Annotated in this window: 48 protein-coding genes and 2 riboswitches (2 of these 50 cut by a window edge); of the genes, 5 read left to right on the top strand and 43 right to left on the bottom strand. The window is 47.0% G+C overall.

The window, feature by feature from the left end; genetic code table 11:
- The 5 genes from AR442_RS18845 to AR442_RS18865 all read right to left on the bottom strand — a co-directional run.
- Positions 1 to 1,128, bottom strand: partial view of an FtsX-like permease family protein gene (locus AR442_RS18845; RefSeq protein ID WP_014417125.1) — the start only. The gene continues 1,368 nt to the left of window position 1, outside the view; the window shows 1,128 of its 2,496 coding nt (coding positions 1-1,128); the start codon lies at positions 1,126 to 1,128; the stop codon falls past the left edge of the window.
- Positions 1,125 to 1,880 carry an ABC transporter ATP-binding protein gene (locus AR442_RS18850; RefSeq protein WP_014417124.1) on the bottom strand — a complete coding sequence of 252 codons (756 nt, stop codon included), beginning with the start codon at positions 1,878 to 1,880 and terminating at the stop codon, positions 1,125 to 1,127. The genes AR442_RS18845 and AR442_RS18850 overlap by 4 nt, the downstream gene beginning before the upstream one ends.
- A gap of 387 nt (positions 1,881 to 2,267) precedes the next feature.
- Entirely contained in the window at positions 2,268 to 3,647 is a 1,380-nt protein-coding gene (gene rlmD / locus AR442_RS18855) for a 23S rRNA (uracil(1939)-C(5))-methyltransferase RlmD (RefSeq protein WP_053285245.1), read from the bottom strand.
- A 147-nt stretch (positions 3,648 to 3,794) separates the two neighbouring features.
- Positions 3,795 to 4,706, bottom strand: a complete 912-nt coding sequence (locus AR442_RS18860; RefSeq protein WP_014417122.1) for a diacylglycerol kinase — start codon at positions 4,704 to 4,706, stop codon at positions 3,795 to 3,797.
- A gap of 152 nt (positions 4,707 to 4,858) precedes the next feature.
- The gene (locus tag AR442_RS18865; protein ID WP_029973738.1) at positions 4,859 to 8,002 is read right to left on the bottom strand and encodes an efflux RND transporter permease subunit; all 3,144 of its coding nucleotides are present in this window, start codon (positions 8,000 to 8,002) and stop codon (positions 4,859 to 4,861) included.
- A 128-nt stretch (positions 8,003 to 8,130) separates the two neighbouring features.
- Here AR442_RS18865 and AR442_RS18870 point away from each other — a divergent pair, with 128 nt between their 5' ends.
- Positions 8,131 to 8,979, top strand: a complete 849-nt coding sequence (locus AR442_RS18870; protein ID WP_021495171.1) for a TetR/AcrR family transcriptional regulator — start codon at positions 8,131 to 8,133, stop codon at positions 8,977 to 8,979.
- 63 nt (positions 8,980 to 9,042) lie between these two features.
- Here AR442_RS18870 and gatB read toward each other — a convergent pair whose 3' ends face one another.
- Genes gatB through gatC form a run of 3 tightly spaced genes read right to left on the bottom strand, consistent with a single transcriptional unit; the run spans position 9,043 to position 12,249 of the window.
- Positions 9,043 to 10,473, bottom strand: coding sequence for an Asp-tRNA(Asn)/Glu-tRNA(Gln) amidotransferase subunit GatB (gene gatB / locus AR442_RS18875; protein WP_003155730.1), 1,431 nt, complete (start codon positions 10,471 to 10,473; stop codon positions 9,043 to 9,045).
- A 13-nt stretch (positions 10,474 to 10,486) separates the two neighbouring features.
- Positions 10,487 to 11,944 carry an Asp-tRNA(Asn)/Glu-tRNA(Gln) amidotransferase subunit GatA gene (gene gatA, locus AR442_RS18880; RefSeq protein ID WP_007408915.1) on the bottom strand — a complete coding sequence of 486 codons (1,458 nt, stop codon included), beginning with the start codon at positions 11,942 to 11,944 and terminating at the stop codon, positions 10,487 to 10,489.
- Positions 11,945 to 11,958: 14 nt separating this feature from the next.
- On the bottom strand, positions 11,959 to 12,249 hold the full coding sequence (gatC, locus tag AR442_RS18885) for an Asp-tRNA(Asn)/Glu-tRNA(Gln) amidotransferase subunit GatC (protein ID WP_003155732.1): 291 nt from the start codon (positions 12,247 to 12,249) through the stop codon (positions 11,959 to 11,961).
- Positions 12,250 to 12,670: 421 nt separating this feature from the next.
- Here gatC and putP point away from each other — a divergent pair, with 421 nt between their 5' ends.
- Together putP and AR442_RS18895 are read left to right on the top strand one after the other, a co-directional pair.
- Positions 12,671 to 14,149 (top strand): sodium/proline symporter PutP, encoded by a 1,479-nt coding sequence (putP, locus tag AR442_RS18890; protein WP_007408914.1) that lies wholly within the window; start codon positions 12,671 to 12,673, stop codon positions 14,147 to 14,149.
- A 120-nt stretch (positions 14,150 to 14,269) separates the two neighbouring features.
- Positions 14,270 to 14,962 (top strand): MgtC/SapB family protein, encoded by a 693-nt coding sequence (locus AR442_RS18895; RefSeq protein WP_003155735.1) that lies wholly within the window; start codon positions 14,270 to 14,272, stop codon positions 14,960 to 14,962.
- Positions 14,963 to 14,999: 37 nt separating this feature from the next.
- Here AR442_RS18895 and AR442_RS18900 read toward each other — a convergent pair whose 3' ends face one another.
- The 5 genes from AR442_RS18900 to pcrB form a co-directional block, all read right to left on the bottom strand.
- On the bottom strand, positions 15,000 to 15,995 hold the full coding sequence (locus AR442_RS18900) for a phosphotransferase enzyme family protein (protein WP_053285246.1): 996 nt from the start codon (positions 15,993 to 15,995) through the stop codon (positions 15,000 to 15,002).
- Between the two features lie 237 nt (positions 15,996 to 16,232).
- The gene (locus AR442_RS18905) at positions 16,233 to 17,429 is read right to left on the bottom strand and encodes a CamS family sex pheromone protein (protein WP_014417115.1); all 1,197 of its coding nucleotides are present in this window, start codon (positions 17,427 to 17,429) and stop codon (positions 16,233 to 16,235) included.
- Positions 17,430 to 17,444: 15 nt separating this feature from the next.
- A complete protein-coding gene (gene ligA / locus AR442_RS18910; RefSeq protein WP_021495174.1) occupies positions 17,445 to 19,451 on the bottom strand; it encodes an NAD-dependent DNA ligase LigA in 2,007 nt (668 codons plus the stop codon).
- Positions 19,452 to 19,475: 24 nt separating this feature from the next.
- Positions 19,476 to 21,695, bottom strand: a complete 2,220-nt coding sequence (pcrA, locus tag AR442_RS18915; protein ID WP_022552708.1) for a DNA helicase PcrA — start codon at positions 21,693 to 21,695, stop codon at positions 19,476 to 19,478.
- A gap of 57 nt (positions 21,696 to 21,752) precedes the next feature.
- Positions 21,753 to 22,442 carry a heptaprenylglyceryl phosphate synthase gene (gene pcrB, locus AR442_RS18920; protein ID WP_003155740.1) on the bottom strand — a complete coding sequence of 230 codons (690 nt, stop codon included), beginning with the start codon at positions 22,440 to 22,442 and terminating at the stop codon, positions 21,753 to 21,755.
- 194 nt (positions 22,443 to 22,636) lie between these two features.
- Between pcrB and AR442_RS18925 the strand changes: the two genes are divergently transcribed.
- Positions 22,637 to 24,211 carry an FMN-binding glutamate synthase family protein gene (locus AR442_RS18925; protein WP_032863935.1) on the top strand — a complete coding sequence of 525 codons (1,575 nt, stop codon included), beginning with the start codon at positions 22,637 to 22,639 and terminating at the stop codon, positions 24,209 to 24,211.
- A gap of 34 nt (positions 24,212 to 24,245) precedes the next feature.
- Here AR442_RS18925 and AR442_RS18930 read toward each other — a convergent pair whose 3' ends face one another.
- From AR442_RS18930 to AR442_RS18940, 3 genes are read right to left on the bottom strand one after another with little or no spacing between them, the layout of a single operon-like run.
- A complete protein-coding gene (locus AR442_RS18930; RefSeq protein WP_003155745.1) occupies positions 24,246 to 24,557 on the bottom strand; it encodes a YerC/YecD family TrpR-related protein in 312 nt (103 codons plus the stop codon).
- A gap of 2 nt (positions 24,558 to 24,559) precedes the next feature.
- Positions 24,560 to 25,555, bottom strand: coding sequence for a DUF3048 domain-containing protein (locus AR442_RS18935; RefSeq protein ID WP_014417110.1), 996 nt, complete (start codon positions 25,553 to 25,555; stop codon positions 24,560 to 24,562).
- Between the two features lie 24 nt (positions 25,556 to 25,579).
- Positions 25,580 to 27,322: an adenine deaminase gene (locus tag AR442_RS18940; RefSeq protein WP_053285247.1), complete on the bottom strand. Its 1,743-nt coding sequence runs from the start codon at positions 27,320 to 27,322 to the stop codon at positions 25,580 to 25,582.
- Between the two features lie 121 nt (positions 27,323 to 27,443).
- Between AR442_RS18940 and AR442_RS18945 the strand changes: the two genes are divergently transcribed.
- Positions 27,444 to 27,674, top strand: a complete 231-nt coding sequence (locus tag AR442_RS18945; RefSeq protein ID WP_003155749.1) for a YgaP family membrane protein — start codon at positions 27,444 to 27,446, stop codon at positions 27,672 to 27,674.
- Positions 27,675 to 27,830: 156 nt separating this feature from the next.
- Here AR442_RS18945 and purD read toward each other — a convergent pair whose 3' ends face one another.
- From purD to AR442_RS19080, 27 genes are all read right to left on the bottom strand, one after another.
- Positions 27,831 to 29,099: a phosphoribosylamine--glycine ligase gene (gene purD, locus AR442_RS18950; RefSeq protein WP_017419029.1), complete on the bottom strand. Its 1,269-nt coding sequence runs from the start codon at positions 29,097 to 29,099 to the stop codon at positions 27,831 to 27,833.
- A 15-nt stretch (positions 29,100 to 29,114) separates the two neighbouring features.
- Entirely contained in the window at positions 29,115 to 30,653 is a 1,539-nt protein-coding gene (gene purH, locus AR442_RS18955; RefSeq protein ID WP_014417107.1) for a bifunctional phosphoribosylaminoimidazolecarboxamide formyltransferase/IMP cyclohydrolase, read from the bottom strand.
- On the bottom strand, positions 30,650 to 31,237 hold the full coding sequence (gene purN / locus AR442_RS18960; RefSeq protein WP_007408902.1) for a phosphoribosylglycinamide formyltransferase: 588 nt from the start codon (positions 31,235 to 31,237) through the stop codon (positions 30,650 to 30,652). Before purN ends, purH begins: the two co-directional genes overlap by 4 nt.
- A complete protein-coding gene (gene purM, locus AR442_RS18965) occupies positions 31,234 to 32,274 on the bottom strand; it encodes a phosphoribosylformylglycinamidine cyclo-ligase (RefSeq protein WP_029973746.1) in 1,041 nt (346 codons plus the stop codon). Before purM ends, purN begins: the two co-directional genes overlap by 4 nt.
- A gap of 91 nt (positions 32,275 to 32,365) precedes the next feature.
- Positions 32,366 to 33,796 carry an amidophosphoribosyltransferase gene (gene purF / locus AR442_RS18970; protein ID WP_014417105.1) on the bottom strand — a complete coding sequence of 477 codons (1,431 nt, stop codon included), beginning with the start codon at positions 33,794 to 33,796 and terminating at the stop codon, positions 32,366 to 32,368.
- Positions 33,772 to 36,000: a phosphoribosylformylglycinamidine synthase subunit PurL gene (purL, locus tag AR442_RS18975; RefSeq protein ID WP_029973747.1), complete on the bottom strand. Its 2,229-nt coding sequence runs from the start codon at positions 35,998 to 36,000 to the stop codon at positions 33,772 to 33,774. Before purL ends, purF begins: the two co-directional genes overlap by 25 nt.
- Complete coding sequence (gene purQ, locus AR442_RS18980) at positions 35,984 to 36,667, bottom strand: phosphoribosylformylglycinamidine synthase subunit PurQ (RefSeq protein WP_021495182.1); 684 nt, start codon at positions 36,665 to 36,667, stop codon at positions 35,984 to 35,986. Before purQ ends, purL begins: the two co-directional genes overlap by 17 nt.
- Positions 36,664 to 36,918, bottom strand: a complete 255-nt coding sequence (gene purS, locus AR442_RS18985) for a phosphoribosylformylglycinamidine synthase subunit PurS (RefSeq protein ID WP_017419024.1) — start codon at positions 36,916 to 36,918, stop codon at positions 36,664 to 36,666. The genes purQ and purS overlap by 4 nt, the downstream gene beginning before the upstream one ends.
- Positions 36,918 to 37,637 (bottom strand): phosphoribosylaminoimidazolesuccinocarboxamide synthase, encoded by a 720-nt coding sequence (gene purC, locus AR442_RS18990; protein WP_007609852.1) that lies wholly within the window; start codon positions 37,635 to 37,637, stop codon positions 36,918 to 36,920. The genes purS and purC overlap by 1 nt, the downstream gene beginning before the upstream one ends.
- Before the next feature lie 75 nt (positions 37,638 to 37,712).
- A complete protein-coding gene (purB, locus tag AR442_RS18995) occupies positions 37,713 to 39,005 on the bottom strand; it encodes an adenylosuccinate lyase (RefSeq protein ID WP_014417100.1) in 1,293 nt (430 codons plus the stop codon).
- Positions 39,005 to 40,186, bottom strand: coding sequence for a 5-(carboxyamino)imidazole ribonucleotide synthase (gene purK / locus AR442_RS19000; RefSeq protein WP_053285248.1), 1,182 nt, complete (start codon positions 40,184 to 40,186; stop codon positions 39,005 to 39,007). Before purK ends, purB begins: the two co-directional genes overlap by 1 nt.
- Positions 40,140 to 40,628: a 5-(carboxyamino)imidazole ribonucleotide mutase gene (gene purE / locus AR442_RS19005; protein ID WP_007609846.1), complete on the bottom strand. Its 489-nt coding sequence runs from the start codon at positions 40,626 to 40,628 to the stop codon at positions 40,140 to 40,142. The genes purK and purE overlap by 47 nt, the downstream gene beginning before the upstream one ends.
- 132 nt (positions 40,629 to 40,760) lie before the next feature.
- A riboswitch (purine riboswitch) is annotated at positions 40,761 to 40,862 on the bottom strand.
- A 78-nt stretch (positions 40,863 to 40,940) separates the two neighbouring features.
- Positions 40,941 to 41,138 (bottom strand): NETI motif-containing protein, encoded by a 198-nt coding sequence (locus tag AR442_RS19010; RefSeq protein WP_007609843.1) that lies wholly within the window; start codon positions 41,136 to 41,138, stop codon positions 40,941 to 40,943.
- Positions 41,135 to 41,689 carry a DUF2179 domain-containing protein gene (locus AR442_RS19015; protein ID WP_014469850.1) on the bottom strand — a complete coding sequence of 185 codons (555 nt, stop codon included), beginning with the start codon at positions 41,687 to 41,689 and terminating at the stop codon, positions 41,135 to 41,137. The genes AR442_RS19010 and AR442_RS19015 overlap by 4 nt, the downstream gene beginning before the upstream one ends.
- 122 nt (positions 41,690 to 41,811) lie before the next feature.
- The gene (locus tag AR442_RS19020; protein WP_003155777.1) at positions 41,812 to 41,985 is read right to left on the bottom strand and encodes a Fur-regulated basic protein FbpA; all 174 of its coding nucleotides are present in this window, start codon (positions 41,983 to 41,985) and stop codon (positions 41,812 to 41,814) included.
- Positions 41,986 to 42,123: 138 nt separating this feature from the next.
- The gene (locus tag AR442_RS19025) at positions 42,124 to 42,906 is read right to left on the bottom strand and encodes a hypothetical protein (RefSeq protein WP_053285249.1); all 783 of its coding nucleotides are present in this window, start codon (positions 42,904 to 42,906) and stop codon (positions 42,124 to 42,126) included.
- A gap of 197 nt (positions 42,907 to 43,103) precedes the next feature.
- Positions 43,104 to 44,426, bottom strand: a complete 1,323-nt coding sequence (locus AR442_RS19030; RefSeq protein ID WP_007408891.1) for an NCS2 family permease — start codon at positions 44,424 to 44,426, stop codon at positions 43,104 to 43,106.
- Positions 44,427 to 44,557: 131 nt separating this feature from the next.
- Positions 44,558 to 44,659: riboswitch (purine riboswitch) on the bottom strand.
- Between the two features lie 123 nt (positions 44,660 to 44,782).
- Positions 44,783 to 46,225 carry a DUF4179 domain-containing protein gene (locus tag AR442_RS19035; protein ID WP_053285250.1) on the bottom strand — a complete coding sequence of 481 codons (1,443 nt, stop codon included), beginning with the start codon at positions 46,223 to 46,225 and terminating at the stop codon, positions 44,783 to 44,785.
- Positions 46,207 to 46,740, bottom strand: a complete 534-nt coding sequence (locus tag AR442_RS19040) for a sigma-70 family RNA polymerase sigma factor (RefSeq protein WP_014417094.1) — start codon at positions 46,738 to 46,740, stop codon at positions 46,207 to 46,209. Before AR442_RS19040 ends, AR442_RS19035 begins: the two co-directional genes overlap by 19 nt.
- A 317-nt stretch (positions 46,741 to 47,057) precedes the next feature.
- Positions 47,058 to 48,290, bottom strand: a complete 1,233-nt coding sequence (locus tag AR442_RS19045) for an MDR family MFS transporter (RefSeq protein WP_053285251.1) — start codon at positions 48,288 to 48,290, stop codon at positions 47,058 to 47,060.
- Between the two features lie 64 nt (positions 48,291 to 48,354).
- Positions 48,355 to 49,554 (bottom strand): pyridoxal phosphate-dependent aminotransferase, encoded by a 1,200-nt coding sequence (locus tag AR442_RS19050; RefSeq protein WP_053285252.1) that lies wholly within the window; start codon positions 49,552 to 49,554, stop codon positions 48,355 to 48,357.
- A gap of 57 nt (positions 49,555 to 49,611) precedes the next feature.
- Entirely contained in the window at positions 49,612 to 50,499 is an 888-nt protein-coding gene (locus AR442_RS19055; RefSeq protein WP_239689795.1) for an isocitrate lyase/phosphoenolpyruvate mutase family protein, read from the bottom strand.
- 11 nt (positions 50,500 to 50,510) lie between these two features.
- Positions 50,511 to 51,722, bottom strand: a complete 1,212-nt coding sequence (locus tag AR442_RS19060; protein WP_053285254.1) for an ATP-grasp domain-containing protein — start codon at positions 51,720 to 51,722, stop codon at positions 50,511 to 50,513.
- Complete coding sequence (locus AR442_RS19065; RefSeq protein ID WP_053285255.1) at positions 51,685 to 52,947, bottom strand: ATP-grasp domain-containing protein; 1,263 nt, start codon at positions 52,945 to 52,947, stop codon at positions 51,685 to 51,687. The genes AR442_RS19060 and AR442_RS19065 overlap by 38 nt, the downstream gene beginning before the upstream one ends.
- 362 nt (positions 52,948 to 53,309) lie before the next feature.
- Positions 53,310 to 54,851, bottom strand: a complete 1,542-nt coding sequence (gene guaA / locus AR442_RS19070) for a glutamine-hydrolyzing GMP synthase (protein ID WP_014417088.1) — start codon at positions 54,849 to 54,851, stop codon at positions 53,310 to 53,312.
- Positions 54,852 to 55,013: 162 nt separating this feature from the next.
- Positions 55,014 to 57,221: a DUF4129 domain-containing transglutaminase family protein gene (locus tag AR442_RS19075; protein ID WP_053285256.1), complete on the bottom strand. Its 2,208-nt coding sequence runs from the start codon at positions 57,219 to 57,221 to the stop codon at positions 55,014 to 55,016.
- An 18-nt stretch (positions 57,222 to 57,239) separates the two neighbouring features.
- Positions 57,240 to 57,671, bottom strand: the end of a protein-coding gene (locus AR442_RS19080; protein WP_053285257.1) for a DUF58 domain-containing protein. 753 nt of this gene lie beyond the right edge of the window; the window shows 432 of its 1,185 coding nt (coding positions 754-1,185); the start codon falls outside the window, past its right edge; it ends in the stop codon at positions 57,240 to 57,242.

A 57,671-nucleotide genomic window follows, 5' to 3' on the forward strand; every position in this document is an offset into this window, starting at 1 on the left:
TATTACTTTGAGCGGAAGTATTTTTGTTATTTTCATTGTCGGCGATAGTAAAAACAGTTGAATAATTGTCATACAAATCAACATTATTAAAACCGCTAATTTAAAATTAAACGTAACACCAGAAGAAACATTAAATGAAAATATTTTTTCAAGCCAACCCCAGAGATACTGATTGCTAAACATGGCAAATCCAAGTCCCAGAATAGAACCGATCGAAGTTATGAAAAAGCTCTGCAGCAGAACAATTGAAAACAGTTGTCTTCCCGTAGCACCTATAGATCGCATAATCGCAAACTGATTTTTATATTTGTAGAGAAACATTTCAAAATTAGAAACAATGAGTAAAGATGTCACAATCATAGTTAAAAAAGAGAGGACTACGATAAAGATACTTAATGATTCTATATTGCTTCTCAGGAAAGGATCTTCTTCTGCAATATCTATCCTTAAGTCTTTTTCCTTCTTCTTAATCTCATTTGCTAATGACAATTTGTCTGTTCCGTTTTTTGCTTTAATCAATATGTAAGTAGCTTCAATGTTTTTTCCGAATTTTTTTGCAATAATGTTTTGCAAAGTATCGTGAGAAATCAGGAGGATATTGGGAGCAATGCCTGTAGAGTTCAGATCTTCAATTGTTTCCACAAGTTTGAAGTCTTTCCCTTCTGATTGTAAGTGATCCCCGACCTTAACCCCTAGTGATTCAGCTAACCCCTTGTTTACAATAAGTTCATTTTTCTTTATATTTCTCGTGAAATGGTACCTGCTTTTTGATAAATTGTCATTATTGACTCCAACTGTGTAAAAACTAGCCTTTGAATCAGATGTTCCTAGCTTTATCTGTGATACTAAAACACTGGATATTTGCTCTATGTTTTTATTTCGATGCAGATTTTCAACAAAATGTTTATCAATGATCTTTTGACTTCCGTTCTCATAACCAACAGATAAATCCATTTCTCCGTACATCTTGGAAACTTCATCTTTTAATGTCTGTTTTGCATTAAATGCAAATAAGGTCATAGAAATGATTAAAGAAACAGATAAAATTACACCGATAATGGATGTCAGTGTAATAAATTTATTGGTGCTGAAAAACCGCAGGGACAGACCAACTATATTCTTTTTCATTGGTCTCTCTCCATTATTTTTTGAAATTTATTAAGGATACTCGACAGATCTCCTTGTCCAAGACTTTTATATTCATCAACTATATTTCCATCATGAAAAAATAAAACTCTGTCAGAATATAACGCGACATTCGGATCATGAGTAACTATGATCATACTCTTATTAAGACGTTTCTTCATATCTACAAGCACATTTAATATATCCTGTGTTGTATTAAAATCCAAATTTCCTGTAAGCTCATCTGCTAATACAATAGGAGGCGAAGTAATCAGTGCTCTGGCAATCGCAACTCTTTGCTGCTGACCTCCTGAAAGTTGAATAGGCCGATGTCTTTTCCATTTTGTAAGGCTTACAAGCTGTAGCATTTCCTTTACTTTTTTATCTGCATCCTTCTTATTTATTCCCTTTAATACAAGTGGTAAAGCTATATTCTCCTCAACTGTAAGATCCTTCAATAGATTAAAAGATTGAAAGATAAAACCAATGTTATCCCTTCTATAGATCGTAGCTTTAGGTTCTTTAAAAAAGTCATTTGTTTCTTTACCATCAAGAATAACTTTACCGCTTGAGGGTTCATCAAGAGCACCGAGTATATTTAAAAGAGTGCTTTTACCTGAACCGCTTGTCCCCATAATTGCAAGCAGTTCACCATTCTTCAATTCAAAAGAAACTTTGTCTAATGCAGTTACTTCATAACCACTCCCTTTGTAGACCTTGGATAAGTTTTTAACTTCCAATACTTTATTAGCCATTTCACACCTCAATTAATCCAATTTCTTCATTATACCAGTTGGATTGGGATTGATACATCCGATAATAGAGTCCCTTTTGCTCCATCAAAGAATGAAAAGGTCACTATCTTTTTGATAGTCTCATTCGATCGCTATTCTACTCCGGATAACCCTCTGCAATATTTTTAAGTTTCCACTAATCCCCTTGCAACAAGTTATATTATACCAAAAATACAAATATATTTAAATTTTCCTATAAAATTTTCCGAATTTAAAATACATTGTTGTTACTAAGCTTTATCATCTGCATTAGGATTGTACAAAAAAAGATTGCAGAAGTTACTCTATGAGTAACACCACTGCAATCCGAAAAAAGTTTTAAAGAACGTATAAGAAGTTTAATTATTTTTATTTTCTTAGTATTAATTGCGCCACACACTCCACATGATTCGTATGCGGGAACATATCCACTGGCTGCACTTCTCGCGTCTGATACCCGCCATCCTCAAGCACCCGCAGGTCTCTTGCAAGCGTTCCTGGATTGCAGGATACGTACACCACCCGCTTCGGTTTCATGTCGATGATTGTCCGCAGGAGGGCTTCGTCACAGCCTTTTCTTGGCGGGTCGACGACGAGGGTGTCGGCCGTGATGCCTTCTTCATACCATTTTGGAATGACTGTTTCCGCTTCTCCGACTGCGAATTCCGCGTTTGTGATGCCGTTCAGCTCAGCGTTGCGTTTTGCATCCTCGATGGCTTCCGGCACGATTTCGACGCCGTATACTTTCTTCGCCTGCTTCGCTAAGAAGAGAGAAATGGTTCCGATGCCGCAGTAGGCGTCGATGACGGTTTCTTCCCCTTGCAGCTCCGCGTACTCAAGCGCTTTGTCGTAGAGCACTTTTGTCTGTTCCGGGTTGACCTGATAGAACGATCTGGCGGAGATGGCGAATTTGACGTCTCCGATGAGGTCGTAGATGTATTCTTCGCCCCAGATGACGTTTGTTTCGTTCCCAAAGATGACGTTTGTTTTGTTTGGATTGATGTTTTGCACGATGGATTTGACGTGCGGGAATTGCGCTGTGATGTCTTCGATGATTTTCGCTTTGTGCGGAAAATCGCTTGTTCTTGTGATGAAGACGATCATCATTTCGCCCGTGACGACGCCGTATCTGACCATAATGTGGCGGAGCCAGCCTTTGTGGCGTTCTTCGTTATAGGCTTTGACACCGTATGCTGCGCAGATGTCTTTGACGGCTTGGACGGCTTCGTCATTTTTGGATTGCTGGATCAGGCAGGCGCTCATGTCGATGATGTCATGGCTTCTTTGCTGATAAAATCCGGCGACGAGTCCGCCTTCTCTTTCTCCTACCGGCACCTGCGCTTTGTTTCTGTAGTTCCACGGGTCTTCCATGCCGAGCGTCGGGTGCACGGTGACTTTTGAGAGGTCCAGCTTGCCGATCCGTTCTAAGACGTCTTTGACTTGTTTCTGTTTAAACAAAAGCTGGCCTTCATAGGTCATGTGCTGAAGCTGGCAGCCGCCGCATTGTTTGTAGATTGGGCACGGGGCATCCGTTCTGTGCGGGCTTTCTTCCTTCAGCTCGATCAAACGGCCGAAAGCGAAGCCTTTTTTGACGCGTGTCACTTTGATTTGCGCTTTTTCCTCAGGCAGGGCGTTCGGCACGAAGATCGGAAAGCCCTGAACCTTTGCGACGCCCGCTCCTTCGTGCGTCAAATCCTCAAATGTCACATCATAGTATTCATTTTTTTCTATCGGGGGTTTCATTTTCATCTATAATCACCTCTAGTTTTACCAATAGCCTTGTTTCAGCGTGCTGGCAAACCTTCAAATTCAATGTCAGCCTTCAAAGGTTTCCGATCACGCTGAAAAGATGACAAAATCCTAAAACGAATACTGTTTTAGGATTTTGTCCGCGTATTAATCATCCAGCTGTTCCGCTTTCTCCTTCGGCATGATGACGTGAATATGCCGGTACAGGTTCACGAATTCGCCCGGCAGCATGCCGCCGTACTCGCCGTCCAGGTTCAGCTGCATCTTTTCTGATACATTGACTTTCACACGGTTCGCTTTTGTGTAAATAATGTGCTGATCGTTAATATGATCGCCTCTGAGCGCCATGCTCGCGACTCTGATAAACTCCGCGAGATTGGCTTTTTTCAAAATAATCAAATCAAACATGCCGTCATTCAGGCTGGAATCAGGGGCCAGTTTCTCGAATCCGCCGACCGAGTTGGTCAGCGTCACTAAAAACAGCATAATTTCGCCTTGAAACAGCTTGCCGTCATATTCAATCTCGACTTCTGTCGGTCGAAGTGAAGGCAGCATTTCCATTCCCTTTAAATAATAAGCAAGCTGGCCGAGCATCGTTTTCAGTTTGCTTGGCACATCATACGTCAGCTCCGTCAGACGGCCTCCGCCGGCGATGTTGATAAAATACTGACCGTTCACCTGTCCGATGTCGATCGGGCGGGCCACGCCGTTAATGACGGTATCAGCGGCATTCAGTATATTCTCTCTCGGAATGCCCAGCGCTCTGGCGAAGTCATTTGTCGTGCCGACCGGAATGATGCCGAGTGTCGGTCGTGTGTCTAACGGCGCGAGGCCGTTGACGACTTCATTAATCGTTCCGTCTCCGCCGGCAGCGATAATCAGGTCAAACTCCCGCAAAGCGGCTTCTTTTGCGGCGTGGGTGGCATCCCCCGCGCATGTGGTGGCATGGGTGGAGGTTTCATAACCGGCTTGTTCAAATTTTTGCAGGACCTGGGCAAGATTTTTCTTAAAAAGCTCCCGTCCTGAAGTCGGATTGTATATTATGCGTGCACGTTTCATTATCTCATCATCCTACTTAAGAGTATCCGATCCATTATTAACACTAACAACCTTTAATTATACTATGACTTGAGAAAATCGCAACAATATGTACAGGAATTCCCAGAAGAAAAAAGGCCCCGGCTCCGTTTAAGGAGCCAAGGCCCGCTGTCTTACTCTTCTTCCGTTCCAGGTTTTTTCTTACGGAATTTCGCCAATACTTCATATACGATCGGCACAATCAGAAGGGTAAGCAGAGTCGAACTGATTAAACCGCCGATAACGGTGACACCGAGTCCTTTAGAAATGACCTGGCTTCCGCCTTCGAAGCCCAGTGCCAATGGAAGCAGGGCGCCGATTGTCGCGATCGCCGTCATCAGAATCGGACGTAATCTCGTAGAGCCGGCTTCCAGGAGCGCTTCTCTCGTCGATAAGCCTTCCGCTTCTTTATGGATGACGCGGTCAATTAAGACAATCGCGTTTGTGACGACGATTCCGATCAGCATCAGCATACCGATCATGGCATTCAGACTGATCGTCTCTCCGGATACATACAGGCCGGCTAATGCGCCGATGACTGTAAACGGAAGCGAGAACAGAATCGCAAACGGCGCTAATGCTCCGCCGAACGTGATCACAAGAACGAGGTATACGATGGCGATTGCGGCAAGCATCGCTAAGCCGAGTTTCGTAAAGGAATCAGCAATATCCGCTGATACACCGCCGGTATCAATCGATACATTGTCCGGCTTATCCAGTTTGTCAACTTTCTTTTGAACGGCTGATGACACCTTCGTGACGTTGTCAGAAGTGACGGTTGCCGTTACGTCAGCGTACACTTTGCCGTCGCGTTTGGAAATGGTATCGGATGTCGTGCCATTTTTCACTTTCGCCACATCGCCGATTTTTACTTCTTGGCCTGCAGGCGATGTGATGGTTTTATCCTCTAATTCTTTTACACTCTTATACTGGTCTTTTTCTGTTTTGATGTTGACGTCAAGCTCTTTGCCGTCCTTTTTCACCGTTGTCAAAGGAGACTGTGACGTTTGGGACATCAGGGCTTGGGAGATTTGCGAAGCCGTCAGGCCCTGCTTGCTGAGTTTCTCCTGGTCAGCGGTGAACGTGTACTCATCATATGTGCTGGAAAGGCCTGAGTTGACGTCTTTCAGATCTTTCTGCTTTTTCATGATGCTTTCGATGTCTTTGACCGTGCCTTTAATATCAGACTCTGAATCTCCGTACACATAGTACGTTAATTCGTTGTTGTTGCCTGACGAACTGAAATTTTGTGATTTCCATTCGCCGCGGCTGGATGTTTTTTTGATTTCTTTTAAGACATTGTCTTTTTCTTTGTCAAAATCAGGCGTGTCATCCTCGTATTTCACGTAGAACAATGCGCCGTTTGAGCTTCCGCCGAGCGGACTTTGCGAGCCTAATGAATACTGAACGGTATCGACATGTTTGCGTTTAAGCAGCATGTCTTCCGCTTTTTGCGCAGCTTTTTCAGCTTCGCTTTTCGTTTCGCCCGGTTCAGGCGTGTATGTGAGCTGCATCGTTTTGTCCGCTTGCGCAGGCAGGTAGCTCGCGCCGATCAGAGGTACGAGGAACAAACTGCCGACAAGCATCAGAACCGCGATGATAGATGTAATCCATTTATGTCTTAATGACCAATTCAGCACTTTTTTATAGAAATTGGCCAATCTGCCCGGCTTATGCTCTTTCGCTTTAACAGGCGCGCCTGTGAGCGATTTTTTGAATAAGCTGTGCGCAAGCATCGGCACCAGTGTGATCGAAATCAACAGTGATGCGGCAAGCGCGAAGACGATTGTTAATGCAAACGGCATAAACAGTTCGCCGATCTGTCCGCCGACCATGGCAAGCGGCAGGAATACGGCAATGGTTACGATCGTTGATGACATGATCGGTTTAAACATTTCTTTCGTCGCTTCACGCACCAATTGCTTCCCGCGTAAAGGTTCATCTTTCAGCCTCATGCGGCGGTAAATGTTTTCGATCACGACAATCGAGTCGTCGACTACCCGTCCGATGGCGACCGTCATCGCACCGAGCGTCATTATGTTTAATGTGACATCAAGCTGATTCAGCACGAGAAGCGCAATCAGCAGTGACAGCGGGATGGAAATGATAGAAATCATCGTTGATTTAATATCTCTTAAGAATAAGAGAATGATCACGACCGCAAAAATCGCGCCGAAAATCGCTTTGCTTAACATCGTATCCACCGACTCTGTAATCGGCTCTGCCATATCAAGAGTCGAGCTGTACTTGAACCCTTTGTGGTCTTTTTTGTATTGATTCAGTTCATCTTTAATCGCATCGGCCACTTCTACCGTGTTGGCGTCATTGGCTTTTACGATATTAATTCCGATGCTGTCCTTTCCGTTCGTGCGGGAAATGGATTCAGCTTTTTTCACATCTTTAATGTCGGCAATGTCAGAAAGCTTGACTGTCGGCACCCCTGCTGCCGCGCTTTGCTGTGCCTGCTGCATAGCCTGAGCGTCCGCCGCAGATGCCGCACCGGCTCCGCCCGCTTGACCTTGAGCGGCAGAAGAAGATGTGACCGGAATTCTCATATCTTTCAGATCTTTAATTGACGTAATATTTCCGTTAACGACAACTGATTTTTCTTTGTTGCCGAATGTGTACAATCCAAGCGGCGTATTGACGTCAGAGCCTTGGATCACTTTCTTGACGGTATCTTCATCAAGTCCGTACTCTTTCATTTTTTTGTCTTTGAAAGAGAACTCCACCTGCTCTTCCTGCTGTCCGGAAACTTGCACGGACGCAACGCCCTGAATGCCTTCAAGCTTAGGAACGAGAGTGTTTTCCACATTTTTGGTCAGGTCTTCAAGCGAGCTTTTGCCGCTTGTCACACTGAGCGTCAAAATCGGGAAAGAGTTGAGGCTGTAACGGGAAATGTCAGGTTTTTTCGCGTCGTCAGGAAGGCTGACACTGTCCAGCGCTTCAGCGACTTCGGTTTTCGCCTTGTCCATATCCTTGCTGTAATCATATTCAATCATAACCGATGAGACGTTTTCAGAAGATGTGGACGTTACGACGCTCACTCCTTCTAAATTCTGGACCGCCTGCTCGATCGGTTTTGTCACGTCATCCGCAACTTGACTCGGAGCAGCTCCGGGATAAGTCGTATTTACTGAAAGGTAAGGCATGTTGACGTCCGGTATGGATTCCTGCTTCATATTCATACCGGCATACAGCCCTGCTACAGTAACGATAATCGTCATCAGCCAAACTGCGAATTTGTTCTTCAGTACAAAGTTAATAATGTGGTTCATCATGTCCTCCGTTAATTTTTATTGACTGACTGGTCATTCTATATAATACTAAACGGTATAACTCAACATCGTCAACTAATAAGGCAGTAAATTTTTCTAAATTTTTCAGGATTAAGGGGAAGCACGTCATGAACGAAAAAAAAGAGAAAATCATAAAAACAGGCATCCATTTATTTGCCAAAAAAGGGTTTTCTTCAACAACCATTCAGGAAATCGCCGGTGAATGCGGAATTTCAAAAGGAGCCTTCTATCTCCATTTCAAATCAAAAGAAGACCTTTTGCTGTCAGCATGTGAGTATTACATCGGCATGTCCATGGAAGAAATAAAGAAAATCAAAACAGAACATCAGCATAAACCGCCTAAGGACGTATTTCGAAAACAAATCGCTTATCAATTCCAGGAATTTATGGAGCACAAGGACTTTATCATTCTCTTGCTGAGCGAAAAGGTCATTCCTGAAAATCAAAAGGTCAAGCAGTATTTTCATGAGGCCAATATTCAATTTAACATGCTGTATCGGGATGCGTTGCTCTCCGTTTACGGAGATGCCGTCACACCGTTTATAGCGGATGCGTCCGTTATGGCGCAAGGAATTGTGAGCTCCTATATTCATTTCTTGATTTTTAATGAACATACGGCATTCCGGACGGAAAACGTGGCGGCCTTTCTGATTGCCAGAATCGATGATCTGATTACGGGACTGATAAAAGACAACCCCGATCCGCTGCTGCCTGAGGATATCTTCACTCAGCCCGCGGCGGACAGAGAAAGACTGCTTGCGGATATTCAAAAGATAAAAGCACAGCAGGGGCTGCCTGAGGACGTCCTCGTATCGCTTGAAGTCATTGAAGAGGAATGCGCAAAGGAAGAGCCGCGAAAACCGATTATTAAAGGAATGCTGTCCAACTTGGCAGGCAGCGGAAATGAGCAGATTGAAACGCTGCGGGCTTCCATTGAAACCTATTTCAGCTTATAAAAAAAAGAGACCGGCGCTTACCGGTCTCCGTGTCAGCAGCGCCCTTAGAGGCGGCTGCTTTTTTTATCGTTTTTTGATTTCTTCAAGTAAGATCTTGTTGACCATCGGCGGGTTGGCCTGTCCTTTTGAGGCTTTCATAATCTGCCCGACAAGGAAGCCGATCGCGCGGTCTTTTCCGTTTTTGAAGTCTTCAATTGACTGCGGGTTGCTGTCAAGCGCATCTGTTACCAGCTTCAGAAGCACGCTTTCGTCAGAAATCTGCACGAGGCCTTTTTCTTTGACGATTTTTTCTGCGTCGCCGCCTTTTTCAATTAATTCTTTAAAGACTTTCTTCGCGATTTTGGACGAGATGGTTCCTTTTTCAATCAGCTTAATCATGCCGGCAAGGCCTTCAGGAGTCAGGGCGACATCCTCAAGCTCTTTTTGTTCGGCGTTCAGGTAAGCTGAGACTTCACCCATCAGCCAGTTTGATGCCTGCTTGGCTTCTGCGCCTTTATTGACCGTTTCTTCGAAGAAATCAGCCATTTCTTTCGTCAGCGTCAGAACCATTGCGTCATAAGCAGGCAGGCCGAGCTCTTCGATATAACGCTTGCGGCGCTCGTCCGGAAGCTCAGGAATGGTTGCTCTTACGCGTTCTTTCCATTCGTCATCAATGTAGAGCTCGACAAGGTCAGGCTCAGGGAAATAACGATAGTCGTCCGAACCTTCTTTGACACGCATCAAAATGGTTTTTTTCGTCGCTTCATCGTAGCGGCGCGTCTCCTGCTGAATGACTCCGCCTGACAGAAGCACCTGCTCTTGGCGTTTTTCTTCATGCTCAAGTCCTTTTTGCACGAATGCGAAGGAGTTCAGGTTTTTCAGCTCCGTTTTTGTGCCGAATTTCTCCTGGCCGATCGGACGAAGGGAAATGTTGGCGTCACAACGCAGTGAACCTTCTTCCATTTTACAGTCGGAAACGCCTGTGTATTGGATAATTGATTTCAGCTTTTCGAGATATGCGTAAGCTTCCTCCGGTGTGCGGATATCCGGCTCAGATACAATCTCGACAAGCGGCGTGCCTTGGCGGTTGAAGTCAACGAGGGAATAGCCGTCGCCCGTATGCGTCAGTTTTCCCGCATCTTCTTCAAGGTGAAGACGGGTAATGCCGATTTTTTTCGTTTTTCCGCCGACTTCGATTTCGATCCAGCCGTTTTCGCCGATCGGCTTGTCAAATTGAGAAATTTGATATGCCTTCGGGTTGTCCGGATAGAAATAGTTTTTCCGGTCAAACTTCGTATCCGTTGCGATTTCACAGTTCAAAGCCATTGCGGCTTTCATCGCGAATTCAACCGCTTCTTTGTTCAAAACGGGCAGCACGCCGGGATAGCCGAGGTCGATGACGCTCGTTTGGGTATTCGCTTCCGCGCCGAATGGCGTCGGTGAGCTTGAGAAAATTTTAGATTTTGTTTTTAATTCCACATGGACTTCAAGTCCGATTACCGTTTCAAAGTTCACTTCATTTCACCCCTTACAGTTCAGGTTTCGCTTTATGATGATCTGTTGCCTGCTCAAAAGCATGAGCGACGCGGTATACAGTGCCTTCATCGAAGTGTTTTCCGATGATTTGCAATCCGAGCGGCAGCCCGTCCGCAAATCCGCACGGCACGCTGATTCCCGGCACACCCGCGAGGTTGACAGGGATCGTTAAAATATCATTGGCGTACATTGTGAGCGGATCGCTGGTTTTTTCGCCGATTTTGAATGCCGGTGTCGGCGTTGTCGGTCCGACGATGACATCGTATTTCTCAAATACGTCTTCAAAATCTTTCTTAATAAGCGTGCGCACTTTTTGCGCTTTTTTGTAATACGCGTCATAGTAGCCGGAGCTGAGCGCGAAGGTGCCGAGCATGATGCGGCGCTTCACTTCATTGCCGAAGCCTTCTGAGCGTGTCTGTTTATAAAGGTCGATCAGGTTGTCCGCATTGTCTGAGCGGTAGCCGTAGCGGATGCCGTCAAAGCGCGCAAGGTTTGCAGACGCTTCGGAAGAAGACAGCAGATAATACGTCGCAAGCGCGTATTTGCTGTGCGGCAGAGATACTTCTTCCCATGTCGCTCCGAGGTCTTCAAGCACTTTTAAAGCGGCTAAAACCGATTCTTTCGCTTCTTTGCCGACGCCTTCTCCGAGATATTCTTTCGGTACGGCGATTTTTAAGCCTTTAATATCGCCAGTTAATGAAGAAAGAAAATCCGGCACTTCGACATTGGCGCTCGTAGAGTCCATTTTGTCCGGGCCTGAAATCGCCTGAAGCAGGAATGCGTTATCTTCTACGGTTCTTGTGATCGGCCCGATCTGGTCCAGTGAAGACGCAAAAGCGACCAAACCGTAACGCGACACGCGTCCGTATGTGGGCTTTAATCCGACGACGCCGCAGAAAGAAGCCGGCTGGCGGATGGAGCCGCCCGTATCAGATCCGAGTGAAAACGGCACTTCGCCCGCGGCAACCGCAGCTGCGGAACCGCCGCTTGATCCGCCGGGAACCGTATCGAGATTCCAAGGGTTTTTCGTCGCTTTGTACGCGGAGTTTTCAGTAGAAGAACCCATCGCGAACTCGTCCATATTCAGCTTTCCGATCGTGACGGCTTCAGCGGCTTGAAGGCGCTCCACGACCGTCGCATCGTAAATCGGATCGAAGTTTTCGAGGATTTTGCTTGAGCATGTTGTGCGAAGCCCTTTGGTCACGATGTTGTCTTTGACGCCGATCGGCATTCCGAAGAGAAGACCGTGTTCAGACCGTCCGTCAACCGCTTCGTCAAGTTCTTTCGCGTAAGCGCGGGCTCTTTCTTCATCAAGCTGTAAAAACGCCTGCACCTTATCATCCACGGATGCGATCCGTTTGTAAGATTCATCAACAAGATCGGAAATCTTGATTTCTTTTTTATGTATCATTTGTTTCAGTTCTGTGATTTTGTGATCAAATAATGACATACTGTCTCCCTCCTTTAATCCAGAATAGATGGCACACGGACATAGCCGTCTTTATGATCGGGAGCATTTTTCATGACATCCTCGACCGGAAGGCCTTTACCCGCTTCATCTTCTCTCATTACGTTTTTCATTTTCAGCACGTGTGTTGTCGGTTCCACGTTATCCGTGTCCACTTCATTAAGCTCCTCGGCAAACGAGATGATGCTGTCAAGCTGTTCTGTGAACATTTCAGCTTCTTCATCCGTAATGGCGAGTCTCGCCAAATGAGCGACATGCTTTACTTCTTCTATAGAAATTCGTGACATAAGATCCACCTCCGCATAATTCTCCGTTTCGTCATATAATACTGATCATATCAAAAATGAGCCCTCTAAAGCAACAAAACGCCGCCTTCTGAGGCATGATGAAACCCTCTCTATTTTATCCTAAATCGGGGAGAAAGAGAAACGAATTATATGTCAGAAAATTTTTACTTTTATAATTTATTGGTAGCGTTTTCATCTCTAAGCTGTTCTATGTTGGCGGGGATTTTTTCCTTGAGCGGGCCAGGTTTCGAGAGTTGATTGATCGGGGATACTTTGTTAGGTTTAGTAACCATAGCCAGCACTAAATCATGCGATCCGCATGGAATGATGACTAAAGGCTGGATCGCCGGCGCATATTCCGGCACTACTAATCTACAGAGGTGATGCAACATTTACATGAAAGAAGAGAGGGTCCAAAAACGTGAGTATTGAATTAATTATATCTCTTGGCATTTACTTTGCTGCCATGCTGTTAATCGGCTGGTACGCATTCAGGAAGACAACGAATATTAATGATTACATGCTGGGCGGAAGAGGACTAGGCCCGTTCGTAACGGCGCTGTCCGCAGGTGCGGCCGATATGAGCGCATGGATGCTGATGGGAGTTCCCGGCGCAATGTTCGCAACGGGGTTATCGACCTTATGGCTGGCGCTCGGTTTGACGATCGGCGCGTATTCAAATTATCTGCTGCTTGCTCCGAGGCTGCGCGCTTACACGGAAGTTGCGGATGATGCGATTACGATTCCCGATTTTTTCGATAAACGGTTCCGCCACTCGTCATCATTGCTGAAAATTGTTTCCGCCGTGATTATTATGATCTTTTTCACACTGTACACATCGTCCGGGATGGTATCCGGAGGCAGGTTATTTGAATCGGCATTCGGCGCCGACTACAAATTCGGTTTGTTTTTAACGGCCGGTGTTGTTGTGCTTTACACGCTGTTTGGCGGTTTCCTCGCTGTCAGTCTGACTGACTTTGTACAGGGAGCGATCATGTTTGCGGCATTAGTGCTTGTGCCGATCGTTGCTTTTACCCAGCTCGGGAGCGTTTCAACGACGATTGATTCGATCAACGCCGTTAACCCGAAACTATTGGATATCTTTAAAGGCGCGAGCGTCATTAGCATTATTTCTTATTTGGCATGGGGACTGGGCTATTACGGCCAGCCTCATATCATCGTACGATTTATGGCGATTAAAGAAGTGAAAGATTTAAAACCCGCCCGCAGAATCGGGATGAGCTGGATGGTTATTTCAGTTGTCGGTTCATTGCTTACCGGGATTATCGGGGTTGCGTATTCTCATCACTTCGGGGTCTCCGTAAAAGATCCGGAAACGATTTTCATTATTTTTTCTAAAATCTTGTTCCATCCGCTGATTACGGGCTTCTTGCTGTCCGCAATTTTAGCGGCGATCATGAGTTCCATTTCCTCACAGCTTCTCGTAACGGCAAGCGCCATTACGGAAGATTTATACCGCGCCTTTTTCAGACGGGAAGCGAGCGATAAAGAATTGGTCATGACCGGACGCCTGTCGGTATTGATCGTGGCCGTTATCGCCATCCTGCTTTCCATGAATCCGAACAGCACCATTCTTGATCTGGTCGGATATGCGTGGGCAGGCTTCGGTTCGGCTATCGGCCCGGCGCTCTTGCTCAGTCTGTACTGGAAACGGATGAATGAATGGGGAGCGCTTGCGGCGATGATTACCGGGGCCGCGGCCGTTTTAATCTGGATCACGACAGGGCTTGCCGCTTCAACCGGCGTATACGAAATCATTCCGGGGTTCTTCCTCAGTCTGATTGCCGGTATTGCCGTCAGCCTGCTGACCAAAAAACCGGCCGATGCTTCTTATCAGCTGTTCAGCCGGATGGAAGCTCTTTTGAAAAACAAGAAATAGACAAAAAGCCGTCAGATTTTATCCCTGACGGCTTTTTTCTTCCGCACTTGTCCTGCTATAAATACTGTGAGAAAATCATATCAATTTATTATAAGAAAAATTGCGGAGGTGCTGTGCAAATTGAGCTGGCCTATCGAACCAGACATTTTATTAAAGCTGGGCATTGCCACGCTGATCGGCATGATCATCGGTCTTGAACGCGAGCTGAAAAACAAACCGCTCGGCCTGAAAACCTGTATCGTCATCGCCGTCAGCTCCTGTATGCTGACGATCGTCAGCATTAATGCGGCATATCATTTCCCAAAATATTACCGTATCATGATGGATCCGCTCCGCCTTCCCGCCCAAATCATTTCCGGCGTCGGTTTTATCGGTGCGGGCGTGATCCTGCGCAAAAGCAATGACGTCATTTCCGGCCTGACGACATCGGCTATCATCTGGGGCGCAGCCGGGCTCGGTCTGGCGACAGGCGCCGGCTTTTATAAAGAGGCGTTCGCAAGCCTCTTGTTTATCCTGATCAGTGTCGAATTTCTTCCGTGGCTGATCAGAAAAATCGGTCCCAACCGCTTGAAGGAAAAGGATATCCGCGTGAGAATGTCTCTTTCCGATAAAGACAAAATGACCGAGATTTTAAAAGAAATGAAAAGCAAACAGCTCCGCATTCACTCCGTCCGGATTGATGATCTGGGTGAAAAAGAATTTCCGATTATGGAAGTGAAAGTCAGTGTTCACAAAAACCGCTACACCACTGACGTCTATTATGATATTAAAGAAATTCAGGGTGTCGTCGGAGTGAAGTGTGATACGCTATAAAAAAACGCCGGGCTGGATTCAGCCGGCGTTTTTCTATTTATACGAATGCAGAAAAGTTATACTCCGTAATCGGGGTTTCGTTTTCGATATCGCGCCTGAAGGTTTTCAGCATCTCAAGTTCCTCGTCCCCGAGTGCATTGAGGTCAAACGCCTGATGCAATAATCCGTAGATCAGCATATGGCGCAGCCGGAGAAAATCCGGGATGTGTTCAAGCCAGGCGGGGTCAAGGTCATTTTCTTCCCTGTAGCCTTTCATAAAGTGTGTCATGAATTCACCCGTAAACGCGGCCTTGTCTTCATACGGGATGACCGGATACCACAACATGTTGTACAGCAGAATACTGATATCATTCACAAACCAATTGTAGCCGGTATCATCAAAATCAAATGCAGTGATTTTACCGTTGTCCCAATTGAAATTGCCGTGGTGCAGATCGGCGTGCACAAGGCCGTAGTTTTCAGGATTCTTCGGCAAACGGCGCAGTTTTTCCATTAGAGCATCCGCCCGCTCAAATACGAGATGCTGATCTGCGGGCACGTATTTTCTCAGCTTCAGCTGCTCCTCTTCATCCCATTCCTGCCTTTTATATGCCGGATCGCTCAGACAGTAGCTTTTCGTCAGCCGGTGCATGTTCCCCGTGTATTTTCCAAGCTCGTAAAACAGAGTTCCGTTCCAGTCTGATTCCTCCACTTTGCGTCCGGGCGCTTTTTCATAGACTCTTACTAAAAACGCTCCGCCTTTTCCATCCGGCACTTCTTCGACATCTCTGCCATTTAATGAAGGAATCGGTTTTGCTGCTGAAAGCCCTCCCTTTGCCAGATGATGAAGCCATTCCATTTCTCCGAGAATATATTCCGGTGTTCTTCTGATCGTATGCGTAATTTTTAAGATATAAGGTTCGTTATCTTTCACAATTTCATATACGTAGTTCTCTGCGTCCGCGATAAATTGAAACTTGGTAAAGCCGTATATTTCACCGGCCTCAGCCAGTACCTTATCTTCCTCAAAAATCGCTTTAATATCTTTATGCATGCTGATTCACCCTTTTCATAACGTTTGTAGGCGGTGTGTGTACTCAGCAAATGTCATTCATCAACATTCCTGCCCTTCTTTTTTCACAGCAGATTCGTAACATCCGCTTAGAAATGAAATGTGTTTTCCTGTTAATTCCTAATTATACAAATATCTTAACATACCTCATCCCTCTCTCCAACGATATTCACAATAAAAAAACCCTTGCTCATACAGAAATGAACAAGGGCATCTTGGTTAATCGTAAATATGGACGGTCGGTTCTTTGTCACCCGCATTGCGGACGATCAGCGCTTCCTGGCCGTCAGACGAGGTAATGTTAATTTCGACATCAACTGAGCTTTTTGAATAATAATCCATCAGCTCACCTGTTAAGTATTGGGTAAAGGCGATAACTTCGCTTTTCCCGTAAAATTGCATCGGGATTTCAATCTTCATTTTTCTCATTTCATCGTTTTCGTACATTGCCGTTCCGACGACTCCGGTGTAATTCGGGAAGTAGCTGTCGATGGCGTTTTTGAAGCGTTTAAACACTTCGGAATCATCAGGGTATTTCTTTGCCGTGTCTGTATCCGCCGGATAGAAGACGTACTTTTCTTTGACATCATCCCAGTTTGAAATGGTGGATGAGCCGGCCTTGACTTCTGTTTTCGCAATGTAATTCCCCGGCACGATTGATGTTTTCGGCGCTTGTTTATAAAGGGCGACGGTAATCGGCACATTTTTCAGGTTATCCATTTTCCGAAGGCGGTTAACGACTTCCTGGGCGATTTCTTCACCGTGGCTGCGGATCGTTTTGTCACTGAGCTCCACTTCCTGCTGCGGATCACCTGTGTTTTCGCGGTAATAGTAAACAGAGTTGAGAGCGAGACCGATCATGACACCGCCAAGCTGGATGGAATTTTTATCTTTTCTTACTAAGTAATCCTGTTCAAGCATAGACGCTAAGTAAATCGGGCTGTTTTCATTTTTCTCTTTTGCCGATCCCGAGCTTGGCAGCACCGGGTTTAAGCCGAGATTCTGAAAATTGGCATCTGCCTTTTTCGCCTTTTTCAGATCACTGCCCTCTTTTTTGCGGTCAAGCCAGCTGAGTACCGTGTCCTCATCTAAATACTGGCCTTCCTGATACAAATAGTCATCCGTCGGGAACGTGTCTTGAGCGAGCCGCATCAGACCCGTCTCGAATTCATCGATGTCCAGCCTCGTGTTCAGCCGGTCCGCGGTCAGGCCGCGCGCTTTTCCGGCCTTAAACGGAAGCACCATTTTATAGTAGGAATCAGAGATATTATATTTCGGTATGATCGCTTTTTCAGAAGACTTTGCCGTTTTCTGCGTGATCTCTTCCTCTTTGTTCCCCCCGAAACTCGGCGAACAGGCCGACAGCATGAGTACTGCCGCCGTTGCCGTCGCCGCCAATGCCAACATCTTTTTCAATAGAAAACACTCCTCTTATTTCTTTAGCTCTCCCAATAGCTGTGCTTCATTCCATACTTCAATGTTTAATTCCTGCGCTTTTGTCAGCTTGCTTCCGGCCGCTTCTCCGGCAATCAGCAAGTCTGTTTTTTTGCTGACAGATCCCGTCAGCTTTCCGCCGAGCGCTTCAATCTGCGCCTTGGCTTCATTTCTGGACAGCTCTTCAAGCTTTCCGGTTAACACGATGGTTTTGCCGGCAAAATAAGAGTCGCTGTCCTCCGCTTTTACTTTTTTCGGGCCTTTGTAGAGTGTGTTCACACCGAGTTCCTCAAGTTCATTCAATAGCTCAACCATTTCTTCTTTACGGAAATAGGTGACAACGGCATCGGCCATCTTTTCGCCGATTTCATCTACCGCAAGCAGCTCTTCTTCCGTGGCTTGTTTCAGATTTTCCAGGCTTTCAAAATGCATGGCGAGTGTTTTGGCCGCTTTTGAGCCGATAAAACGGATGCCGAGACCGAACAGCAGGCGTTCCAGCGAATTCTCTTTCGACTTTTGGATGGAGCTGATCAGATTGTCAGTTGATTTTTCCCCCATCCGCTCAAGCCGGATGACCTGCTCTTTCGTCAGCTTATACAAATCAGCGACATTACGGACGAGATGTTCACGGAAAAGCTGTGTGATGACACGTTCTCCGAGTCCGTCAATATTCATCGCGTTGCGTGAGACAAAGTGAATCAGGCCTTCTCTGATCTGCGCCGGACATTCCGGATTGATGCAGCGCAGCGCGACTTCCCCTTCAATGCGGACAAGTTCGCTCTCGCACTCAGGGCAGCTGGTAGGCATATTGAATTCTTTTTCTTCCCCGGTCCGCTGTTCGATTAAGACATTGACGACCTCAGGGATGATGTCGCCCGCTTTTTTGACGACCACTTTATCGAGAATGCGGATATCCTTCTCTTTAATTAAATCTTCGTTATGAAGGGATGCTCTTGAGACCGTCGTTCCCGCGACTTTTACCGGTTCCAGAACGGCGGTCGGCGTAATGACGCCCGTTCTTCCGACATTCAGTTCGATATCGAGCAGTTTTGTCACGACCTCTTCCGCCGGGAATTTATAAGCAATCGCCCAGCGCGGGCTTTTTGCCGTATACCCGAGTTCTTCCTGTTGATCGAGCGAATCGACTTTGATGACGATCCCGTCAATTTCATACGGGAGATCGGCCCGCTTCGCCTGCAGCTCTTCGATCATTTCAATGACTTCATCTATCGTGGCGCATTTTTTCCGTTCCTGATTTGTTTTAAAACCGAGCTCATCCAGAAAATCCAGGCCCTGACTCTGTGTTTCCACACCCATTTCGTCAAGCTCCGCTATACTGTAGACGAAGATGTCAAGATTTCGTTTCGCTGCAATTTTCGGATCGAGCTGTCTGAGTGAGCCCGCAGCCGCGTTCCGGGGATTGGCGAACGGCTCCTCTTCATGTTTCAGCCTTTCTTCATTGAGGGCTTCAAATGACTGTTTCGGCATGTACGCCTCTCCGCGCACTTCTATGGAAAGATTCCGTTTCATTTTCAGCGGAATGTTGCGGATCGTTTTTAAGTTTTCCGTGATATCTTCGCCCGTCGTTCCGTCTCCTCTTGTCGCGCCTCTGACGAAATAGCCGTCTTCATAACGGAGAGAAACAGCAAGACCGTCTATTTTCAGCTCCACGTTATAAGCGACGCCGGCACCGACAGCCTGACGGACGCGGCGGTCAAAATCGCGGAGATCATCATCGTTAAATGCGTTGCCGAGACTGAGCATCGGCGTGCCGTGCTGCACCTTTTGAAACGATTCAAGCACCGCTCCCCCGACCCGCTGTGTGGGCGAATCAGGCGTTCTGAGCTCCGGGTGCTCTTCCTCTATGGCAATCAGCTCCTGCATCAGTCTGTCGTACTCGGAATCCGGCACGCTCGGTTCATCTAAGGTGTAATATTCATAACTGTACTGATCGATGGTGCGGCGCAATTCTTCTGCCCGGTGTTTCGCTGTTTCTTTGTCCATCATGTTCTTCCTTTCCTCTTCAGGTTACTGCTTTTCAATCGGCGCAAAAGCGGCAAGCAGACGCTTCACGCCGACAGGGCTCGGGAATGCGATATCAAGCTCGGTGCTTTCGCCTTCTCCTTTTACGCTGACAACCGTTCCGGTGCCCCATTTTTTATGGCCCGCTTTATCGCCGACCGCCCAGCTGAGCGAGTCGCCGCCTGTTTTGTTCGCATAGGAAACGGGACGGGATACGGGCCCGCGTTTTGGCTGCACTTTTCTTCCCGGCTGCATGCGAGGTGTTTTCTTCTCATTTAGGTTCTCCAATAAATCGCCAGGTATTTCCCTGATAAAGCGGGATTCCGGATTCATATTGGTGCGGCCGAATAAGGTGCGCATTTTGGCATTCGTTAAATACAGTTCTTCTTCCGCCCTCGTAATGCCTACATATGCGAGCCTGCGTTCTTCTTCCATCTCGGCTTCTTCCATCAGGGAGCGGCTGTGCGGGAACACGCCTTCTTCCATGCCCATTAAGAACACGACAGGAAATTCAAGCCCCTTAGCGGCGTGCAGTGTCATTAAAGTGACGGCATCCTTTCCGCCTGATTCCTCTTCCTTCTGGTCGAGCTGGTCAATATCCGCAATCAGCGCCAAATCAGTCAGAAACGCGACGAGAGACTTGTCTTCGCTTTTTTGTTCGAAGTTTTTCGTCACGGAAAGAAACTCGTCGATATTTTCAAGGCGGCTTTGGGCTTCGATTGATTTTTCGGCCTTCAGCATTTCTCTGTATTCCGTTTTCTCGAGAATTTCTTCCGTGAGTTCCGTAATGGACAGGTAATCCTGCATGTTCGTCAGATTTTCAATCATCGCGCCAAAGCCGTCAAGCGCGTTTGCCGCTTTCGCGCTGACGCCGATGAAATCAACCTGTTTGACCGCCTGGAACATTGACATTCCGTTCATCGCCGCATATGAAGCGATTTTTTCTAGCGAAGTTGCGCCGACGCCCCGCTTCGGCACATTGACGATCCGCGTAAAACTGATGTCGTCGTCCGGGTTTGACACAAGGCGCAGGTATGCGAGAATGTCTTTAATTTCTTTCCTGTCGTAGAACTTGGTTCCGCCGACGATATTGTAGTTCAGTCCGGATTTTAAAAGGGTTTCCTCAATGACGCGCGACTGGGCGTTTGTCCGGTATAAAATCGCGATATCGGAAAGCTTCCGCCGGCCCGAACTGTTCAGCTCATAAATTTTGCCCGCGACGAATTGGCCTTCGCCGAATTCATTGTCGCCGCTGTAATAAGAAAGCTTGATGCCTTCGTCATTTTCCGTCCACAGGTTTTTCGGCTTGCGGTTTGAGTTGTTTTTGATCACTTCGTTAGCCGCTTGCAGAATCCGCTTTGTTGAGCGGTAGTTTTGTTCGAGCAGAATCACGTTTGCGCTCGGGTAATCTTTTTCAAAGGAAAGGATATTCGCGATATCCGCCCCGCGCCATCTGTAAATGGACTGGTCGGAGTCACCGACGACGCAGATATTTTCAAGACGGGCCGCAAGCTGCTTCACAAGCAGGTATTGCGCCCTGTTCGTATCCTGATACTCGTCTACGTGAATGTATTGGAATTTACGCTGATAAAACTCAAGCACTTCCGGCACACGCTCGAAAAGCTTAATCGTCGTCATGATTAAATCATCAAAATCGAGCGATTGGTTTTTCAGCAGTTTTTTCTGATAATCGGTATACACGTCACTCGTGACCTGATCGTAGTAGCCGCCGGCCGTTTTTGCGAATTCCTCAGGTTCGATCAGCTCGTTTTTTGCGCTGCTGATGGAGCCTAAAATACTTCTCGGATCAAACTTTTTCGGATCGATATTCCGCTCTTTCAGAATCCCTTTAATAACGGAAAGCTGATCAGCCGTATCAAGAATGGAGAAATTTCGGTTGATGCCGATTCTGTCAATATCCCTGCGCAGAATCCGCACGCACATGCTGTGGAAGGTGGATATCCAGATTTCATCCGCGCCGGGTCCGAGAATGCTCTCAACCCGCTCCTTCATTTCTCTGGCTGCTTTATTTGTAAATGTAATCGCCAGAATGTTCCATGGCGCCACGTGTTTTTCCGCCATTAAGTATGCGATTCTGTGCGTCAGCACACGTGTTTTTCCGCTTCCCGCGCCCGCCATCAGAAGCAGCGGACCGTCCGTCGTCTTGACCGCTTCCTGCTGAACGGGATTTAATCCGCTTAATAATTGATTGCTAATGTAATTCATATCCGTTCACCGCCTATCAAACATATGTTCTATCATAAATCAATTTCGTCCGCTTGGCTACTTTGTCTTTACAGCCGCCACTGTTTTTAGCGCCTGATCAAAATCTTCATATACGGCATTGCCGACAACGATGACATCGGCATGACGGCCGAACCGTTCCGCCGTTTCCGCGTCTTTAATGCCGCCTCCGTAAAACAGGACGGACTTGTCCAGCACAGCCTTCGTTTTCTCCACCGTTTCTATGTCCGCCAGCATCCCGCTGTATTCCAGATAAAAAATCGGGAGATGAAGCAAATGTTCCGCGACCCGCGCATAGGCGAGAATATCTTCTGTTTCTATATGTGTATCCGCCTCCGTCAAAGCAGCCGCCTTACAATCAGGATTGACGATGCAGTAGCCCTCCGTCACGATTTCCTCCATTGACATGAGCTCTCCGTATTCTTTCATCGCCTGATGATGCATGCCGACAATCCAGTCCGCCTTTTTGCTGTTGAGCACACTCGGAATGAAATAAAGATCAAACCCGGGCACAATGGAATCAATCGTCGACACCTCAAGTACGCACGGCACTAAAAACCGCCGCACCTTTGACATCAGTCTCAGCACATTGTCCTCGGTGATATTGTCGCTTCCTCCGATCACAATGGCGTCAGTCCCTGATTCACAAAGCCGTTCCAGCTGTTCATCCGGTAAATCTTTATTCGGATCGAGTTTAAAAACATGCTTCCACTCGTTAACATCGTACATGCGTTTTCGTTCCTCCATTCGTTTCTTGCCATTTAAACATTATAACAAATTCGTTTGGCCCGGAAAAACGGAAAAAGACGTCATTCACCTGATTCACAAAAAAGATTGCGCTCCGCCGGACGGGAAACGGATATGTTTGAAAACAGACAATATGTGGAATGTCAAAGAGAAAAAAGACAAGGAGTCTGATCTCAATGGAACAAGCCATTATCGTACTGATTTGTATATTGATCTTTATTATTTTAGTTCCCGCCGCATTGTTTCTCTGGATATACATAAGAGACGAAAAGCAGGAAGAACATTCAGTGCTGCGCAATTATCCCGTAGCGGGAAAACTGCGCTATATATTTGAAAAAATCGGACCAGAGCTGCGGCAGTATTTATTCAGCAATGATAACGAAGAACAGCCGTTTTCCCGGAGAGAATATGAACAGACGGTCATGTCGGGAAAGTATAAAAGCAGAATGATGGGCTTCGGCTCAGAACGGGATTTCGATCAGCCGGGCTATTATATCCGTAACGCCCTCTTCCCGAAACAAAGGGAGGAGCTGCGCGCAGATCAGACGCCGAAGATCGACACGATGATATACAAAATTGACAAAGACAACCTGCTGAAACGCAGCGAACACCGCGAAAAAGCAAAGGCGGACCCTTATTACCTGCATCCGGACGATGTGCAAGTGATCGGCCGCGATACATGCAAGAAGCCGTTTTATGTGAAAGGGCTAATCGGACAATCAGCGATGAGCTACGGCTCACTTGGCGACCGGGCAATTACCGCCCTGTCAAAAGGGCTGCACCAGGCCGGCGGCACATGGATGAATACAGGCGAAGGCGGCCTGTCTGAGTATCACCTGAAAGGCGGCGCGGATATTATCTGCCAAATCGGTCCCGGGCTGTTCGGCGTCCGCACCGAAGAAGGAGAATTTTCGTGGGAAGAATTTAAGAAAAAAAGCCGCCTCGAACAGATTAAAGCCTTTGAATTAAAGCTTGCGCAAGGGGCGAAAGCAAGAGGCGGGCATATTGACGGTTCAAAGGTGACCGAAGAAATTGCCGCCATCAGAAATGTACAGCCCGGACAATCCATTGACAGCCCAAACCGCTTCAACGAGTTCTCAAATGTTCCGGACATGCTTGATTTCATTGAGAAATTAAGGACTGTCGGAGAAAAACCGGTCGGCATCAAAATTGTCCCGGGAAGCCGCAAAGACCTTGAAGACCTTATTTCCTGTATGAGTTCCTCAGGCAAACTTCCCGACTTTATTACGATTGACGGCAGTGAAGGGGGAACGGGAGCTTCTTTCCATGAGCTGGCGGATTCCGTCGGCCTGCCGATTCTGACCGGCCTCCCCCTTGTTGACGGCCTTTTGAAGACATACGGGATAAGAGATAAGCTGAAAATTTTCGCATCCGGAAAGCTGCTCACTCCGGATAAGATTGCCGTTGCCCTCGCGTTAGGCGCGGATTTTGTCAATATTGCCCGGGGAATGATGTTTTCAGTCGGCTGTATCCGCGCTCAAGTATGCCACACCAATCATTGTCCTGTCGGAGTGGCGACAACCGATCCAAAACTTCAGCGCGCGCTCAGTATCGAGGATAAACAGCACCGCGTCTGCAACTACGTGCTCTCGTTGCGTGAAGGGCTGTTTCACCTAGCCGCGGCGGCGGGCATCAGCTCGCCGGTTCATTTCTCAGCTGAACACATCGTATACCGGGAGGAAGACGGAACCCTGAGGGAACTTCCCGGCCTTTTGAATCCGCACGCATAAAAAAACCGCCTGCCGTCATCGGCAGAGCGGTTTTTTACGTAGCTGAGGAGGATTCTCCTTTGTTTACGCGGTCAAGCGCCATTTCATAGGCGTCGTTTCCGTAATTTAAGCAGCGCTTCACCCGGGAAATCGTCGCTGTGGAAGCACCCGTTTCGCTTTCAATTTTGTGATACGTATTTCCTTCGCGGAGCATTCTTGCCACTTCCAAACGCTGCGCCAGCGATTGGATTTCATTAATCGTACAAAGATCGTCAAAGAAACGATAGCATTCCTCCAGATCTTTCAGCGATAAAATAGATAAAAATAACTGGTCCAGTTCTTTTCCGCGTAATTTATCGATTTGCATCGTCAAACACCTTCTCCTTTACTAATGGAAGCTGCATCGAGATCAGGCACGATATTAATCCATGTCTTTCCTGGCACAAACGGAAGAATCTCACCGCCTTTTACGGGCAGAATACGGCCGTCTTTATATTCCCAGTCTGACTCCATAACATCGCCGTGCTGAAGCAGGAGGCCCTTCCCCCCTGACTGAATATCGATGGCCCGCCTTCCATCTTTGTCTGTCATGCGATGGCCGGCTTCAACAATAAAAATGTTGTGCATGGCTAAAGGCTTTCCGGTCTCCCGGTCTGTCGCTTTCACACCATCAGAGCTTCTTGTATAAGCATCAGCTTTTTTATCATAATCGTATTCGACAAGATTTGTAATGTTTTGTGTTCCATAATCTATCCGAATATTGTAGGTTTCGTTTCCGGGTTTTGCATCTGATGTCTGAAATGGGAGCGGTTCTGTTTTTCCGTTCAGCTTGTATCCTTTTTGTTCCGCCGCCTTCCTGATATTGTCATACGACGTGTAGGAATTGTGGGGCGGCTTGCTGAAATCGGCTCTCCAAAACAGGCTTCCGTCAAAATCCAAACCGTTTATATAATCGTAAGCTCCGGACTCCAGCTGCTTTTTTGCGCCGGGACTCCAGCCATGATGGACAAATATGCTGTTAAACCCGCTGCTGAGCGTGACAAAATATCCCCTCGCGCTCCGCACAGGCCCGACCGTTTCCGGCATCTCACTTTGAAAAATCGCGAGAAACCGCGTAATCCGGCCCTCCGCAAGCGCCTCGATGACAACATCCGCCTTTGACAGCCCGGATTGGGGCCTCGCCTTCGGATGATTGTTCACTGCGACTGCAATCGGACGGCGTTCTGCAAGCTTCTGCTCAGTTTTCAGCCCCGTTAAAGGAGCTTCCGCTTCTTTCGGCTGCACCTGATCGGCATTGTTCTGCCGGCAGGCGGCAAGCAGCAAAAACGCAAAACAAAGCATACAAACGGTTTTCCATCTTTTCATATGTCGGCTCCCTGCTTTTATATTTTAACGCATTATCGATGGAAAGAGTACAGTTTTTTTCATCACGTCGAATATTCCTCTCGGCGTAATGCGGATATAAGGCAGGTGTGTGCTCTGCAAAAAGAGCAGCGTATAGATCGGATCGCAGAATCGGTAGCCCCGCTCCTCCAGCAGCGTCCTCAGTTTTTGCTCTTTCTCAAGCACTTCTTCATAATTCTCCGCAGATGCAGAACCGTTTAAGGCGAGGGGAATCTCATGCAGAATCTTCCCGTTTTCGGCAAGCACGATTCCGCCGCCGATTTCTTTCATCCGTGAGAAAGCGAGCAGGATATCTTCCTTATTTTTTCCGGCAGCGATAATATCTCCTGTTGTCGTGTAGGAACTGACAAAGCCCTGCACCCGATCGGCAAAACCTTTCAGCATTGTATTAACCCGCCATTTTCCATGCTTATCGAGAAGCGTGAGATAGCATTCATCATGATCAAAAGAAAGCTGGTCAACAGAATTATCAATCGCAATCATATACGGCTCCATAATGACCGCGTTGCGCATGGACACACCCATCGGCATTGAAAACTGTAAATCATCCATCGTCATATCATATGAAAGCTCAAGAGGGACAAGACCGCCCTTTTTCCAATCCGTTTCTGTAAACGCATTCATATTTCGGCCGTCTTCCCTCACCAGGATACCTTTGGAGATCACCGTGACCGGGTCAGGATTCATCGGGTCATCGAGAATGTTCAATGAAGCAAGCCGGCCCGGACCGATCACACCGAGAAAGTCGTCCATCTGATAATACTTCGCGATATTAAAGGAGGCCATATTGTAGGCGTCAATCGCCGGAACTCCTTCCTCCAAAGCGATTTTGATTAATTCATTCGTCATGCCGCCTTTATAAAAATGCGGCGTCGCTCCATCCGTCGTGTAAAAGAAATGATCATAATGCCGGAAGCCTTTTTGATGGAGATCCTGCAAAATCGTTCTCAAATCAGGGCGGATGGATGAATGTCTGAGCGAAACATAGTAGCCCAATTCAAGCCGTCTCATCACCTCGCCGCCATTCATCGCCTCGTGGTCGGAATCAGCTCCGAACAGTTTCATCTTCGTCAGTGTTTTCTCAGAGGCTCCGGGAAAATGCCCTTCTATCCGCTTGCGCAGTTTCTTTGTCGCCTGCATGCAATGAAGCATCAGGTCATCGCCGTCCATGAGGCGCGGCCATCCGGTCAATTCTCCGCCTTGAATGACATCCGGGTGCTCAATCCATTGCTTTCGGACATCAAAAGAAAGAAGCTGATCCTCATTCAGCACTTCAGTCTGCAGATCATATCTGGACCACCAGAAATATTGCACCGGCTGTTTTTTCAGTTCTTCCAATATAGTAAGCGCTTTCTTTTTACCGCTGTGCAAAAGAAAAAACAAGTTATCATTAACAAACGTCGTTGTTCCGAATTGAGACACATATTCGGCGAGCGTTTGGGGATTATATATTTGAAAAGGATGTGTATGCGGTTCAATGTAACCTGGCACAATGTATTTTCCTTCACAATTTATGGTATGAATGTGCTCAGCTGCATCAGGAAGCTCATCACCAACATATACAATTCGGTCTCCGTAAATCCAGACGTTCTTTTTCAGCCATTGTTTTAAAAAAGGATTTAATACGAGAGCATCCCGTAAAAGTAGCGTTGGAAGCAGCTTTGAGTCTACAACATCCGCCTGTGATCTGATGTCTTTATTTTTCCAGTTAAAGGTACGTTCGGACATTCACATACTCTCCTTCGCTTATATTAGACCCATCGTATCACATCCGCACAATTATCGCACGGCTAAAACGTTACAAATTATTGAAGATGAATGAAAAACTTTTTCTAAGGGAGCTGAAATGATGAAACCGAATATCAGTTTATTAAATGCCGTTATGCGCATCACTTGCGGCCTCACAATTTTGTCTGCTGCTTCAGCGAAATACACGAGAAAACCTTGGTGCAAGATGCATCTCTTCTGTATGATGATGGGCGCGATGAAAGCGGCGTCCGGCATCCTCCGCTTCTGTCCGGTGACATATATGTTCCAAGCCGGAATGAATCAGGATGACAGCCATCAGCAAGAAAAATAACAAGCCGTTTCGGCTTGTTATTTAATTTCTCCTGTCCCGCGAGTCTGAGAAGAATCCGTCTATACGCCTTCATCGATGACTGGCAAGCCGACAACCTAGGCCGTCCTCAGCTTACGTAAAAAACCCCGCAGCTCGGGTGCTGCGGGGTTCTGCTTTCTATCGTTGAGAAGCTTTCAGCGCACGGGCGCCGATGTCGCTTCTGTAAAACAGTCCGGGTTTTGTCAGCCCTGAAACGGCGCTGTACACTTTATCTCTCGCCGCTTCAAATGTCTCAGCAAATGCGGTGACATTGGCGACCCGACCGCCGTTTGTAACAAATTGGCCGCCGTCTTTTTTCGTTCCGGCATGAAAAACAGCGATCCCGTCTTCAGCGGACGTCAAACTGCCGATCGGCGTCCCTTTCGCATAGCCTTCCGGATAGCCTTCAGAAGCCAGCACAACGCTGACAGCGGCCGTATCCTTCCACCTTAGGTCAACATCCTTCTCATGCAGAAGATCTAAGAGCACCTGGATGAGGTCAGATTCCATTCTCGGCACGACAACCTGTGTTTCCGGATCTCCGAAGCGCGCGTTGAATTCAATGACTTTTGATCCGTTTTCCGTCAGAATCAGCCCCGCGTACAGCACGCCCGTGAAGGAGCGTCCCTCTTTCACCATTGCTTTTGCCGCCGGCTTCACAATCGTTTCGACTGCGCTTCTGACGATATCATCGGAAATGTGCGGCACCGGTGAGTAGGCGCCCATTCCGCCCGTATTCGGCCCTTTGTCTCCATCGAAGGCGCGTTTATGATCTTGAGCGATTACCATCGGATAGACGGTCTCCCCTTTTACAAACGCCATTAAAGAAAATTCTTCGCCGGCGAGGAACTCTTCAATGACAACAGATGCGCTCGCCTCGCCGAATTTCTCATCTTCAAGAAAATCGTGCAGGCATTCAATCGCTTCTTCTTCCGTCATCGCGACCGTGACACCTTTTCCGGCGGCAAGCCCGTCCGCTTTAATGACAATCGGCGCGCCTTTTTGCTGCACATATGCTTTCGCCTCTTCAAATGAAGTAAACGTCTCATATTCCGCCGTCGGAATGCCGTATTTTTTCATTAAATCCTTGGCAAACTGTTTGCTTCCTTCAATGATTGCCGCTTTTTCAGACGGTCCGAAAACAAGCAGTCCGGCTTTTTCAAACTCGTCCGCTATTCCTTCAATCAGAGGAACTTCAGGGCCGATAATCGTCAGCCCGACATGATGTTCTTTCGCAAACGCAATGAGTGCGGCATGATCGCTTTCTTCAATGTTGGCCAGCGTCGCGCAGTCTGCCATACCGTCATTTCCGGGCGCGGCGTACACCGTGTCAACAAGCGGGCTTTGCGCCGCTTTCCAAGCCAATGTATGCTCTCTGCCGCCTTTTCCGATAATCAATACATTCACGCTTCGTTCCCCCTCTTAATGTTTGAAATGTCTGATGCCGGTGAATACCATGGCGATCCCGTATTCATCCGCTTTTTTAATCGAATCTTCATCGCGGACCGATCCGCCTGGCTGGATAATCGCCGTGACACCGGCTTTTGCAGCTTCTTCGACTGTATCCGGCATCGGGAAAAACGCGTCTGATCCGAGCGCGCTGCCTTTTGCTTTTTCTCCGGCCTGCTCAATGGCGATTTTAGCTGAACCGACGCGATTCATCTGTCCTGCGCCCACACCGACCGTCATATGGTCTTTTGCAAGAACGATCGCGTTGGATTTCACGTGTTTGACGACTTTCCAGGCGAGCTTCAGATCTTCCCATTCCTGCTCGTTCGGCTCTCTTTTTGTCGGGATGCTGATGTCGGCGTCATCAAATCCATGGACGTCTAAATCTTGAATCAAAAGGCCGCCCTGTACGGATGTCAGCTGTTTTTCTTTCTTCCCTGATGCGGTCACGTCAAGCGTGAGCAGACGAAGGTTTTTCTTCGCCGTCAGTACGTTCAGCGCTTCTTCACTGAAAGAAGGGGCGATAATGATTTCTAAAAAGATGCCGTGAAGGGCTTCAGCCGTTGCCTGATCAACTTCACGGTTCAGCGCGATGATGCCGCCGAAAATGGAGGTTTTATCAGCTTCTTTCGCTTTATTGAATGCTTCCTCAATTGAAGCTCCCGTACCGACTCCGCACGGATTCATATGTTTAACGGCAACAGCTGCGGGTTCTGTAAACTCCCGGACGATTTGAACGGCCGCATCCGCGTCCTTAATATTGTTGTAAGAAAGCTCTTTGCCGTGAAGCTGTTTTGCCGCCGCGATGGAACCGGAGACAGGGAGTGCGCTTTGGTAGAAAACCGCCTCTTGGTGAGGGTTTTCACCGTAGCGGAGCGATTGTTTTTTCTCAAATGTAACGGTGAATTGCTCAGGGTCTTTCTCACCGGCCTCGCGTGTTAAGTAATCAGCGATTAATGCGTCGTATGCCGCGGTATGGCGGAATACTTTGGCCGCAAGCTCGCGTTTTCTTTTAAGCGAAACACCGCCGTGTTCTTTAATCTCATTGAGCACGGAGCTGTAATCGGCCGGATCTGTGATGACCGTCACATCCTGATGGTTTTTCGATGCGGCGCGCAGCATGCCGGGGCCGCCGATATCAATGTTTTCTATCGCTTCATCGTATGTTACATCTTCTTTTGAAATCGTTTCTTTAAACGGATAAAGGTTGACAACCACAAGGTCAATCGGTGCAATGCCGTGCTCATTGATCTGCGCCATATGCTCTTCATTGTCTCTTACGGCAAGCAGGCCGCCGTGAATATTAGGATGGAGGGTTTTTAACCGTCCGTCCATAATTTCAGGAAATCCGGTCACTTCTGAAATGCCGATGACATCCACACCGTTTTCCTGGAGAAGTTTTTTTGTTCCTCCGGTCGAAATGACTTCGACGCCGAGCTCTGTCAGTTCCTTTACGAAAGGTACGAGATTTGTTTTATCAGAAACACTGATTAGTGCGCGTTTGATTGTCATGCCTTTTCACCTCTGTTATTTAGTCCCAGCAGCTGTTTCACAACGCTCGGATACCATTTGTGCTCAAGCTCGTGTATTGTATGCTCTATGTCTTCAAGCGTATCGTTTTCCTGTATTTCGAATGCTTTTTGCGCGATAATCGGTCCTGTGTCCATGCCTTCGTCGACGTAATGAACAGTAATGCCCGCCACTTTCACACCGGCCCGATACGCCTGTCCGACAGCGTCAATCCCGGGGAATGCCGGAAGAAGCGAGGGATGTATATTAATAATGCGGCCCCCGTATGCTTCAAGCAGCGTATCTCCAATCAGTCTCATATAGCCGGCGAGAACGATTAATTCCGCCCCGTGCAGGCGCAGCTGTTCAATAACGGCCCGTTCAAAGGCCGCTTTGTTTTCAAAAGATGACGGTTCAAAGGCGAATGACGGAATGTGTAAAGCCTCCGCCCTTTCCACCGCCTTTGCCTGAGGCTTATCCGTCACGAGAAGCGAGAGCTCCGCATCCCACTTCTCTTCTCTCATGCGTTTGGCAATGGCCTCGAAGTTCGATCCGTTTCCTGAAGCAAATACCGCAAACTTTTTCATGAAAGAGCCGCACCGCCGAAAGAAATGCCTTCGCCCCGCTTGACCCGGCCGATCAGATAAGCCTTCTCGCCCTGAGCTTCAAGCGTGTCGATGACGTCTGTCAGGTTTTCTTCTTTAACGGCAAGGACAAAACCGATGCCCATATTAAAAACATTGAACATTTCTTCTTCTTTCAGCTTGCCGTGCTCCTGCAGAAACGGAAAAATCGGCGGGATCGGCCATGATCCGTGATCAATTTCCGCACTCAATCCGTCCGGCAGCATCCGCGGGATGTTCTCGATGAATCCTCCGCCTGTCACATGCGCCATGCCGTCCACCTTACCGCTTTTCACCGCCTTGAGCACCGGCTTCACATATATTCTCGTCGGTTCCAGCAATTCTTCTCCGAGAGGACGCGCAAACGGTTCATAGACAGTATCCAAATCAAGTCCGCCGTCATCAAGAAGCACTTTTCTCACAAGGGAAAATCCGTTGCTGTGAAGGCCGCTTGAAGTAAGTCCGATTAAGAGATGCCCCTCTTCGATATGTTCACCGGTGACGATTTCGTCTTTTTCCGCGACGCCGACTGAAAAGCCCGCAATATCGTATTCATCAGCCGTATACAGCCCCGGCATTTCCGCCGTCTCACCGCCGATAAGCGCTGATCCTGACTGCTCGCATCCGTCCGCAACGCCCTGAACGATCTGCTCAATTTTTACCGGATCGGCCTTGCCGACTGCTAAATAATCAAGGAAAAACAGCGGCTCCGCTCCTTGGGCAAGCACATCATTTACACACATCGCGACCGCATCGACGCCGATCGTGTCATGCTTATCCATTGAAAATGCGAGTTTCAGCTTGGTTCCGACACCGTCTGTTCCGGAAATTAAAACAGGCTTTTGATACGGAAGCTCTGACAGATCAAACATTCCGCCAAAACCGCCGAGGCTTCCCATAACGCCGAGCCTTTGCGTGCGCTCCACGTGTTTTTTCATTCGTTTGACGGCTTCGTATCCGGCTTCGATGTCAACTCCGGCATTTTTATAAGCATCAGACATCCCTATCACTCCTTGTCAATTCGTTTCTCCTTAAAAGGCAGAAAGAGAAAGGCAGCCTGAATTCCCGCTGCCTTTATGTCATTTTCACATTTTATTTTGTCAGCACCGCTTCTTTTACGTGAGGAAGCACTGTATCCTGATAAATTTCCGTCGGATATTTGCCCGTAAAACAAGCGAGGCATTGTCCGCAGTTGGTGTCTTCAAATTTTCGGCCGACTCCTTTTAACAATCCGTCTACACTTAAGAAAGAAAGCGTGTCGGCACCGATGATCTGGCGGATTTCTTCCACGGAATGAGAAGAAGCGATCAGCTCCTCATGGGTTGATGTGTCGATGCCGTAGAAGCACGGATGAGCGATCGGCGGTGAACTGATCTTGACGTGCACCTCTGTCGCTCCCGCTTCTCTGAGCATTGTGACAATCCGGCGGCTTGTCGTCCCGCGCACGATGGAATCATCAACCATGACGACCCGTTTTCCTTCAACAACACCGCGGACGGCGGACAGCTTCATTCTGACACCTTGCTCACGCAGAGCCTGGGACGGCTGAATAAACGTTCTGCCGACATAACGGTTTTTAATGAGACCGAGTTCGTACGGAATGCCCGTTGCCTCGGCATAGCCGATGGCTGCAGAAATACTGGAATCAGGCACGCCTGTGACGACATCCGCTTCAATCGCGGACTCCTGGGCAAGCATTTTTCCGAGGTTTTTCCGGGCGCTGTGCACGTTAATGCCGTCGATATTGCTGTCAGGTCTTGAGAAATAAATGTACTCCATGCTGCAGATGGAACGGTTGATATTCATGGAGAAACGCTCTGATTTCATGCCTTCATCATTGATGATCAGCATTTCGCCCGGCTCTACCTCGCGAAGGTATGTCGCGCCGACCACATCGAATGCGCACGTTTCTGAAGCGACGACGTAAGCGTCACCCATCATGCCGATTGACAGCGGTCTGAGTCCGTTCGGGTCAAGCGCTACGATCATTTCTGTTTCAGTCATGATTAAAAAGGCATAAGCGCCTTTCAGCATAGACAGCGAATTTTTGATTTGATCCTTCAGCGAAAAGTGTCCGCTGCGTTTAATCAGATGAGCCAGCACTTCCGTATCGGAGGAAGTCTGAAAAATGCTCCCTTGGTTTTCAAGCTGCTGCTTCAACTGTGTGGCGTTGACCAAGTTGCCGTTATGGGCGAGCGCGAGGCTGCCGTTGTTTTGCGAACGGAACAGGAGCGGCTGGACATTTTCATATCCGCCTCCGCCTGCCGTCGCATAACGGACGTGCCCGATCGCGCCTTTTCCCTTCACTTTGCTCAGTTCGCCGTTTTGAAAAACCTCGGTAATAAGCCCCTGTCCTTTATGCGCAGTCAGTTTTTCACCGTCAGTCGCCACGATGCCGGCGCCTTCCTGTCCTCTGTGCTGGAGGCTGTGCAGGCCGTAATACGTGATCTGCGGGGCTTCTTCATGTCCCCAGATGCCAAACACACCGCATTCTTCATTCAGGCCTTTGATTTCAGCAAGCATGGAATAGCTCCTTTCCACGCGCGCTCAAGTTCTTTCGTTTGCGCGTGAACCAATTGTTGTCCGTCCTGGTTTTGAATCGCCAGAAGTCCGTCAGCCGTTACCTCACCGATATGAACCGCATCAGCCACAGCCGCTTCAAACGCCGCTTGGTGTTCTTTTTTCACCGAAACGACGAAGCGTGATTGAGATTCAGAGAATAATAATGCCGCTTCCCCTTCTACAGTCACGTTGGCGCCAAGGTTTTCCGTCGTCATGACGCTTTCTGCAACCGCCACGCCTAAGCCGCCTTCAGACACATCATGCGCTGATTGAACGAAGCCTTTTTTAATCGCGTCAAGCAATGTTTTTTGGCGTGACAGCTCTATATCAAGATCGATTTGCGGCGCTTTGCCGTAAATGCGGCCTTCTGTCATTTTTTGCAGTTCGCTTCCGGCAAACTCAGGTTTTGTTTCGCCGATCACGTATACAAGATCCCCCGCTTGTTTGAAATGCTGTGTCGTAATATGAGCGGTATCTTCAATTAAGCCGACCATGCCGATCACAGGCGTCGGGTAGATCGCCGTTCCGTTCGATTCATTATAAAGTGATACGTTACCGCCGATGACGGGAGTGCTGAGAACATTGCACGCCTCGCTGATGCCGTCGGCCGCTTTTTCGATCTGCCAGAAAATTTCAGGTTTTTCCGGGTTTCCGAAATTCAGATTATCCGTGACCGCAAGCGGTTCGGCGCCGGAGCATACGATGTTGCGCGCCGCTTCGGCAACGGCGATTTTCCCGCCTTCTTCTGGATCAAGATATAAATAACGCGCGTTGCAATCCGTCGTCATCGCCAGCGCTTTTTTCGTGCCGCGAATTCTGAGCACACCGGCGTCAGAGCCCGGAGCGACCACCGTATTTGTGCGCACCATGTAGTCATATTGATCGTACACCCACTCTTTGCTGGCGATTGTCGGCTGCTGCAGCAGGGCAAAAAGCGTCTCTGTCGCATCTTTTACTTCAGGCGCGGGAACTTCCGTTTCCTGAAACTCGCGGTAGTACGCGGGTTCTGCTGACGGCTTGTGGTATACAGGCGCTTCTTCCGCCAGCGCGTCGACCGGAAGCTCGCAAACAACCTCTCCGTTATGGCGGAGGCGGAGCATTTTATCATCCGTAACATGACCTACGGAAACCGCTTCAAGATCATATTTATCAAAAATATCGACAATTTCCTGTTCACGTCCGCGTTCAATGACGAGAAGCATGCGTTCCTGAGACTCGGAAAGCATCATTTCGTAAGCGGTCATACCTGTTTCCCGCTGCGGAATGAGATCAAGGTTCATTTCAATGCCGGAGCCGGCTTTGCTTGCCATTTCAGCACTCGAACTTGTCAGACCGGCCGCCCCCATATCCTGAATGCCGACTAAGGCGTCGCATTGGATGACTTCAAGGCATGCTTCCAGGAGAAGTTTTTCCATGAAAGGATCGCCGACCTGCACCGCGGAACGTTTTTCTTCAGATGAATCTGACATTTCTTCTGATGCGAAAGTAGCGCCGTGTATGCCGTCGCGGCCCGTTTTAGCGCCTACGTACATGACCGTGTTGCCGACACCTTTCGCCTGGCCTTTTTTAATATCTTTATGATCAATTAAGCCGACGCACATTGCATTGACAAGCGGATTGCCCTCATAGCTTGCGTCAAACTGCACTTCTCCGCCGACCGTCGGAATGCCGATACAGTTTCCGTATCCCGCGATTCCCGCCACTACTTCTTCAAACAAGTACTTCACACGAGGTGAAGTGAGCTCACCAAATCGAAGAGAGTTTAATACAGCTATCGGACGGGCTCCCATTGAGAAAACATCACGGATGATGCCGCCCACTCCCGTCGCAGCACCTTGGTATGGCTCAATCGCTGACGGGTGGTTATGAGATTCAATTTTGAACACGACCGCCTGATTGTCACCGATGTCAACGATTCCCGCGCCTTCTCCGGGACCCTGCAGCACGCGTTCGCCGCTAGTCGGGAATTTGCGTAAAACCGGTTTTGAGTTTTTATAGCTGCAGTGCTCTGACCACATGACGGAAAAAATCCCGATTTCCGTGTAGTTCGGCAATCTTCCGATAATAGATTCAATGAGTGCGAACTCGTCATCACTGACACCCATTTGCTGATAGAGTTTCTCTTCTTTTATCTGTTCTTTACTTGGTTCAAGCAGTAGCGACATGAGTTTCCCTCCAATTTTTCACGATAGACCGGAACAATGTAAGACCGTCTGCGCTGCCGAGCAGTTCATCGACTGCGCGCTCAGGGTGAGGCATCATGCCTAATACGTTGCCTTTCTCATTCACGACGCCGGCAATGCCGCTGACGCTTCCGTTAATATCGCCGCCGTATGTGAAGGCGATTTGATTGTTTTCTTTTAATCTTTCAAGCGTTTCGTCATCACAGTAGAAATTGCCTTCGCCGTGGGCAACCGGAATCGTAATCGATTGTCCTTTTTCATAGGAAGATGTGAATAACGTGCCGCTGTTCTGCACGATTAATTCAACCGGGCGGCAGATGAACTTTAAATCTTTATTGCGTCTCATCGCGCCGGGCAGAAGTCCGAGCTCCTGCAGAATCTGGAATCCGTTGCAGACGCCGAGAACCGGTTTTCCTTCGGCAGCCGCTTTTTTCACGGCCGGCATGATGTTTGCGAATCTGGCGATGGCGCCGCATCTCAAGTAGTCGCCGTATGAAAACCCGCCGGGGATGAGCACGCCGTCAAATCCGTCAAGGCTTGTTTCCTCGTGCCAGACATACTCGACTTCTTCGCCGAGTTCGTCCTTTACGGCGTGGAACATATCAATATCACAGTTGGAGCCGGGTAACACAATCACCGCAAATTTCACTGTGCGACAACCTCCTCAACTTCATATCGGTAGTCTTCAATGACTGTATTGGCAAGGAGCTTTTCACACATTTCTTTCACGAGCGCGTCAAGATCGCGGTCAGATTTTTCAATCGTCAGCTCCATGTATTTTCCGATGCGCACATCCTGCACTTCATTGTAGCTCATGCTGTGCAATGCATGCTGCACCGCGCTTCCTTGAGGATCGAGCACACTTTCTTTTAAGCTGACATAAACTTTCACTTTATACATTATGAAATGCCTCCCAGTCTTTTGAAAATCTCTTCATATGCGTCGGTTAAGCTTCCCAGGTTCCGTCTGAACAAATCTTTATCGAGCTTTTCGTTTGTGTCTTTGTCCCACAGACGGCACGTGTCAGGAGAAATTTCATCCGCTAAAAGCACCCGTCCCTCTGCGTCTAAGCCGAATTCCAGCTTAAAATCTATTAATCTGACGCCGCAGTCTTCAAAAATATGCTGCAGCTCTTGATTGACCTGTTTTGTAATCGATTTGATCGTTTTGACCTGCTCAGGAGCAGCCGCTTTCAAGAGCCAGATATGATCTTCTGTGATGAGCGGATCGCCCAGCGCGTCATCCTTGTAGTAAAATTCGATAATCGGCTGCGGAAGCTCTGTTCCTTCCGGGATGCCGAGACGTTTCGACATGCTTCCGGCGGCAATGTTTCTGACCACGACTTCAAGCGGAATGATGCTCACTTTTTTGATAAGCTGCTCTGATTCTGAAACACGCTCCACAAAGTGGTTGTCAATTCCTTTGGCGTGCAGATGTTTGAAAATCAGGCTTGAAATTTCATTGTTCAGACGGCCCTTTCCGCTGATCTCCGCTTTTTTCTCACCGTTAAAGGCTGTTGCGGAATCCTTGTAGACCACGCGGAGAATCTGTTCGTCTTCAGTTTGATAAATCCGTTTCGCTTTTCCTTCATAAAGAAGATTATTGTTCACAATATTCACGGAAGGCCTCCTAACCCGAATGTTGGGAATATTCAATCTATGGCGGCTGAAGAAGCCGCCTCCGGCTGGCTTCTTCTATAAACCTAAACGATCAAAGATCAAGTCGACGTTTTTCAGATGATAATTGTAGTCAAAGCAATCGGCAATCTGTTCCGGTGTGAGACGGGACGTGATTTTTTCCTCCGCTTCGACAAGCTGGCGGAACGGCACTTGTTTTTCCCACGCTTCCATCGCTTTCGGCTGAACCGTGTCATATGCTTCTTCACGAGGCAGACCCGTGTCGATTAAAGCGAGCAGCACGCGCTGAGAGTAGATTAAACCGAGTGTGCGGTCCATGTTGCGTTTCATATTTTCCGGGAATACCGTTAAGTTTTTGACGATATTGCTGAATCGGTTCAGCATGTAATTCAGCGCGATTGTCGCGTCAGGAAGAATGATGCGCTCAGCTGATGAATGAGAAATATCACGCTCATGCCATAACGGTACATTTTCGTATGCCGTCAGCATGTACCCGCGGATCACGCGCGCCATGCCCGTCATATTTTCCGACCCGATCGGATTCCGTTTATGAGGCATAGCCGATGAACCTTTTTGTCCTTTCGCAAAAAACTCTTCCACTTCACGTGTTTCACTCTTTTGCAGACCGCGGATTTCCACTGCGAATTTTTCAATGCTCGTCGCGATCAAAGCCAGTGCCGCCATGTAATCCGCATGACGGTCGCGCTGTAATGTCTGAGTGGAAATCGGCGCCGCTTTCAGGCCAAGTTTTTCACAGACATACTGCTCTACGAACGGATCAATATTTGCATATGTGCCGACCGCGCCGGAAAGCTTCCCGACTTCGATCCCTTCTTTTGCCTGCTTGAAACGTTCAAGGTTGCGTTTCATTTCTTCGTGCCAAAGCGCGAGTTTCAGGCCGAATGTCGTCGGTTCCGCGTGTACGCCGTGCGTGCGGCCCATCATGACCGTGTATTTATGTTCTTTCGCTTTTTCTTTTATAATGTCAACAAATCTCTCAATGTCCTTGAGCAAGATCTCATTCGCCTGTTTTAATAGATAGGAAAGAGCGGTATCCACGACATCTGTTGACGTCAGGCCGTAGTGAACCCATTTTCTTTCTTCGCCTAATGATTCTGAAACCGCGCGGGTGAATGCAACGACGTCATGGCGCGTATCCTGCTCGATTTCCAAAATGCGGTTGATGTCGAAAGACGCGTTTTCGCGCATGACCTTGACGTCTTCTTTCGGAATGACGCCAAGCTCAGCCCAGGCTTCACAGGCTAAAATCTCGACTTCCAGCCATGCCTGGTATCTGTTTTCGTCCGTCCAGATCGCGGACATTTCAGGTCTTGAATAACGTTCGATCATTATGCTCGTCCTCCGTCTCTATTCATCCATATGTTCGTGATGTCCTGAATCCATGTTTCATCAGGCTTCCGCAAAAATGTCATATGCCCCATTTTACGGCCTTTTTTAATCTCATGTTTTCCGTACAGGTACAGTTTGGCTTCCTTTAAAAGCTCCGTATGCTCCTCCGCAAGCTTCACTTCATCACCGAGCAGATTCACCATCATTCCCGATTTGAGAAGATCGGTTCTGCCGAGAGGAAGTCCGCAGACCGCTCTGATGTGCTGTTCGAATTGGCTCGTTTCACAAAGGTCGAGCGTATAATGCCCTGAATTGTGAGGACGCGGCGCCAGTTCATTAATCAAGAGGCCTCCGTCTTCCGTGACAAACATTTCCACCGCAAGCGGCCCGACAAGCTCCAATTTCTCCGCGAGCTGAACGGCAAGCGCCTCTGCCCGCTTCTGAACCGTTTCCTCCGCTCTCGCGGGCACGATGCTTTGGAACAGAATATTATTTTTGTGGATATTTTCAGCAGCCGGAAAGGTTGAAATCTCACCGTGCACCGATCTCGTCACGATAACGGAAAGCTCCATCCGGAACGATACCCAGCTTTCAAGTATGCACGTGCCGTTTTCTAACAGCGCAGCCGCTTCATCTGTCTGTCCTTCTTCCTTAATGACAAATTGGCCTTTGCCGTCATATCCGCCGCGGCATGTTTTCAGCACCGCCGGGAGTCCCAGTGCCTGAACGGCTTCCTCAAGCTCCCGTCCGCTGTTTACGATCCGATAAGGAGCGACTTGACAGCCTGCTGACTGGATCGCCTTTTTTTCCGTTTCCCTGTTTTGGGTGATGAGCAGCAGCTCGCTTCCCTGGGGAAGATATGCATGTTCTTTGAGCCAGTTGAGCGCCTCGTAATCGATATTTTCAAATTCGTAGGTAATGATGTCACTGACTCCGGCCAATTTTTGAATCGCTTCACGGTCATTGTACTGGGCGGTAATCTCAATATCGGCGATCTGTCCGCATGGCGAGTCTTTCACGGGATCGACGACAGCGACTTTATAGCCCATCTGTTTTGCGGCGACAGCCATCATTTTTCCGAGCTGTCCGCCTCCGATAATGCCGATGACAGCACCGGGAAAAATCGTTTTTTTATCAGACAAGCTGATCACTGCTTTCCAGCACCGTTTGTTTTGTCGCATTTCTTCTCGCCTCTAGTTTATCCGCAATGTCATCGTCAAATGCCGACAAAATTTGCGCGGCTAACAGACCCGCGTTCACTGCGCCCGCTTTCCCGATCGCCGTCGTCGCGACCGGCACGCCGCCGGGCATCTGTACGATAGACAGAAGAGAATCAAGCCCGTTAAGCGATTTCGTCTGAACCGGTACGCCGATCACCGGCAGCGTCGTTTTGGCCGCCGTCATTCCCGGCAGATGCGCCGCTCCCCCGGCTCCGGCAATAATGACTTTTAAACCCCTGTCTCTTGCGCTTTCTGCATATTCAAACATCAAATCAGGCGTCCGGTGCGCGGATACCACCTGTTTTTCATAAGGAATGTGAAGTTCGTCAAGTATGTCGCATGCATGTTTCATTGTCTCCCAATCGGAGGTGCTTCCCATGATGATTCCTGCTAGCGGCTGCATTCTGTTCCCACCTTCTCATGCTTTGTTTTTCAGAAAAAAAAGCCCGGCTTATATTGCAACTATGAGGAAGCAATACAAACCGGGCATGGCGCGCGTATCGTCAGTCGTTCGCTTCTGCGATATCCATGTCAGCTGTTTATCACTTTCCTGCATAGTCCGGCCGTTTACGGCAGCCGGGTAGAAACTTATGGGCCATATTCCCAAGATTATATGAGGTCGTGTTTTGATTTCATGTTTATCTTAACAACGGACTTGGATAATGTCAACGACATTATCGAACGATATAAAAATTCTTTCTTTTAATGTTCGTGTTTAGATCAATTTCCCTTCAAATACGATTTTTTTCCCGCAAGGAACGACTTGAATTGATCCATTTTCTTTCTTTTCTGTAAAGATCGGCTCTTCCATCCGCCGGACGGGCATATAACCCTCTTCCTTCATTAAAGTGAGAATGGTGTCAATCGTTTCATCTTCCGTTACTTCAAACCGTTTCTTTTTTGGCTTTGTCATTCCTTAATTCTCCTCTTCTTCACTGCTTTCACCCAGAATCCGCCGTGGATCGTTTTCGGCTCAAAGGCGATAATAAACGCTTTTTCATCAAGCGTTTTAATCGTATCATAAAGCTGAAGCTCATATTTGCGCGGCGTCAGAATCTGCATGGCGGTCCGGTCTCCTTCAAGTCCGCCCGCAACCCAGCTTGTAACCCCGTATCCTTTTTCCCGGAGCTGTTTCGGCAGGTCCAGATCGAGCTCCTTCGTAATGACGTTGACTGTAATATAGCCGAGCGCCAGTTTCTCTTCAATTTTCATTCCCACTATGACGCCGAGGCCGTAGCCGAGCGCATAGGCAATGACGTTTTGAATTTGATTCAGATTGCCGAGCACGAGACTCAGGCCGGTCACATACACAAGGATTTCAATCGTACTGATGCCTGCGGCGAAATAGCGCTGTCCCTTTAATGTCAGAATCATCCTGATCGTAAAGAAAGAGACATATATAATGTTAATGATGAGAATAATGAGAACCATACCTATACTGTTGGATAAAATCGTCTGCATCACTGATTCCCCTCCTCTGATACTTTGAAAAGCATCAATCCTTCAATTAAGGATAGTTTACCCTCTTTTCATCATTTTCAAAAGAAAAAAAAGCCCGCCCCGCAAGGCAGACTGTTAAGCTCTTATCAGTGAAGCTCGGCTTTTTTCAATCGTTTGACGGCTTCATATTCCTTCTCAAGTTCACTCAGCGTGTACCCGGACAGTTCCTGAACATGGTCTTGATAAAACCCTGAGCGGATCAGTTTTGTCCTCAGGTGCTGTTTTTTCCGATTAATGGCTTCTCGCAACAACGGGGCCATCTTCATCATCCCTTTCCGAATCATAAAGAGCAGTGCCGCTTTCGAATTGCTGTTGCTCTCATCATATCTCGGCCGGGTCCTCAAAACAATACGCTTTATTAGAAAAATTTGTAAACATTGTGAAAGACAAATTTCGACTTATAAAGGGATCAGCGAAGCAGTAAAGTACTCGGAAATGAGCGGCCATGTCACAGCCGTAAAAACGAGCATGATGATGACCGCCGCGGAAATACAGTACATCACGTCAGCCGCAGGCTTTTCAGCCGATTTGTATAGAATCTGCACAAACTGCACCATCGCCGAGGCGGCCAGAAACAAGGTCAGCGCCGTAAACACCACGGTGACGACCGGCAGATTCAATATCGCGAAAATCATCCACACGATAGAGCAGGCGACAGCCGGAACCAAAAGCGATCCGACCCCCGCGGCCGCATCCCGCATCGTAATTTTCTGTTTCATCATATAACGTGATACAAGCCAGACCGCGCCGGCCGCAGCGGCAAAAAAGACGAGCGTATACACGAGAACGACAGTAAAGCCGTCAAAAAACGTATGATGCCGCTCCCCGTATCCGAGAGGCCTTTGCTGGCTTGCCCTCAGCTGAAACCAATTTCCGATTGAGAAAAAGATACTGAATACAAGCATTGAAATAAGAGCATATTTAAAGCGGGAAAAGCCGTCTTCCCCAACGACCTTCACCGGTGATGTCAAAATGCGCAGCGCGAAACGGCAATAACGTTTGGCCGCGGCCCATGCAGAAGCGAGTTTTTCCGTAAAAGCCGGAGCCGGGCGCCGTTCCTTTTCTTTTTTCTTTTGCTTTTGATAACGTCCCGCATTTCTGGACATTCTCGACAGCGGTTCTTCATCAGTCCCCTGATGCTGTTTTTCTTCTTCCAACGTTTCTTTTCTTTCTTCCGTCATGTCAGCAACTCCTATCAAAAAAATACGGCGGAATTTGTTAAATAAGAAAATAAAACACTTATATAAGGTACCGAAGCGTCCTTCAACAGTCAAGCGGTTTTCTTCACCCGGACACCCACATGACGTTTTATCGTATGTATTGGTTTTACGGAATAGGACAAAAACAAAAAACCGGCTTAACTCAGCCGGTTTTTCCGTTATTTCAAGAAGATGAAATACAGGATAAAGATGACGAACAGCCCGTACATAATCGGGTGAACGCTTTTTCCTTTTCCTTTGCAGATCATTGTAATCGGGTAGAATATAAAACCGATCGCAATCCCCGTCGCAATGCTGTACGTCAGCGGCATCATAATCATCGTTAAGAATGCCGGCACAGCCACCTCGAATTTATCCCAGGCGATCTTACCGAGCGGCGCCACCATCAGCGCGCCGACAATAATTAAAGCCGGAGCCGTCACATTCGTGGTGACGACTGACAGAAGCGGCGAGAAAAACATCGCCAGCAAAAAGAGAATGCCCGTGACAACAGCCGCGAAGCCGGAGCGCGCCCCCGCCGCAACGCCTGAGCTGGATTCAACATAAGAAGTCGTTGTAGACGTACCGAGTACGGCTCCGATAACGATTGATGTCGAATCTGCCAGAAGCGCTCTTCCCGCACGCGGAAGTTTGTTTTCCTTCATCAGCCCGGCCTGTGTCGCTACAGCCACCAGCGTTCCGGCCGTATCGAAAAACCCGACGAACAAGAAAGTTAAAATGACAATCAGCATTTGTACGGAGAAGATATCCGGAAGGTGCATCCACGCCTGCCCGAAAGTCGGCGCAAGACTCGGCACGCTGCCGACAATGTGCGTCGGAACTGGAATCAGCCCGCAGACCATGCCGGCAACCGCCGTCAGAAGCATTCCGATAAATACGCCGCCGTTTACGCGAAGCACCATCAGAATGACCGTCACAATAACACCGAAAACCGTCAGCAGCACAGGGCCGCTGTGAATATTGCCGATAGACACCAGAGTCGATGAGTTCGCTTCAATAATGCCCGAACCCTGCAAACCGACAAATGTGATAAACAAACCGATACCCGCGCCGACCGCCAATTTCAGCTCAGGCGGAATCGCATTAATGATTTTTTCCCGCAGTCCCGTCAGCGAAAGCGCCACGAAGATAATTCCGGAAATCAAGACGCCGGAAAGCGCAGCCTGCCATGAAATCCCCATGCCGAGGACGACAGAGAAAGCAAAAAACGCATTTAATCCCATACCCGGCGCAATCGCGATCGGATACTTTGCAATGAGCCCCATTAAAATACAGCCGGCCGCAGACGCCAAGGCTGTAGCGGTGAACACCGCGCCCTGATCAATTTTTAATGCTTCCGGAAATCCCTTCACACCGTTTAAAGACAATGTCAGCGGATTGACGAACAGAATGTACGCCATTGACAAAAAGGTCGTTAAACCGCCGATGATTTCATTACGATAGCTTGTCCCCAGCTCATCAAACTGAAAAAATTGCTTCAAGCCAATTGCCTCCTTCATTCTCTCCCATTTATTCTGCCCGTTATCCGCCAAATAAAAAACGCCCCAAATACATTTGGGACGCTTGACTACATACGTTCAGTCTGAATAAATAAGAATGGATTATTTATATCAAACGATTGAGATTGATCCGTAGTCAAGCCATTTACGGTAGCTTGGTAGAAACTTGCGGGCCATATCCCCGCCATTATACGATATCTGCATATTTGATTTCTGAGTCTATTGTATCAATTCAATTTTGAAAACTCAATAAAAAAAACGAACAATCCCGTTAAAAAAATTTGGTTTATTCGTTAATTGACCAAAAATGGAAGACGGCAAAAGCCGCCTTCCAGACATCATTTTCCGTCCGCAGGCCGAACCGGCACCGCGAATGTGATCCCCTTATCATCCGCCAGCAAGTTCATAACCGTTTGATTGACGTACAAAGCGTATGAATCGAATGAGAAATCGCGCAACGAATAGTCTTTATCGGTTGAATCATCTAATTCAAAAACGGATTCCATTTCACCCGTTTTAAGGTTCGTGACTTTCGCCTTATTCCCTTTCAGATAATAGCCTTTTTCATACTCATTAAGCGATGGCCAGGTTTTCATTTTTTTCGTATTGCCGAGACCGATTGACTCACCGACATTGATCAGCTGATCTTCATCCGCCTTGCTGTAATTGATTCCGGTGAATTGATAATCGACGATTACCGTTCTGCCTTGCTGTTTGATCTTTTTGATGGTAATGCCGACATGATGATGTTTCGTTTTATAACTGACGGGCAGTTTTGTTTTCAGAGGCACGATTTCTCCCGGCTCTGATTCTGTTTTTATATCGCCCGTTATGAAAAGTGTTTTCGCTTTCGGGTCTATCGGTTTGCTGAATTGAGTTTGGCCGCGTATTCTTTTCCCGCCGCCGGGAAGATTCTTTCTGCCGCCAAGTTCAATATTCGACGCCGTCATTTCATAATGGTTTCCGGCATCATCCGTTGCCTCGTAAATCGAGATGGCATCATTTTTGGCTGCATCATAGAAGTCGATAGAATACAGGAGAGCCGATCCCGTCGTTCCGTTTTCCGCCCGGATATCGAAAAAGCGGTATAATCCGTGATTTACATTCACAGCTTTCGTTCCTTCCAGAGAAACGGACTTTTGTTTTTTAATAGGGAGTGTAAAGCGCCAGTTTCCCGGGATGTCCTTGATTTTTGTAATGACAAGCGGAAGCTTATCACCGTCTTTCAGCTTTGAGCCGTCCGTGAACAGGCGAAGCTGTCCCGCGTACCGTCCGTCTTTCATTTTTTTCATATCACTGTTGTCATAATCCTCTGCTAACATATTCCATGGATCTTTATAATCAACTTGAAAAGAGATGCTCTCCTCATCTGATTTCAAATTGTCAACGGTAAAATTGTAAACGAGCTGTCCGCTGTCGTAATACACACTTTTCACTGTCACCGTGATTCCGCGTGATTCCGCTTTCTCATTCAGTTTTGTCACCAAATTGCTTTTAAACAGCGCAGAACCTGCCTTATCCTGAAACAGACTGTAAATTTGTCCGGCAACAGGAATGTTTCCCATAGCCGTATTAACGGAGGGCATGAATAAGCCTGAGGACAGATACAGAATAAACAAAGCAGCAGCAACCGCGAGTCCGTTTATCAGTTTTCTTCCCCATCTCCGTCTGACGGCGCCTTCTTTTCCGACACGGACAGCGGCGCTGTGTATCACATTTTTCAATTCAGCTTTCGGCACGTCAATGTCCTGATACAATTGCTTCATTTGATGCTTTTCCATATATGTTTATCCTCCTTTTCCAGCTCCTGCTTCAATGCTTTTCTCGCCCTGTGCAGATGCGTTTTTACAGTGCCTTCCGCCATACCGGTCTGTTCAGCGATCATAGCAATCGAGAAATCTTGAAAATAATAAAGCTGAATGGTCAGCTGTATATGTTCGTCAAGCGTTTCCAGGGCATTCCGAAGATCTATGTATTCTTCAATGTTCTTATTCTCCGCGCGCGTATCATGCTGCGGCTCAAACGGGATGACGTCTCCGTGCTTTTTCCTCATCGCAAAAATCGTATGAAGCAAAATCCGGATCAGCCACGTTTTAAAATATTTCGGCTCCTTCAGCTGCGCGATATGAAGAAAAGCCTTGTAAGCCGTTTCCTGAACAGCGTCCAGCGTATCTTCCTTGTGATGCGAATAGAGATAAGCTGTTTTATATAAAGTATCCTGGTGTGCGGTGATCAGTTTTTCAAAGGCTGCGGCATCACCTTTTTTCGCCTTTTTGATCAATCGTTCTTCCTTCACCTTATCCACCTCCTATGCTGTTAGATATGAATCAAGGCAAAACGGTTTCAAAAAGATGAAAAAAAACGCCTCAAAGTCTAATTTCGGATAACAACGATCCGTTTTCAAACTTGAAGGTGTTTTTTATTTGTCTAATCTTATGGTGTCAGTCCCTTAGATTAATACCTTCTTTGTTCGCCGTTCAGTCTGTATTCCTCTCCCCAAAAATATAAACACTCTTGTTTCCCATTCTGATGGGGCGCTGCTGAAAAGAAAAAAGCCTTTAAACCTTTGAGGTTCAAAGACTTTGCCATTAATTCTTCATTGTGTTAAAACATTTAACTCCTATGAGATTCTGTTACATCAACTTTTGAACGTCCGCTCTTATCAAGATGTTTTTTTGCCAAAAATAAAACCGGAATTCCCGAGGCTGTCGTTATAAAAATGATCAAAAACATATAGAAGGACCCGTTTACACCAAAAAAGGAAAGAAGAATCCCTCCCAGCCAAGGACCGATTACATTTCCTAAACGGTTAAAGCCTGCTGCTCCAAAGTATGTCCCTTTGAAGCCTGGTTTTGCAATTTCATCCACCAGCATATCAACCATCGAAAAAATCAAAACTTCCCCTATTGTGAAAAACACGACGATAGAGCCCCATATGAATGGGTTGGACGATAGCGAAAAAAATAATAAACTGAAACTAATTAAAGCATTTCCCAGAATGATTGAATGAATCGGCGGGAACTTTTTCATGATATTCACAATAGGGTATTGAACGATTAAGACGACAATTGCATTCAAAGCTAAAAGCCATGAAAATATGGTCACCCCGTCCTCTATTTTGACGGCAAAATATTGGGGCAATGTTGTAGAAAAGTGCGCATATCCGGATATTGATAATATCACTCCAAGTAATGTGATAAGAAAAACCTTGTCTTTCCTTGTCACATTAAAAGCCGTAGCAATAGTCGTTTTATTTTCTTTTCGATTGTTCTCGTCTAATTTAAATTTTCGGAATGAAAATACGAGAGATAGACCATAAAGAAAATATGTAAAACCTGCGAACAGAAATGGGAGAGCCGTCTTGGCAGCTCCCAATCTAAGGCCTAAAAGAGGACCGAAAACTACGCCGATATTAATCGCAGTATACCGCAAATTAAACATCTTCAAACGATTTTCTTCTTTGCTTATATCGGATAGTAATGCTCTTGACGCCGGTTCAAAGATAGATTGACACAGCCCGTTAAGCGCATTGATGACAAAAAATGCGAGTACACTATCTGCAAACATAAAACTTACAAAAACAAGCGCCCAACAAAATACAGACGTTATCATCACAATTTTCCTGCCAAAAAGATCAGACAAATACCCTCCGTAAAAGCTCATTACAATCCCAGCCAGCGAACTTACTGAAACAATGATGCCGGTCAAAGCAGGAGAAACACCTTTTACTTGTGTTAGGTAAATAGAAAGGAAGGGAATGCTCATCGAGACTGACATTCTGCTAAACAAGGTGCCTAAAATGATATTCCAGCCCACAGGGTGAATTCTTAATCGTATGCCTTTCAAAAAACCACCTGCCTAAACATTAGATGCAGATATAAAGAGGCTCGTTTAAGCTTTCAGCGCTCTGTTATACCTTAACTGCCAGCTGAGTTGTAAAATTATTAATTCTTTTCAAAGCCTCTGTGATAAGATCCTTTGGGATGGCAAAATTCAAACGAATGTTTTTCGGCTCTCCGAATGCTGTGCCGGGAACAGCTGACACGTGCTGTTTTTCCAACAGAAGATGACAAAATGTCTCCGCATCAATTATTTGTTGATCTTCAAACATTGTTCCGAAAAATTGTGAAACATTCGGAAACGCATAAAAGGCTCCATTTGGTTTGGCGCATTGAATGCCTTCAATTTGATTTAAACCATCGACTAATATATCGCGTCTTTTTTTGTATTCTTCGACCATCGACTTGTCAAAACCGTTTAAAGCAGAAATACCGGCATATTGAGAAATAGTTGACGGGCTGCCTGTAGCATGGCTTTGAAAGCTGGCAATGGCTTCGGCTATATCCGATGGGGCTGCGATATAGCCGAGCCTCCATCCAGTCATTGCAAAGACTTTGGAAAATCCATTCGTTATGATGGTCCGATTCAGCAATTCGGGAAAAATGAGCGGCAGACTGATATGCTTGCCCTCATACACAAACTGATCATAAATCTCATCGGAAATGATAAAAATTCTAGAATAATCTTTCAACACATTTCCTAAAGCTTTCAGTTCATTTTCTGAATAAACGGACCCTGTCGGATTATTGGGAGATGTGATAACAACAGCTTTTGTCTTAGGGGTAATTACTTCTGCAAGCTTCTCGGGTGTGATTTTAAAATTTGTAGTTTCATCACAGCTTACAATAACAGGAACCGCCCCCGACAGTTTGATTTGTTCCGGATAAGATACCCAGTAAGGTGAAGGGAGGATAACTTCGTCGTCTTGATCACAAATTGCTTGAAAAACATTATATAGCGGCTGTTTTCCCCCGGCAGATGCAATTATTTGGTTTGGTTTATATTCTAAACCTCGTTCGTTAAGCAGATATCGCACAATGGATTCTCTTAATTCAATCAGCCCTGCTGCCGGCGTATACCCGGTTTTCCCCTTCACTATTGCCTGAATTCCTGCATATGAGGCTGTTAATGGCGGATGAAGATCCGGTTCTCCGACACTCATATTTATAATGTCTTTTCCTTCTTTTACCATTATCTTCGTTTTGGCATTTAATGACATAGTGGCCGAAGGTTTTATATTCATGACTCTATCGGATAATCTTTTATTCAATTCAAACGCCTCCAATGTCTTTATGGGCCATTCTTAAAATAGCACGATACAAAAACCTCAGTTAGCCGGCTGTCTATGGATCAAACGCTCCAGTTGCTTCATCCCCGGAACGTCTTGAATGTCAAATATCTCATTAACGCTCACGATGTCATTTTCAATCTGCAAAGACGATTTATTATTTATAATGCTTTCGAATGTATCATTTATAGCCTTAACAGAAGCGCGCAACGCCTGATTCGCATAGATGGAAACCTTCACTCCCAATTTCTCAAGCTGTTCCATTGAGAGCGTCGGATATTTAGTCGGAACCACAACCAACGGCGCATCCACGTCCCAATTGTTAACAAACTCAATAATTTCATCAGGCGATTGTTCTTTTGAATGAATTAAAATTGCATCTGCTCCAGCATGAACATAAGCTTTTGCTCTTGTATAGGCTTCTTCTTGACCCAATTTAGCAATTAAAGCTTCGACACGGGCAATCAATACAAAATCGTCATTTTGCTGAGCCATCTTTGCGGCTCTAATTTTTGCGCAAAATTCTTCAGTACTGACAAGGATCTGTTGTCTGTCGTCAAATGAGTTTAATTTTGGATATACTTTATCTTCAATACAAACTCCGGCAATACCAGCAGCTTCGTATTTTTTGATCATGCGGGTGACATTGTGAATGTTCCCGTAGCCGGAATCACAGTCAGCGATGACCGGCAAATTGCATGATTCATTCATAATGACGGCGGCTTCAAGAAATTCAGTCATCGTTAATATACTGGCATCAGGTACAGTTTGCACAGCCGAGATTCCCAAACCGCTTGCCCATACGGCATTAAATCCGTTTTTCTCTGCTAATTTGGCGCTTAAACCGTCATGAGCTCCCGCAACTTTCACCAAACTTTTACTGTCTAAAGCATCTCTAAAAATTGATGATTTTCTGTTTTTCACCATCATTCTCCCCTTCACCTAATGATTATTTTTATTTTGTCAATCGCATCATGTAATGCGTGATTGACTTCTCGCTCATTTTTCCCCTTTACAATCATCCATCCTGCTCTATCGTAGCTGTTTTTGATCGGTCTGATTCTATCACCGACACTGCAATTTACATGAAAATCTACTACATTCCCCATCATTTTGAGATCGCTGATCCCTTTGATTGCGCGTACAACCCCTTGGTTCGTTTCTAAAAAATGAACGGCGCATACTTCGCTTTGAGCATGTTTCCTTTCCGGTTGATATGGGATGCCCGCCAGTTCCGCAAAAATAGGTGTATGCATATCACATTTCATGGCGATTTCTGTAATGGTCACTATGTTGTCTCCGCCATAGCGGGTGTGTACCTCGCCAACCACAAATCCTTTATTTGTGTGATACCCTTCAATATGCAAGGGGCCAAATACGATCCCCATGGCATGAACAACTTCCTTGACCAGATTCTTATACAAATCCTGATGTTTTTCTTTATGTTTATACGGCGATATATGCCCGGATTCTACAAAAGTCCCGGGGTATAGCAGCTTTTCGGTCACACCAAATATGTCGGCCTTGCCTTGGCAGACAACGGCTTCTATTGAAATTTCCTGCCCTTCTATAAATTCTTCGGCTAATACTGACTTCTCCTCGTCATGTTTTGAACACTCTTTAAAGCACGCCTCAATGTCCTCTTTTTTCTCAACTTTTATGACGCCTATACTGCCTTGCTGAGATCTCGGCTTTAAAATGATAGGATGTTGAGATGTATTCCAAAAATCGTATACGTCTTCCACGCTCCTGCACAATCCAAAATCGGGAGAGTTTAGTCCTGCCTTTTTTAAAAGCCGGCGCGTTGTATATTTATCAAGGCATGCTTGCACCACAGACGGAGGATTTCCTTTTAAATGAAATGCCTGCTGAAGTTTGGATACATTGAATAAGCCGGCTTCTTTGAAAGTAAATATGGCATCTAAAGGCTCTTTGTCATGGATTTCTTTAGCGACTGAGAATAGATTCTCATGATTGGTATAATCTAATGCGATTTTTTGGTCAGCTTCCTTTATTAAATGCTCATATTTTTTTAATGAAGCTTCTGTATCTCCTAATAAGACGTCAAAACCAAGTTGTTTTGCCCTCGTAACGGCCTTCTCAATATGCGTTTCAGGAATCCCGATCAGGAACAGTCTTTTCCTCTCCATTGATGAAACACCTCACTTGAGATAAAGCATTTTCAGCATATTCGATCGCTTTTTCTGTATCTTCAGCTTCTGTGATGACATAAGCAATCCGGGAATCATGAAACTTTTCAGGCGGCAGGCCAACATGATCGCCCGGCTGCTTTTCTAAAACAAATTCAACGACCCCGGGCATTTCTTTGATCGATTCGACACCTTCCCACTTTTCTATCACACCAGCACGGTCTGCAATTAAAAACCTGACGCAGGCAGCTCTTCTTTTCGAAGCTTCAAAGCTTATTGTTTCTCCTAATACAGCCAATAGGTTTGCGCGCGTTATATTTATACCTTTGGCTAGAGGAACCAAATGGGTAGTAATAAAATCGCCGCCCAGACGACCGTTGATCTCGATAATCTTGCACCCTTTCTCTGTGATCATGACCTCGGCATGAAAACCACAATTGTTCAGCTCCAAAGCTTTTATCCCTTCACTGGTGATGTGGAATAATTCACGTTCCACAGCCTCCGGCAGCCTGGCGGGAAATGCATGCTGGTATTCTTCGAAATACTGATCCGTCCATTTTTCAGTAACACCTGCAAAGTGAATGACTCCGTCGGAAATCACTCCCTCAATGCTGACTTCTTGTCCGTTCATAAACTCTTCAACAATATACTCGTTTTGATAAAAAGAAAACATTTTATCGTTTTCCGGCACCGCAGCGTTTAACAGCTGCTGATATGCGCGATTTAAATCTTCAGGCTTTGATATTCGGAATACGCCTTTACTGGCAGAAGCACCCACAGGTTTAACGATCAATGGGTATTCCATATCAATGCTTGCATGATATAATTCGGTCCAATTTGTAAATTTGCAATATTTTGGATGAGGAACTTGTGCGCGGTTCAAAAATTGACGCATCTTCCATTTATTTCGAGCCCGTTCTGCCGCTTCCACCGGACTGCCCTTTAAGTTAAGTTCCCGGGCAGTTACCGCCACCGGAACCACATCTCTATCCCAGAATGTAATGACTCCATCAAAAGGATTTTCTTTGGCAGTTTCCTTCAGAACAGCTATAGTCTCATCAATCTGATAAGTATTTGCGGAAATGTAATGGTCAACGAATGGCCGCGACCATTCAGGCAGTTCAGGGCCGACAACAGAAACCGTCAAGCCCAAATTTTTAGCAGTCTCCAAAGTAGAAATTTTTTTAATATAAGTAGCATTAAAAAATAAAATATGTTTTTCCATCCTTCCGAGCCTCTTTCAACATTTTTTTCTGCAAATTAGAAACCTTCTGCGTTTCTAAAGAACTGAATGCAGAAGATAAAAAACCCCTTGGAAAACTCAAACCATCATATGTTTTATTTGTATATATTCATAATAACATACATTATTTGTTATTAAATGAATATTTTATGAATTCAGTTTTATTAGAAAAAATGAAATTATAGGGAGAATATTAGGAATACAACTGATTAAAAAACTCGAATATATAAAAAACTGCTGCACATCTTCTCCGGTGTTAATGATAAAAGGCCCATTATTCCTAGAACCATGTAAATTAAAAAAGCCTCAAATCTTTATAAATAAAAGATTTGAGGCTTTTCTCATTATTCCCACTCAATCGTTGCAGGCGGCTTGCTCGTAATGTCATACACGACGCGGTTGATGTGTTTCACTTCATTGACGATCCGTGTCGAAATCACTTCAAGCACATCCCAAGGGATACGCGCCCAGTCAGATGTCATGCCGTCAATTGATGTTACGGCACGGATACCGATTGTGTAATCATACGTTCTCGCATCTCCCATGACGCCGACGCTGCGGATGTCAGGAAGAACCGTGAAGTACTGCCAGATGTCGCGCTCAAGGCCATGGTTCGCCACTTCTTCACGCAGAATCGCGTCTGATTCACGAACGATCTCAAGTTTTTCTTCCGTTACTTCGCCGAGTACGCGGATGCCAAGTCCAGGGCCCGGGAACGGCTGACGCCATACGATATCATCCGGGATGCCGAGCTCTGTGCCGAGCGCGCGCACTTCATCTTTGAAAAGAGTGTTCAACGGTTCGATCAGTTCAAACTGCATATCTTCAGGAAGTCCGCCGACATTGTGGTGCGATTTGATCGTTTGCGCAGTTGCCGTTCCGCTTTCAATAATGTCTGTGTAAAGCGTTCCTTGCGCAAGGTAGTCGATTCCTTTCAGCCTGTCCGCTTCATCATCAAATACGTAAATGAATTCGTTGCCGATGATTTTGCGTTTTTGCTCAGGATCAGAAACACCTTTCAGCTTGTTTAAGAATCTGTCTTTCGCATCAACTTTAATGACATTCATATTAAAGCCTTCGCTGAACGTTTTCATGACGCCTTCCGCTTCGCCTTTGCGGAGAAGGCCGTGATCTACGAAAATACAAGTCAGCTGGTCGCCGATCGCTTTATGAATCAAAACGGCTACGACAGAAGAATCGACTCCGCCGCTCAAAGCGCAAAGCACTTGTTTGTCTCCGACGGTTTCGCGGATTTTTTGCATTTCGATTTCGATAAAGTTTTCCATTGACCATTCGCCTTTACATTCACAAGGCCCGAAGACAAAGTTTTTCAGAAGGTCATTTCCGTATTCTGAATGACGGACTTCCGGATGGAACTGAACACCGTACCATTTTTTGTCTTTTTTGCTCATCGCCGAGTTCGGGCAGTGATGGCTTGTCGCGTCTACCGTAAACCCTTCCGGCACTTGTACGACTAAGTCGCCGTGGCTCATCCAGACAACTTGTTCTTCCGGAAGATCTTTGAACAAGTCAGGAGTTCCTTGAATCTGAATGTTCGCTTTTCCGTATTCGCGCTGGCTTGCCGCCTCGACTTTCCCTCCGAGGTAATGAGTCATCAGCTGCATGCCGTAGCAGATGCCCAATACAGGAATATCAAGTTCAAAGATTTTTTCATCACAGCGGAAAGACCCTTCATCATATACACTGTTTGGTCCGCCTGAAAGGATAATTCCTTTTGGATTCATTTCTTTGATTTCCTCAGCTGTCAACGTATGGGGATGCAGCTCGCTATATACGCCAAATTCACGGATCCGGCGGGTAATCAGCTGGTTATACTGACTGCCGAAATCAAGAACAAGAATCATTTCATTCACTAACTTCGTCATGGTTGTCACCTAATCTCCTCTAAGTTTTTGACACAGAAAAAACGGAGGACACACGTTCAGCCCTCTGTCGGCAAGACTTGTCCGGAAGCCCGGCTTTTTAACGCTCCCGGGCTCCCATTTAACATTCATTTATTCTAACAACAGGACGATATGCGGTCAAGACTATCTTCTTTTAATTATATTTTCCCACAACTGTCCCGATTCATTCCAAAGCTTTGCGGCATTATCGCTGCGGTATAATGCACGCTCATAGCGCAGCGTCAGCTCGGACATGTCGTTTGTATGGATCGCCTCGTCAACCCTCGCGGCAAAATCACGGAGCGTTTCTCCGTCTCCCCTGCTGAACCCTTTTCGTTTCAGCTGTCGGAGCAGCGCGGCATATGCGTCGAAAAAGACGTCTTCATCCGTTCGCCGCTTCAATCTGGCTGCTGTAACGTGCGGAATCCAGCGCGCCCGGAGCAGCCAGGCGAGTGCCGCCGCGGCTGAAATCACAATGACGATGGCTGCATACGGCCATAGCTGTGCCGCGGTTTTGTTGCGGATCACAGGCTGCGGTGCCGCGCTGTGATCCCGCTTTTTCGGCTTTTCCTCTTTTTCCGGCTTTGTTTCCTGACGCTGCTTGTCAGACGGTTCATCCGAGTTCCCCGCTGAGCCTCCGCTGTCTTTTGCCGCGGTATGATTTTGCTCTGACGTAAACTCCGTCGGATTGGTGAAGCCTTTTGTCGGCTCAAACGTCACCCAGCCCTGATCGGGAAAATACACTTCTACCCACGAATGGGCGTTGTTGTTCGTGACTTCATAAATGTGGCCGTTATGGTCGCCTGCGCCTTTATACTCGCCGGATGTATAACCCTTCACCCAACGGGCGGGAATACCCGCAGATCGGAGCAGCACGGCCATTGCCGATGAAAAGTTATCACAATATCCTCTTTTCGTTTCAAACAGAAATTGATCGACATAATCCTGATTGTGCTCCGGAACCGCGACATCCTGTGTATGATACGAAAATGCGGAAGATCCGAGATAATCCTCGATCGCCTTCGCTTTATCGAACATATTATGATGATCCCGCGTCAGTCTGTCCGCAAGCTGTCTCACTCTTTTCGGAAGGCTGTCGGGGACCTGTAAATACCGGTCATTGAATTGATTCTGCTCACGGTATCGTTTTACTTTCACTTTTCTGAGATCATTCAGCTTAAAGACGGGCGCCTGAAAAGTCACCGTGTACCGTCCCATATTGCGGATGTTGCCTACTTGTTCACTGACCGGCGTAATTTGCTCGGTGTTTCCGTTCATTTCAAGCTGAATCGAGTGCTTCGGTTTAATATTGGAGACGCCGATCGGATACATGACGTGATTATAGAGATAATTCTCATCAATGGACACCTGTGCCGTATACCGTCTCGTCTGCACACTCCGGTCAAACCATATATCTTCAACGTTGCCGCCGTTCAGTTTATAGGACATGCCCTGATCGGTCTCCACCCAGCCTTTCCCCGTGTATGTATCCTTCGTTTCCACCCGGAAGTACGCCCGTTCTTTTCCCTTCCATGTAAAAACCGGCGTATCATCCTCCTGAAAAGGGCCGCCCAATGTTTCATCATGATTGCCGTAGCCGATTTTGCTTTCGGCGGCGGGCACTTCTTTGTGGTTTGTTATTTTTTTAAGAAACGGCACGGGGTCCGGCCAGTTCGGGTCTGATTTCGGAGCCGCCAGACCGAACACGACGGAAGCGCAGATAAACAGCATCAGCGGCAGAAACCATTTGAGTATCAATCTTTTTTTAAACGCTATGTGTTCCGTAAGCCGGATGCGCTCCATATACAAAAGCCCCATCATCAAAAAGCCGATAAAGACGATCCGGATGACGGCGTATGCGGCATCATAGGGAGTAAACGTATCAAGCACGGTGATATACGCCACCGTCATGATAAAAAAGAATAAGATTTTCCGCTGATAGATCACCCAGTAATGCAGCAAATACACGAGCAGCCATAAAAGCACAAAAAACAGCAATGTGCGGAATGACGGATTCATATCATTCCATCTTCCGGTCCCGATGTGGCGGGCATTTTGCATCACGTCCCGCAAAAAAGAAACGAGCCATTCCGGCTGAAAAATAGACCCTTTATAAAACAGGATGTGAATACTGATCAACGTAAACAGAATGCAGGACGGCACGGTGACGTACCACCTCATCCGGAAGAATGACAGCAGAAATGCCAAACCGATAAAAACGATGAAAAAACCGGTATGTTTTGTATCCGTAAAATTGTGCAGCGGCCTGAGCCATTCCCATAACAATAAAAAAGCGAGAAAATAAAACAGCAGCAGACTCAGCCTGCTTCCCTGGTTCTCGTCATGCGGCATGGCGCGCCACCTCTCTTTCTAAACAACATGGGACACCCGTTTGTCCCTGATCATTTGCACCTTAATATTTTTTTGAGCGAAGATGAGAGCGAGTTTCCGTTCTTTGTCCGAAAGCGCGGCATTCGTTTCTTTCGCCAAAAACACCGTCATGTCAGCACGGCCGGGCTCAGCCTGTTTGAGAAGGTCTTCTGTAAGACTGCCCGTCACGACGGCAATGGAAGCTTTGCGGACGCGCGGATCCGCCAGCTCTTTTTCTAAACGCCCGCCTGCACCAGCTTCTTCCGATTCTGAAGCTGATGCCAGGTAACGCAGCATCTTTCTGAAATGCCGGTCTCCCTCCCCGACGGGAAATACGGTCCGGTCGCTCCCCAATGAAATAAACCCTGCGGGAGAGCCCTTCATAAGCGCCGTGTAAAGCAGGGATGCCGAAGCTGACACCGCGGCTTCAAA

The organism is Bacillus velezensis (assembly GCF_001461825.1).
Classification (GTDB): domain Bacteria; phylum Bacillota; class Bacilli; order Bacillales; family Bacillaceae; genus Bacillus; species Bacillus velezensis.

Excerpts from the sequence above, each read along its gene's own strand:
- AR442_RS18850 (WP_014417124.1), bottom strand. The coding sequence starts at position 1,880 with ATGGCTAATAAAGTATTGGAAGTTAAAAACTTATCCAAGGTCTACAAA.
- rlmD (WP_053285245.1), bottom strand. The coding sequence starts at position 3,647 with ATGAAAATGAAACCCCCGATAGAAAAAAATGAATACTATGATGTGACA.
- AR442_RS18860 (WP_014417122.1), bottom strand. The coding sequence starts at position 4,706 with ATGAAACGTGCACGCATAATATACAATCCGACTTCAGGACGGGAGCTT.
- AR442_RS18865 (WP_029973738.1), bottom strand. The coding sequence starts at position 8,002 with ATGAACCACATTATTAACTTTGTACTGAAGAACAAATTCGCAGTTTGG.
- AR442_RS18870 (WP_021495171.1), top strand. The coding sequence starts at position 8,131 with ATGAACGAAAAAAAAGAGAAAATCATAAAAACAGGCATCCATTTATTT.
- gatA (WP_007408915.1), bottom strand. The coding sequence starts at position 11,944 with ATGTCATTATTTGATCACAAAATCACAGAACTGAAACAAATGATACAT.
- gatC (WP_003155732.1), bottom strand. The coding sequence starts at position 12,249 with ATGTCACGAATTTCTATAGAAGAAGTAAAGCATGTCGCTCATTTGGCG.
- AR442_RS18900 (WP_053285246.1), bottom strand. The coding sequence starts at position 15,995 with ATGCATAAAGATATTAAAGCGATTTTTGAGGAAGATAAGGTACTGGCT.
- ligA (WP_021495174.1), bottom strand. The coding sequence starts at position 19,451 with ATGGACAAAGAAACAGCGAAACACCGGGCAGAAGAATTGCGCCGCACC.
- pcrA (WP_022552708.1), bottom strand. The coding sequence starts at position 21,695 with ATGAATTACATTAGCAATCAATTATTAAGCGGATTAAATCCCGTTCAG.
- pcrB (WP_003155740.1), bottom strand. The coding sequence starts at position 22,442 with ATGTACGATGTTAACGAGTGGAAGCATGTTTTTAAACTCGATCCGAAT.
- AR442_RS18925 (WP_032863935.1), top strand. The coding sequence starts at position 22,637 with ATGGAACAAGCCATTATCGTACTGATTTGTATATTGATCTTTATTATT.
- AR442_RS18930 (WP_003155745.1), bottom strand. The coding sequence starts at position 24,557 with ATGCAAATCGATAAATTACGCGGAAAAGAACTGGACCAGTTATTTTTA.
- AR442_RS18935 (WP_014417110.1), bottom strand. The coding sequence starts at position 25,555 with ATGAAAAGATGGAAAACCGTTTGTATGCTTTGTTTTGCGTTTTTGCTG.
- AR442_RS18940 (WP_053285247.1), bottom strand. The coding sequence starts at position 27,322 with ATGTCCGAACGTACCTTTAACTGGAAAAATAAAGACATCAGATCACAG.
- AR442_RS18945 (WP_003155749.1), top strand. The coding sequence starts at position 27,444 with ATGAAACCGAATATCAGTTTATTAAATGCCGTTATGCGCATCACTTGC.
- purH (WP_014417107.1), bottom strand. The coding sequence starts at position 30,653 with ATGACAATCAAACGCGCACTAATCAGTGTTTCTGATAAAACAAATCTC.
- purN (WP_007408902.1), bottom strand. The coding sequence starts at position 31,237 with ATGAAAAAGTTTGCGGTATTTGCTTCAGGAAACGGATCGAACTTCGAG.
- purM (WP_029973746.1), bottom strand. The coding sequence starts at position 32,274 with ATGTCTGATGCTTATAAAAATGCCGGAGTTGACATCGAAGCCGGATAC.
- purF (WP_014417105.1), bottom strand. The coding sequence starts at position 33,796 with ATGCTTGCTGAAATCAAAGGCCTGAATGAAGAATGCGGTGTGTTTGGC.
- purL (WP_029973747.1), bottom strand. The coding sequence starts at position 36,000 with ATGTCGCTACTGCTTGAACCAAGTAAAGAACAGATAAAAGAAGAGAAA.
- purS (WP_017419024.1), bottom strand. The coding sequence starts at position 36,918 with ATGTATAAAGTGAAAGTTTATGTCAGCTTAAAAGAAAGTGTGCTCGAT.
- purB (WP_014417100.1), bottom strand. The coding sequence starts at position 39,005 with ATGATCGAACGTTATTCAAGACCTGAAATGTCCGCGATCTGGACGGAC.
- purK (WP_053285248.1), bottom strand. The coding sequence starts at position 40,186 with ATGCGACAAAACAAACGGTGCTGGAAAGCAGTGATCAGCTTGTCTGAT.
- purE (WP_007609846.1), bottom strand. The coding sequence starts at position 40,628 with ATGCAGCCGCTAGCAGGAATCATCATGGGAAGCACCTCCGATTGGGAG.
- AR442_RS19010 (WP_007609843.1), bottom strand. The coding sequence starts at position 41,138 with ATGACAAAGCCAAAAAAGAAACGGTTTGAAGTAACGGAAGATGAAACG.
- AR442_RS19020 (WP_003155777.1), bottom strand. The coding sequence starts at position 41,985 with ATGGCCCCGTTGTTGCGAGAAGCCATTAATCGGAAAAAACAGCACCTG.
- AR442_RS19025 (WP_053285249.1), bottom strand. The coding sequence starts at position 42,906 with ATGACGGAAGAAAGAAAAGAAACGTTGGAAGAAGAAAAACAGCATCAG.
- AR442_RS19035 (WP_053285250.1), bottom strand. The coding sequence starts at position 46,225 with ATGGAAAAGCATCAAATGAAGCAATTGTATCAGGACATTGACGTGCCG.
- AR442_RS19055 (WP_239689795.1), bottom strand. The coding sequence starts at position 50,499 with ATGGTGAAAAACAGAAAATCATCAATTTTTAGAGATGCTTTAGACAGT.
- AR442_RS19060 (WP_053285254.1), bottom strand. The coding sequence starts at position 51,722 with ATGGAGAGGAAAAGACTGTTCCTGATCGGGATTCCTGAAACGCATATT.
- AR442_RS19065 (WP_053285255.1), bottom strand. The coding sequence starts at position 52,947 with ATGGAAAAACATATTTTATTTTTTAATGCTACTTATATTAAAAAAATT.
- guaA (WP_014417088.1), bottom strand. The coding sequence starts at position 54,851 with ATGACGAAGTTAGTGAATGAAATGATTCTTGTTCTTGATTTCGGCAGT.
- AR442_RS19075 (WP_053285256.1), bottom strand. The coding sequence starts at position 57,221 with ATGCCGCATGACGAGAACCAGGGAAGCAGGCTGAGTCTGCTGCTGTTT.